At 70.2% G+C, this 57,671-nt stretch carries 49 protein-coding genes and 1 pseudogene (1 of these 50 running past the window's edge); 26 read left to right on the top strand and 24 right to left on the bottom strand.

The genetic code is table 11. The features are described 5' to 3' along the window. On the top strand, nucleotides 1-2,611 hold the 3' portion of the coding sequence (locus OC490_RS06475; RefSeq protein WP_262056843.1) for a glycoside hydrolase family 2 TIM barrel-domain containing protein. Its footprint begins 488 nt before the window's first position; only the last 2,611 of its 3,099 coding nucleotides appear in the window; its start codon lies beyond the left edge, outside the window; the stop codon is at nucleotides 2,609-2,611. A 171-nt stretch (nucleotides 2,612-2,782) separates the two neighbouring features. After that, the gene (locus OC490_RS06470; protein ID WP_262056842.1) at nucleotides 2,783-5,026 is read left to right on the top strand and encodes a glycoside hydrolase family 9 protein; all 2,244 of its coding nucleotides are present in this window, start codon (nucleotides 2,783-2,785) and stop codon (nucleotides 5,024-5,026) included. Nucleotides 5,027-5,211: 185 nt separating this feature from the next. Here the strand turns inward: OC490_RS06470 and OC490_RS06465 are convergent, their stop codons facing one another. After that, nucleotides 5,212-6,678 carry a cytochrome b gene (locus tag OC490_RS06465; protein WP_262056841.1) on the bottom strand — a complete coding sequence of 489 codons (1,467 nt, stop codon included), beginning with the start codon at nucleotides 6,676-6,678 and terminating at the stop codon, nucleotides 5,212-5,214. Continuing rightward, nucleotides 6,675-7,601 (bottom strand): RNA polymerase sigma factor SigJ, encoded by a 927-nt coding sequence (gene sigJ / locus OC490_RS06460; protein ID WP_262056840.1) that lies wholly within the window; start codon nucleotides 7,599-7,601, stop codon nucleotides 6,675-6,677. The genes OC490_RS06465 and sigJ overlap by 4 nt, the downstream gene beginning before the upstream one ends. 167 nt (nucleotides 7,602-7,768) lie before the next feature. Here sigJ and OC490_RS06455 point away from each other — a divergent pair, with 167 nt between their 5' ends. The 4 genes from OC490_RS06455 (at nucleotide 7,769) to OC490_RS06440 (ending at nucleotide 10,696) form a co-directional block, all read left to right on the top strand. Next, nucleotides 7,769-9,382, top strand: coding sequence for a DHA2 family efflux MFS transporter permease subunit (locus tag OC490_RS06455; protein ID WP_262056839.1), 1,614 nt, complete (start codon nucleotides 7,769-7,771; stop codon nucleotides 9,380-9,382). Further along, a complete protein-coding gene (locus OC490_RS06450) occupies nucleotides 9,379-9,990 on the top strand; it encodes a hemerythrin domain-containing protein (protein ID WP_262056838.1) in 612 nt (203 codons plus the stop codon). Before OC490_RS06455 ends, OC490_RS06450 begins: the two co-directional genes overlap by 4 nt. Nucleotides 9,991-10,072: 82 nt before the next feature. Beyond that, nucleotides 10,073-10,318 carry a hypothetical protein gene (locus OC490_RS06445; protein ID WP_019068554.1) on the top strand — a complete coding sequence of 82 codons (246 nt, stop codon included), beginning with the start codon at nucleotides 10,073-10,075 and terminating at the stop codon, nucleotides 10,316-10,318. Nucleotides 10,319-10,321: 3 nt separating this feature from the next. After that, on the top strand, nucleotides 10,322-10,696 hold the full coding sequence (locus OC490_RS06440) for a toxin Doc (protein WP_262056837.1): 375 nt from the start codon (nucleotides 10,322-10,324) through the stop codon (nucleotides 10,694-10,696). Nucleotides 10,697-10,699: 3 nt separating this feature from the next. Here OC490_RS06440 and OC490_RS06435 read toward each other — a convergent pair whose 3' ends face one another. Further along, a complete protein-coding gene (locus OC490_RS06435; RefSeq protein WP_262056836.1) occupies nucleotides 10,700-11,572 on the bottom strand; it encodes a helix-turn-helix transcriptional regulator in 873 nt (290 codons plus the stop codon). Between the two features lie 135 nt (nucleotides 11,573-11,707). Here OC490_RS06435 and OC490_RS06430 point away from each other — a divergent pair, with 135 nt between their 5' ends. Further along, nucleotides 11,708-12,595 (top strand): oxidoreductase, encoded by an 888-nt coding sequence (locus tag OC490_RS06430; RefSeq protein WP_262056835.1) that lies wholly within the window; start codon nucleotides 11,708-11,710, stop codon nucleotides 12,593-12,595. Nucleotides 12,596-12,983: 388 nt separating this feature from the next. Beyond that, entirely contained in the window at nucleotides 12,984-14,624 is a 1,641-nt protein-coding gene (locus OC490_RS06425; protein ID WP_262056834.1) for an RICIN domain-containing protein, read from the top strand. Between the two features lie 27 nt (nucleotides 14,625-14,651). Here OC490_RS06425 and OC490_RS49515 read toward each other — a convergent pair. The 4 genes and pseudogenes from OC490_RS49515 to OC490_RS06395 form a co-directional block, all read right to left on the bottom strand. Beyond that, nucleotides 14,652-15,064, bottom strand: a pseudogene (locus OC490_RS49515) (NAD(P)-dependent oxidoreductase); the annotation flags it as partial. Nucleotides 15,065-15,268: 204 nt separating this feature from the next. Then, nucleotides 15,269-15,940, bottom strand: a complete 672-nt coding sequence (locus OC490_RS06405) for a cyclase family protein (RefSeq protein WP_262056832.1) — start codon at nucleotides 15,938-15,940, stop codon at nucleotides 15,269-15,271. Then, the gene (locus tag OC490_RS06400) at nucleotides 15,940-17,526 is read right to left on the bottom strand and encodes a purine-cytosine permease family protein (protein WP_262056831.1); all 1,587 of its coding nucleotides are present in this window, start codon (nucleotides 17,524-17,526) and stop codon (nucleotides 15,940-15,942) included. Before OC490_RS06400 ends, OC490_RS06405 begins: the two co-directional genes overlap by 1 nt. Before the next feature lie 210 nt (nucleotides 17,527-17,736). Continuing rightward, a complete protein-coding gene (locus OC490_RS06395) occupies nucleotides 17,737-18,288 on the bottom strand; it encodes a hypothetical protein (RefSeq protein ID WP_262056830.1) in 552 nt (183 codons plus the stop codon). Nucleotides 18,289-18,647: 359 nt separating this feature from the next. Between OC490_RS06395 and OC490_RS06390 the strand changes: the two genes are divergently transcribed. After that, on the top strand, nucleotides 18,648-19,085 hold the full coding sequence (locus OC490_RS06390) for a protease inhibitor (RefSeq protein WP_262056829.1): 438 nt from the start codon (nucleotides 18,648-18,650) through the stop codon (nucleotides 19,083-19,085). A gap of 135 nt (nucleotides 19,086-19,220) precedes the next feature. Here OC490_RS06390 and OC490_RS06385 read toward each other — a convergent pair whose 3' ends face one another. Next, nucleotides 19,221-19,601, bottom strand: coding sequence for an STAS domain-containing protein (locus OC490_RS06385; RefSeq protein WP_262056828.1), 381 nt, complete (start codon nucleotides 19,599-19,601; stop codon nucleotides 19,221-19,223). Nucleotides 19,602-19,821: 220 nt separating this feature from the next. Then, nucleotides 19,822-21,324, bottom strand: coding sequence for an MFS transporter (locus OC490_RS06380; protein WP_262056827.1), 1,503 nt, complete (start codon nucleotides 21,322-21,324; stop codon nucleotides 19,822-19,824). A gap of 124 nt (nucleotides 21,325-21,448) precedes the next feature. Between OC490_RS06380 and OC490_RS06375 the strand changes: the two genes are divergently transcribed. Beyond that, nucleotides 21,449-22,291, top strand: a complete 843-nt coding sequence (locus OC490_RS06375; protein WP_262056826.1) for an alpha/beta fold hydrolase — start codon at nucleotides 21,449-21,451, stop codon at nucleotides 22,289-22,291. Here OC490_RS06375 and OC490_RS06370 read toward each other — a convergent pair. After that, nucleotides 22,285-22,938: a TetR/AcrR family transcriptional regulator gene (locus OC490_RS06370; protein ID WP_262056825.1), complete on the bottom strand. Its 654-nt coding sequence runs from the start codon at nucleotides 22,936-22,938 to the stop codon at nucleotides 22,285-22,287. The two genes, OC490_RS06375 and OC490_RS06370, sit on opposite strands and share 7 nt — an antisense overlap. Before the next feature lie 77 nt (nucleotides 22,939-23,015). Between OC490_RS06370 and OC490_RS06365 the strand changes: the two genes are divergently transcribed. The 3 genes from OC490_RS06365 to OC490_RS06355 are packed head-to-tail and all read left to right on the top strand — an operon-like array spanning nucleotide 23,016 to nucleotide 24,382. Further along, the gene (locus tag OC490_RS06365) at nucleotides 23,016-23,453 is read left to right on the top strand and encodes a VOC family protein (protein WP_262056824.1); all 438 of its coding nucleotides are present in this window, start codon (nucleotides 23,016-23,018) and stop codon (nucleotides 23,451-23,453) included. 50 nt (nucleotides 23,454-23,503) lie between these two features. Then, a complete protein-coding gene (locus OC490_RS06360) occupies nucleotides 23,504-23,848 on the top strand; it encodes an ArsR/SmtB family transcription factor (protein ID WP_262056823.1) in 345 nt (114 codons plus the stop codon). Nucleotides 23,849-23,854: 6 nt separating this feature from the next. Further along, a complete protein-coding gene (locus tag OC490_RS06355) occupies nucleotides 23,855-24,382 on the top strand; it encodes an SRPBCC family protein (RefSeq protein ID WP_262056822.1) in 528 nt (175 codons plus the stop codon). A 46-nt stretch (nucleotides 24,383-24,428) separates the two neighbouring features. On the opposite strand, the gene OC490_RS06350 is transcribed toward OC490_RS06355, so the two are convergent. The 4 genes from OC490_RS06350 to OC490_RS06335 form a co-directional block, all read right to left on the bottom strand. Next, nucleotides 24,429-27,245 carry an NHLP bacteriocin export ABC transporter permease/ATPase subunit gene (locus OC490_RS06350; protein ID WP_262056821.1) on the bottom strand — a complete coding sequence of 939 codons (2,817 nt, stop codon included), beginning with the start codon at nucleotides 27,243-27,245 and terminating at the stop codon, nucleotides 24,429-24,431. Nucleotide 27,246: 1 nt separating this feature from the next. After that, the gene (locus OC490_RS06345; RefSeq protein WP_262056820.1) at nucleotides 27,247-29,469 is read right to left on the bottom strand and encodes an NHLP family bacteriocin export ABC transporter peptidase/permease/ATPase subunit; all 2,223 of its coding nucleotides are present in this window, start codon (nucleotides 29,467-29,469) and stop codon (nucleotides 27,247-27,249) included. Then, entirely contained in the window at nucleotides 29,466-30,272 is an 807-nt protein-coding gene (locus OC490_RS06340; RefSeq protein ID WP_262056819.1) for an HlyD family efflux transporter periplasmic adaptor subunit, read from the bottom strand. The genes OC490_RS06345 and OC490_RS06340 overlap by 4 nt, the downstream gene beginning before the upstream one ends. Nucleotides 30,273-30,367: 95 nt before the next feature. Further along, nucleotides 30,368-30,583, bottom strand: coding sequence for a type A2 lantipeptide (locus OC490_RS06335; protein ID WP_262056818.1), 216 nt, complete (start codon nucleotides 30,581-30,583; stop codon nucleotides 30,368-30,370). Between the two features lie 759 nt (nucleotides 30,584-31,342). Here OC490_RS06335 and OC490_RS06330 point away from each other — a divergent pair. Next, nucleotides 31,343-32,743: a S1 family peptidase gene (locus tag OC490_RS06330; RefSeq protein WP_262056817.1), complete on the top strand. Its 1,401-nt coding sequence runs from the start codon at nucleotides 31,343-31,345 to the stop codon at nucleotides 32,741-32,743. Between the two features lie 19 nt (nucleotides 32,744-32,762). Here the strand turns inward: OC490_RS06330 and OC490_RS06325 are convergent, their stop codons facing one another. Further along, a complete protein-coding gene (locus OC490_RS06325; protein WP_262057182.1) occupies nucleotides 32,763-34,970 on the bottom strand; it encodes a SpoIIE family protein phosphatase in 2,208 nt (735 codons plus the stop codon). A 173-nt stretch (nucleotides 34,971-35,143) separates the two neighbouring features. Between OC490_RS06325 and OC490_RS06320 the strand changes: the two genes are divergently transcribed. The 6 genes from OC490_RS06320 to OC490_RS06295 all read left to right on the top strand — a co-directional run bounded on the left by OC490_RS06320 (nucleotide 35,144) and on the right by OC490_RS06295 (nucleotide 41,762). After that, complete coding sequence (locus OC490_RS06320; RefSeq protein ID WP_262056816.1) at nucleotides 35,144-37,588, top strand: SpoIIE family protein phosphatase; 2,445 nt, start codon at nucleotides 35,144-35,146, stop codon at nucleotides 37,586-37,588. An 81-nt stretch (nucleotides 37,589-37,669) separates the two neighbouring features. Further along, nucleotides 37,670-37,954 carry a hypothetical protein gene (locus OC490_RS06315; RefSeq protein ID WP_262056815.1) on the top strand — a complete coding sequence of 95 codons (285 nt, stop codon included), beginning with the start codon at nucleotides 37,670-37,672 and terminating at the stop codon, nucleotides 37,952-37,954. 91 nt (nucleotides 37,955-38,045) lie between these two features. Next, nucleotides 38,046-39,113, top strand: coding sequence for a glucose-1-phosphate thymidylyltransferase (locus tag OC490_RS06310; protein WP_262056814.1), 1,068 nt, complete (start codon nucleotides 38,046-38,048; stop codon nucleotides 39,111-39,113). Continuing rightward, a complete protein-coding gene (gene rfbB / locus OC490_RS06305; RefSeq protein WP_262056813.1) occupies nucleotides 39,110-40,081 on the top strand; it encodes a dTDP-glucose 4,6-dehydratase in 972 nt (323 codons plus the stop codon). The genes OC490_RS06310 and rfbB overlap by 4 nt, the downstream gene beginning before the upstream one ends. After that, nucleotides 40,081-40,962 carry a dTDP-4-dehydrorhamnose reductase gene (gene rfbD / locus OC490_RS06300; RefSeq protein WP_201050242.1) on the top strand — a complete coding sequence of 294 codons (882 nt, stop codon included), beginning with the start codon at nucleotides 40,081-40,083 and terminating at the stop codon, nucleotides 40,960-40,962. The genes rfbB and rfbD overlap by 1 nt, the downstream gene beginning before the upstream one ends. Further along, complete coding sequence (locus OC490_RS06295; RefSeq protein ID WP_262056812.1) at nucleotides 40,959-41,762, top strand: class I SAM-dependent methyltransferase; 804 nt, start codon at nucleotides 40,959-40,961, stop codon at nucleotides 41,760-41,762. Before rfbD ends, OC490_RS06295 begins: the two co-directional genes overlap by 4 nt. Here the strand turns inward: OC490_RS06295 and rfbC are convergent. The 3 genes from rfbC to OC490_RS06280 form a co-directional block, all read right to left on the bottom strand. After that, entirely contained in the window at nucleotides 41,752-42,360 is a 609-nt protein-coding gene (rfbC, locus tag OC490_RS06290) for a dTDP-4-dehydrorhamnose 3,5-epimerase (protein WP_262056811.1), read from the bottom strand. The two genes, OC490_RS06295 and rfbC, sit on opposite strands and share 11 nt — an antisense overlap. A gap of 52 nt (nucleotides 42,361-42,412) precedes the next feature. Continuing rightward, nucleotides 42,413-44,392 (bottom strand): glycosyltransferase family 2 protein, encoded by a 1,980-nt coding sequence (locus OC490_RS06285; protein WP_262056810.1) that lies wholly within the window; start codon nucleotides 44,390-44,392, stop codon nucleotides 42,413-42,415. A gap of 173 nt (nucleotides 44,393-44,565) precedes the next feature. Next, nucleotides 44,566-45,027, bottom strand: a complete 462-nt coding sequence (locus OC490_RS06280; RefSeq protein ID WP_262056809.1) for a MarR family winged helix-turn-helix transcriptional regulator — start codon at nucleotides 45,025-45,027, stop codon at nucleotides 44,566-44,568. A gap of 129 nt (nucleotides 45,028-45,156) precedes the next feature. On the opposite strand from OC490_RS06280, the gene OC490_RS06275 reads away from it, so the two are divergent. Further along, nucleotides 45,157-45,972 carry an SAM-dependent methyltransferase gene (locus OC490_RS06275; RefSeq protein WP_262056808.1) on the top strand — a complete coding sequence of 272 codons (816 nt, stop codon included), beginning with the start codon at nucleotides 45,157-45,159 and terminating at the stop codon, nucleotides 45,970-45,972. A 26-nt stretch (nucleotides 45,973-45,998) separates the two neighbouring features. Continuing rightward, nucleotides 45,999-46,499 carry a metallophosphoesterase family protein gene (locus OC490_RS06270; protein WP_262056807.1) on the top strand — a complete coding sequence of 167 codons (501 nt, stop codon included), beginning with the start codon at nucleotides 45,999-46,001 and terminating at the stop codon, nucleotides 46,497-46,499. Between the two features lie 8 nt (nucleotides 46,500-46,507). Here OC490_RS06270 and OC490_RS06265 read toward each other — a convergent pair whose 3' ends face one another. Beyond that, nucleotides 46,508-47,614 carry an XdhC family protein gene (locus OC490_RS06265; protein WP_262056806.1) on the bottom strand — a complete coding sequence of 369 codons (1,107 nt, stop codon included), beginning with the start codon at nucleotides 47,612-47,614 and terminating at the stop codon, nucleotides 46,508-46,510. Nucleotides 47,615-47,819: 205 nt separating this feature from the next. Between OC490_RS06265 and OC490_RS06260 the strand changes: the two genes are divergently transcribed. Continuing rightward, nucleotides 47,820-49,676, top strand: a complete 1,857-nt coding sequence (locus OC490_RS06260) for a cellulase family glycosylhydrolase (RefSeq protein ID WP_262056805.1) — start codon at nucleotides 47,820-47,822, stop codon at nucleotides 49,674-49,676. Nucleotides 49,677-49,726: 50 nt separating this feature from the next. Here the strand turns inward: OC490_RS06260 and OC490_RS06255 are convergent, their stop codons facing one another. Next, the gene (locus OC490_RS06255) at nucleotides 49,727-50,974 is read right to left on the bottom strand and encodes a YncE family protein (protein WP_262056804.1); all 1,248 of its coding nucleotides are present in this window, start codon (nucleotides 50,972-50,974) and stop codon (nucleotides 49,727-49,729) included. 164 nt (nucleotides 50,975-51,138) lie between these two features. On the opposite strand from OC490_RS06255, the gene OC490_RS06250 reads away from it, so the two are divergent. Next, on the top strand, nucleotides 51,139-51,804 hold the full coding sequence (locus tag OC490_RS06250; protein ID WP_262056803.1) for a TetR/AcrR family transcriptional regulator: 666 nt from the start codon (nucleotides 51,139-51,141) through the stop codon (nucleotides 51,802-51,804). Here the strand turns inward: OC490_RS06250 and OC490_RS06245 are convergent. Beyond that, nucleotides 51,801-52,775, bottom strand: a complete 975-nt coding sequence (locus OC490_RS06245; RefSeq protein WP_262056802.1) for a helix-turn-helix transcriptional regulator — start codon at nucleotides 52,773-52,775, stop codon at nucleotides 51,801-51,803. The two genes, OC490_RS06250 and OC490_RS06245, sit on opposite strands and share 4 nt — an antisense overlap. Before the next feature lie 107 nt (nucleotides 52,776-52,882). Here OC490_RS06245 and OC490_RS06240 point away from each other — a divergent pair, with 107 nt between their 5' ends. After that, nucleotides 52,883-53,281 (top strand): VOC family protein, encoded by a 399-nt coding sequence (locus tag OC490_RS06240; RefSeq protein WP_262056801.1) that lies wholly within the window; start codon nucleotides 52,883-52,885, stop codon nucleotides 53,279-53,281. On the opposite strand, the gene OC490_RS06235 is transcribed toward OC490_RS06240, so the two are convergent. Continuing rightward, entirely contained in the window at nucleotides 53,278-54,504 is a 1,227-nt protein-coding gene (locus tag OC490_RS06235; RefSeq protein WP_262057181.1) for a glycosyltransferase, read from the bottom strand. The genes OC490_RS06240 and OC490_RS06235 overlap by 4 nt on opposite strands. A 181-nt stretch (nucleotides 54,505-54,685) precedes the next feature. Between OC490_RS06235 and OC490_RS06230 the strand changes: the two genes are divergently transcribed. Next, complete coding sequence (locus OC490_RS06230) at nucleotides 54,686-56,644, top strand: ricin-type beta-trefoil lectin domain protein (protein WP_262056800.1); 1,959 nt, start codon at nucleotides 54,686-54,688, stop codon at nucleotides 56,642-56,644. A gap of 49 nt (nucleotides 56,645-56,693) precedes the next feature. Here OC490_RS06230 and OC490_RS06225 read toward each other — a convergent pair whose 3' ends face one another. Both OC490_RS06225 and OC490_RS06220 read right to left on the bottom strand, forming a co-directional pair. After that, nucleotides 56,694-57,035, bottom strand: coding sequence for a hypothetical protein (locus tag OC490_RS06225; protein ID WP_410098580.1), 342 nt, complete (start codon nucleotides 57,033-57,035; stop codon nucleotides 56,694-56,696). Nucleotides 57,036-57,040: 5 nt separating this feature from the next. Further along, a partial coding sequence (locus OC490_RS06220) for a cbb3-type cytochrome c oxidase subunit I (protein WP_262056798.1) occupies nucleotides 57,041-57,671 on the bottom strand: 631 nt, incomplete at its 5' end.

The following is a 57,671-nucleotide window of genomic DNA, read 5'->3' as shown; positions in this document are numbered from 1 at the left end:
CGGACTGCTGCACACCGACGGCAGCACGGAGAACGTCGTCGCCGTCAAGGTGCAGAACCAACTGCCCAGCAGCCGCTGGTACTCGGGCAGCGGCATCTACCGCGAGGCCCGGCTGGTGATCACCGAGCCGGTGCACGTCGAACGCTGGGGCACATACGTCACGACGCCGGACATCACCGCCGAGCGGGCCGTCGTACGCGTAGGGACAACCGTGCAGAACGAGTCGGGCACCGCCGGCGAGGTCGAGATCGGATCGCGGATCGTCGACCCCGGCGGCCGGACCGTGGCCCGCGCCACCTCCACCGTGAGTGTCTCCGACCGCAGCACCGAGACCCATGAACTCACCGTCCCCAAGCCCAAGTTGTGGGACATCGAGACACCGGACCACCGCTACACCCTGGAGACCGAACTGCGCGTGGGCGGCAAGCGGGTCGACACGCACCGCACGACCTTCGGCATCCGCAGCTACCGCTTCGACCCCGACGAGGGCTTCTCCCTCAACGGAACCCCCGCCAAGATCAAGGGAGTCGACCTCCACCACGACCAGGGCGCCCTCGGCTCCGCGATCAGCCTCGACGCCGTGCGCAGGCAGTTGAGCATCATGAAGTCGATGGGCGTCAACGCCTTCCGCACCTCCCACAACCCGCCCTCGCCGCAGATCATCGAGGCCTGCGAGGAGTTGGGCATCGTGATGATGGTCGAGGCCTTCGACTGCTGGCACACCGGCAAGACGACCTACGACTACCACCGGTTCTTCGACGACTGGTGCGAGTCGGACGCCACCGAGATGGTCCGCGCCGCCCGCAACTCGCCCGCTGTGGTGCTGTGGTCCATCGGCAACGAGATCCCCGACTCGACCGCCACCGCCGGGCTGGCCATGGCCGACCGCATCATCGGCGCCATCAAGGCGGCGGACGACACCCGGCCGGTGGTCATCGGCTCGAACAAGTACCACGGGGTGCCCGCCAAGGGCTCCGCCGCCGACCTCATGCTCGCCAAGCTCGACGGACTCGGCCTCAACTACAACACCGCCAAGTCGGTTGACGGCCTGCACGCGGCCTATCCGAACCTGTTCCTCTTCGAGTCGGAGTCCTCCTCGGAGACCTCGACACGCGGCGCCTACCAGGAGCCGGAGCACCTGAACACCGGCGAGAACTACACGCCCGGCAGGCGGGACACGTCCTCGTACGACAACAACCTCGCCTCCTGGACGATGAGCGGCGAGTACGGGCACAAGAAGGACCGCGACCGGAAGTGGTTCGCGGGCCAGTTCCTGTGGTCCGGCATCGACTACATCGGGGAACCCACGCCGTACAACGTGTTCCCGGTCAAGGCGTCCTTCTTCGGCGCGGTCGACACGGCGGGCTTCCCGAAGGACATGTACCACCTCTTCCGCAGCCAGTGGACGGCCGGGCCCATGGTCCATCTGGTGCCGATGACCTGGAACCACGAGCCGGGCGACACGGTCGAGGTCTGGGCCTACGCCAACGTCGACACCGTCGAGCTGTTCCTCAACGGAAGGTCCCTGGGGACCCGGACGTTCGACACCAAGAAGACCACCGACGGCCGCACCTATCTGGAGACCACCGAGGCCACCGGCGACGACAAGACCTTCACCACCGGCCCCTACCCCGGCAGTTACACGAGCCCGAACGGCAGCGCCGGCAAACTCCACCTCGGCTGGAAAGTGCCGTACGAGCCGGGCGAGTTGAAGGCGGTGGCGAGCAGCGGCGGCAGGACGGTGGCGACGGACGTGCTGCGCACGGCTGGTGCCGCGCATGCCGTGCGTCTCACGGCTGACCGCAAGTCCCTTGCCGCCGACGGCCGTTCACTGGTCTTCGTGACCGCCGAGGTCGTCGACGCCCATGGTGTCGTGCTGCCCGACGCCGAGGACCTCATCGCCTTCGAGGTGCGGGGCGGTTCCCTGGCCGGGCTGGACAACGGGCGGGAGGAGAGCGCCGAGCGCTACCAGGCGAGCACCCGAACCGCCTTCCACGGCAAGGCACTTGCGATCGTGCGGTCCGGGACGCGGGCGGGCGCGCTGAAGGTGACGGCGCGCGCGGAGGGCCTGCGGACCGGCACGGTGACCGTGCGTACGACACCCGCCCGGGACGTGGCCGCGACACCTGCGCAGCACTTCGAGGCCGACTACCCGGCACCCCCGAACTACCCTGCGGCGGATGCCAGTTACTCGGGCCGCCCCGACACCCTCCCGGCCGCCGTGCTCGACGGCGATGCGGCCACCGGCTGGTCCAACGCCTTCGCCAAGTCGGCCACGGCCCTGCTGCCCGCCTTCAGCGGCGCCCGTGAGAAGGACTGGGTGTCGGTGGACTGGGGGAGGGCGCGGCCCTTCGACCGGGTGGAGGTGTCGTTCACCGTGGACGCGACGCACAGTCTGCCCGCGGCGGTGGCCGTGGCGGTGTGGGACGACGGTCAGTGGGCGTCGGTCGCGGGGACGGCCGTCGACTGGGCCACTGCCTCGGACAGTCCGACCGTCGTCACCTTCGAGGCCGTGCGCGGCTCCCGGCTGCGGCTGACGTTGACCAGTAGCCGTCCAGGGGTGGCCCAAGGGGCGGTGCGGATCAGCAAGTTGGAGGCTCCCGCCGGATAGCGGGCGGACGCTCGGTCACGGTCCGGACGGGAATCTGGCCTGTCCGGACCGTTGACGGGATGTCATGTCTCGAACAGCATGACCAGCGTCCTGTGCATCTGGGAGCGCTCCCATCGTCTGTCGTCCGACGGGTTGCCGGAGTGCGCCCCCGCCTCACCGAGGAGCCCAGACGTGAAACGACGCAGAACGACCCTGCTCGCCGCCACGGCCCTGCTCGCGGCGGCCCTCACCACCCTGCCGGCGGGCCCGGCCGGAGCCGACGAGGTCGAACAGGTCAGGAACGGCACCTTCGACACCACCACCGCACCCTGGTGGACGACGAGCAACGTCACCGCGGGCCTGTCCGACGGACAGCTCTGCGCGGATGTGCCCGGCGGCACGACCAACCGCTGGGACGCCGCCGTCGGCCAGAACGACATCACGCTGGTCAAGGGCGAGTCGTACAAGTTCGCCTTCACGGCGTCGGGTTCGCCCGCTGGGCATGTGGTGCGGGCCGTTGTCGGGCTGTCCGTATCGCCGTACGACACCTACTACGAGATCAGTCCCGAGCTGAGCACGTCGGGCAACTCCTCTTCGTACACGTTCACTTCACCCGTCGACACCACGCAGGGGCAGGTCGCATTCCAAGTCGGCGGGAGCACGGACTCCTGGCGCTTCTGCATGGACGACGTGTCGTTGCTGGGCGGGGTGCCGCCCGAGGTGTACGAGCCGGACACCGGACCGCGTGTGCGAGTCAACCAGGTCGCGTATCTGCCGGGCGGGCCGAAGAACGCGACGCTGGTGACCGCGTCGACGGCCGTGCTGCCCTGGGAGTTGAAGAGCGCGGCGGGTGCGGTGGTCGCGCACGGCCGGACCGTGCCGCGTGGTACCGACGTGGCGTCCGGGCAGAACGTGCAGTCCATCGACTTCGGTGCGTACCGCGGGCACGGCGAGGGCTTCACGCTGGTGGCGGACGGCGAGACGAGCCGGCCCTTCGACATCGGGACCGCCGCCTACGAGCGGTTGCGGCTCGACTCGTTGAAGTACTACTACACGCAGCGCAGCGGCATCGCGATACGCGACGACCTGCGCCCCGGCTACGCCCGCCCGGCCGGTCACCTGAACGTCGCCCCCAACCAGGGCGACGCGAACGTGCCCTGCCAACCGGGCCTGTGCGACTACACACTTGACGTGACCGGCGGCTGGTACGACGCGGGGGACCACGGCAAGTACGTCATCAACGGCGGTATCTCCACCTGGGAGTTGCTGAGCACCTACGAACGCTCACTGCTGGCCCGCACCGGACAGCCCGCGAAGCTGCGCGACGGAACCCTCGCCATCCCGGAGAGCGCCAACAAGGTGCCAGACGTGCTCGACGAGGCCCGCTGGGAGCTGGAGTTCCTGCTGAAGATGCAGGTGCCGGACGGTCAGCCGCTGGCGGGCATGGCCCACGACAAGGTCCACGACGAACAGTGGACCGGACTGCCGCTGCTCCCGAGCCAGGACCCGCAGAAGCGCGAACTGCACGCGCCGACCACGCAGGCGACGCTCAACCTGGCGGCCACGGCGGCGCAAGCGGCCCGCCTGTACCGGCCCTACGACCGCGAGTTCGCCGCGAAGGCACTGAAGGCGGCGCGGAAGGCATGGGCGGCGGCGCTCGCGCACCCCACGGTGTACCCGGACCCGAACGACGGCACCGGTGGCGGCGCCTACCCCGACGACAATGCCACCGACGAGTTCTACTGGGCGGCGGCCGAGCTGTATCTCACCACGGGGGAACGGCAGTTCGCCGACCACGTCGTCAACTCGCCCCTCAACACCGCCGACATCTTCGGCGGCCTCGGCTTCGACTGGGCTCGGACGGCCGCCCTCGGCCGACTCGACCTCGCCACCGTCCCCAGCCGACTGCCCGGCCGCGACCAGCTCCGCCGCTCGGTGATCGAGGGCGCGGACACCTACCTCGCCACGCTGCGAACGCAGCCGTACGGCATGCCGTACGCACCGCCCGGCAACCTCTACGACTGGGGCTCCAACAGCCAGATCCTCAACAACGCGCATGTCATCGCCACCGCGTACGACCTCACCGGCGCCGCGAAATACCGTGACGGCGCACTCCAGAGCATGGACTACATCCTCGGCCGCAACGCCCTCAACATGTCGTACGTCACCGGCTACGGCGAGGCCAACTCCCACAACGAGCACAGCCGTTGGTACGCCCACGAACTCGACCCGAACCTGCCGAACCCGCCGAACGGGACCTTGGCGGGCGGCCCCAACTCCTCCATCCAGGACCCCTACGCACAGAGCAAACTCACCGGCTGCGTCGGCCAGTTCTGCTACATCGACGACATCCAGTCCTGGTCGACGAACGAGACGGCGGTGAACTGGAACGCGGCGCTGGCCTGGATGGCCTCGTTCGCGGCGGATCAGGGATGATCTCCGGATGAGCAGATTCGCCGAGGTCGTCGTCCGGCGCGGGATGGGCCACCGAGTTCGAGCGCATGCGCCCAGAGGCGTTCCCGCCCGATCCGGGCTGCCTTCTGCGGACGGACCAGGACCGCGAGCTGCCCGAGCGGATCCCGGAGCACCTCCGGGATCCGCGGCCGGCCTGGTAGCGGGCGTCAGGGCTCGCGTTCCACGAGTTCCCTGGGGCGTTTGTGCGCGGTCAGCGTGTGCAGTTCAGCCTGGTCGAGCGGCCGGTGTATCTCCACGTACTCACCGTGCGGCAGCCGCTTGATCACGCCCGTCTCGCGGCCGTGCAACACCAGTTCCGCGTCCCGGAGTTGGAGGCCCAGACAGATGCGGCGGGTGATGACGAACGCGAGGACCGGGACGGCGAACACCGCCACCCGCACCATCCACGTCACCGTGTTGATCGACAGATGGAGGCGGGTCGCCACGATGTCGTTGCCGCCGCCCGCCAGGAGGATCAGGTAGAGGCTGATCCAGGCGACCCCGAGGCCTGTGCGGTTGGGACGGTTGCGGGGGCGGTCCAGGAGATGGTGTTCGTGTTTGTCGCCCGTCCGCCAGGACTCCAGGAACGGATACGCGCCGATGAGGACGAGGAGGAGCGGGAACACCACGATCGGGATCAGTACGCCCAGGACCAACGTGTGGCCCCACAACGTGACTTCCCAGCCCGGCATCACACGGACCAGGCCCTCCGCGAAGCCCAGGTACCAGTCGGGCTGGGCGCCCGTGGAGACCTGGTCGGCGCGGTAAGGGCCGTAGGACCAGACGGGGTTGATGGACGCCACCGCCGCGAGGAGGGTGAGCGCGCCGAAGACGAGGAAGAAGAAGCCGCCCGCCTTCGCCAGGTACACCGGCATGAACGGGGAGCCCACCACGTTGCGTTCGGTGCGGCCGGGGCCCGCGAACTGGGTGTGCTTGTGGTAGACGACCAGGAGGAGATGGACGACCACGAGGGCCGCCATGACGCCGGGGATCAGCAGCACGTGCAGCGAGTAGAAGCGGGACACGATGTCGTGGCCGGGGTACTCGCCGCCGAACAGGAACATCGACAGATACGTGCCGACGACCGGGACGGACAGCAGCGCGCCGTCGACGAACCGCATGCCCGTGCCCGACAGCAGGTCGTCCGGGAGCGAGTAGCCGAAGAGGCCCTCGAACAGGCCGAGGAACAACAGGGTCCAACCGAACAGCCAGTTGAGCTCGCGCGGCTTGCGGAACGACCCCGTGAAGAAGTGCCGCATCATGTGCGTCAGCATCGCGGCGATGAACACCAGCGCCGCCCAGTGGTGCAGCTGCCGCACCAGCAGCCCGCCGCGCACGTCGAAGCTGAGGTGCAGCGTCGAGGCGTAGGCGTCGGACATTTGGATGCCGTTCAGGGGGACGTAACTCCCGTGGTACGTCACCTCGTTCATGGAGGGGTGGAAGAAGAGGGTCAGATACACGCCGGTGAGGATCAGCACCACGAAGCTGTAGAGGCAGATCTCGCCGAGCAGGAACGACCAGTGGTCCGGGAACACTTTGCGCAGATACTGCTTGCCCAGCGCGTAGATGCCGAGCCGGCCGTCGAACCAGTCGGCGACGCGCTCGCCCGGCGAGGAGTCGGAAGGGGTGGTCACTGGTCCTCCTCGTCGTCCTTGCGCACGTGCGTGAGCTTCTCGGGGTTGGTCACGATGTAGACCCCGGACACCTGGTCGCCCTCGGGTGTGAGGTCCATGACCATCACCGCGTACGGCGCGTCGCCCTCGAACAGCACGGCCGCGTCGTCGCCGTTGACACGCCGGTAGGTCAGCTCCAGGTCCTGCGGACCGCGGCGCCCGCCCGCGAAGGAGTTGATGAGGCGGACGGCCTTGTCCCGCCCGTGCACCGGGCGAAGTCCCGCCGGCTTCCGGTTGCCCCCGCTGTCCGTCCACACCGTGACGTCCGGCGCGAGGATCTCCATCAGCGAGGCGATGTCCCCGCCGATCGCGGCCCGCACGAACCGTTCCGTCGCCTCCCGCCGCACCCGGGGATGCGCCTCGTACAACGGCCGCCGCGCGTGCACATGGGCCCGCGCCCGGTGCGCGAGCTGCCGTACGGCGGCCGGGGTGCGGTCGATGATGTCCGCGATCTCGGTGTGGGCGTACCCGAACACCTCGTTGAGGACGAAGACCGCCCGTTCCAGCGGGCTCAGCGACTCCAGCACCACCAGCATGGCCAGCGAGACCGACTCGGCGCGCAACGCCGGGTCGACGGGCTCGTCCGCCGGGCCGAGCAGCGGTTCCGGCAGCCACGGGCCGACGTAGGTCTCGCGGCGGCGGCTGATCGTGGCGCGGCGCCGCAGCGCGTGGTTGACGGCGATCCGGACGAGATAGGCGCGCCGGTTGGTGATGGTGTCGAGCGGGGAACTGCGGGCGCGCGCCGACCAGGACAGCCAGGTCTCCTGCAGGACGTCGTCGGTGTCGGCGACGCTGCCCAGCATGTTGTAGACGAGGCTGAACAACAGCTCCCGATGGTCCATGAAGTCATCGGTCGCCTCTTCGGTGACAGCGATCTCGGACATACCTGCGCCTCCCCAGTGCGTGCTCACTACTGCGAGGGGTGCCGGGCGTCGGAATGTGACAGCCGAGGGGGTGAATGTGACGTACGTCTCCGCGTATGCGCGCCGTGTCACCCCCGCCGGTCGCCCCGGCCTCTTGACCGCGAGTCCTACGCAAGGAGACCGACATCGTGTTCAAGAAGTGGCACGGCAACCCCTGGGCGATCCTCGTCACGCTCTCGCTCGGGTTCTTCATGACCCTCCTCGACCTGACGATCGTGAACATCGCGATCCCCCAACTCGGAGCAGACCTCGACGCGTCCCTGGACGAGATCCTGTGGGTCGTCAACGCCTACACCTTGGCGCTGGCCGTCCTGCTGATCACCGGCGGACGTCTCGGCGACCTGCGCGGCAAACGCAATCTGTTCGCCGCCGGAGTCGCCCTGTTCACCCTGGCCAGCCTCGCCTGCGGACTCGCGCAGGACCCGGCGCAGCTCATCGGGTTCCGCGCGGTGCAGGGCCTGGGCGCGGCGCTGCTCATGCCGCAGACCCTGTCGATCATCACCGAGGTGTTCCCGGCCGACCGGCGCGGTGTCGCGATGGGTATCTGGGGCGCCGTGGCAGGGGTGTCCGGCGCGCTCGGCCCGATCCTCGGCGGGGTGCTGATCACCCATCTGTCCTGGCGGTGGATCTTCTTCGTCAACCTGCCGATCGGCGCGCTGGTGCTCGTGCTGACCATGGCGATCATCCCGGGAGCCCGGCGCACGGTACGGCGCCGCTTCGACACCCTCGGTGTCACTCTCGCCTCAACTGCCCTGTTCTGCCTGGCCTTTGGGCTGACCGAGGGGCAGCGGTACGACTGGAACGCCTGGATCTGGAGCCTGTTCGGCGCGGCGGCCGTCCTCTTCGTGGCGTTCCTGCTGCACGAGCGCGGACAGCAGTCCGGTGAACCCCTGGTCCCCTTCTCGCTCTTCCGGGACCGGAACTTCACGCTCATCAACTTCGTCGGCGTCACCGTGTCGTTCGGCGTGGTCGGCATGTTCCTGCCCCTGACGATCTATCTGCAGTCGGTGCTCGGCTTCAGCGCCCAGAAGGCGGGACTGGTCCTGTTGCCCGTCGCCCTCGGCTCGTTCGTCATGGCGGGACCCGCCGGAGCCCTCGCGGGTCGGCTCGGCGGCAAGTTCATCCTGATGGGCGGGCTGCTCGCCTGGGCGGGCGGACTGGTCTGGGTCGTCGGTGTCGCGGACGTCGGCGCGGGCTGGTCGACCATCGCCTTCCCGCTCTTCCTCACCGGCCTCGGCGTCGGCTGCACCTTCGCCCCCATGGCCACCGAGGTCATGCGAGGCGTCCCGCCCCGGCTCGCCGGCGCCGCCTCCGGAGTCACCAACGCGCTGCGCCAGGTCGGTTCGGTGCTCGCCGGTGCCGTCATCGGCGCGGTGCTCCAGGCCCAGCTGGCCTCCGCCCTGACCGAACAGGCCCGGGCCCGGGCCGGTCAACTCCCCACCGCCTACCGGGAGTCCTTCGTCTCCGCGTTCTCCAGGTCCGAGTCCGACATCGGCGCCGGGCAGCAGGGCGGTGCTCCGGCCGGCGTCCCGCACGGCATCGCCGAGCGCATGCGCGCCCTCGGCGGCCAGGTCTTCGGCCACGGCTTCGTCCACGCCATGGGACCCGCCGTGTACGTCGCCGTCGCCGTGCTGCTGACCGGCGCGCTCGCCTGTCTCGCCGTACGACGGCACCGGGGGCCGTCCGCGAACCCGCACGCCCTGCCCGTGTCCGGGCCCGAACTGGAGGAAGCCGCACGATGACCATCGACTTCACGCCCATGTACGCGTCCCACGACGCCTTCCGGCGCGACCTGGAGCGGCTCGCCGGGGCGGTCGCGGACGGCAGGGCGCACACCGATCCGGTCCTCGCCGGGTGGGAGAACTTCAAGCACCAGCTCCACATCCACCACACCGCCGAGGACAGCGACCTGTGGCCGCGGGTCCGGGCGCGGATCGGAGGCCGTTCGCGGGACCTCGGGATGCTGGACGAGATGGAGGCCGAACACGCCCGTATCGACCCGCTGTTGGCCGCCGTGGACGTCGCGCTGGCCGACCGGGCCTTCGAACTCCCCGATCTGGTACGCGCGTTGCGGGCAACCCTCGACGATCACCTCAAGCACGAGGAGGACAGCGCGCTGCCGTTGATGGGGGAGGTGCTGACCGACGCGGACTGGGCCGCCTTCACCGGGCGGCTGCGGGAGACACAGGGCCTGCGCGGGGCCGCGGTGTTCGTCCCGTGGCTAGTCGACGGGGTGTCGGCGGTGGACCGGGCACGGTTCCTGGGGGCGTTCCCGCCACCGGTGCGGGTGCTCAACCGGGTCTTCTGGGAGGGGAGTTATCGGCGCAGGGGGCTGTGGTCGACGCGCTAGGACGAGGCCGCCCGGTACCGGCGGGCGTGCCTCCTGACCAGGCAGTATTTACGGGTAAGTACCCGAGCGGTACCGTGAGGTCATGCCAGCTCTCAACGTGGAGTTCAGCGATCGCGAGCTAGAGGACCTGCGGCAGATCGCCAAGGAGCGCGGTACGTCGATGAAGGCCCTCGTCCGGGAGGCCGCCGCCGCCGACATCGCCCGGCACCGGGCGCTGCAGGAGGGGGCCGAGGCCTTCCGCCGGTTCTTCGCGACGCACGCCGACGAGTTCGCCGCGGCCTTCCCGGAGGACGAACCGGCGGCGAAGGGCGAGGGGCGGGTCGCCTGACGCATGCCCGTCATCCATATCGACGTGCCGTGGCTCCTCCAGCGCCATGAGGAAGTCCTGCCGGAACAGCCCACCATCAACGACTTCTCGGCGTTGGTGGCGGCCGTCGCCCGGCACCGCGTCGACCCGCCCCGCCTCGGTGTCGACTCCGACCCGGCCTGGCGGGCCACCGCCCTGCTGCACACCCTCGCCCTGCTCAAGCCCCTGCCGTCCGCCAACGCCCGCTTCGCCTGTGCCACGGCGGTCGCCTACATGTTCGTCAGCGGCGTCGGCATCGATCCGCCGTACGGCGCGCTCGTCGATCTCGCCCGCGACCTGATCTCCGGGAAGACGGACGTGTACGGCGCGGCGGAGCGGCTGCGTTCCTGGCAGATCTGAGCGTCACCGGTCCTCGTGCGCCGGTGACGTCTCCTCGGGTACGCCGTCTCCGGACACGGCGAGGCTGCCCAGCAGACCCAGCAGTTCCGCGCTGCGGCTGCCCGGTTCGGCGTGGAAGACGACCACGCTCAGCGCGTCCGTGCCCGGGATCTCGAACTTGTTCGACCGCAGCTCGAAGTCGCCGACCAGCGGATGGCTGAGGAGGCTGATCCGGCCGACCATCGGCCGTACCTCGTGCCGACTCCACAGCAGCCGGAACCGCTCGCTGCGCACGGACAGCTCGCCCACCAGCTCCACCAGCCGCGGATCGTCGACGTCCGGACCGATGTGGCCGCGCAGCGTCGCCACCCCCTCGGCGGTCAACTCCTCCCAGTCGCGCCGCAGTTCGCGTTCGGCGGGGTCGAGGAACACCGCCCGCAACAGGTTCACCCCCGGCACGTAGCTCGGGGACACCGCCCGGCACAGCGCGTTGGCCGCGAGACAGTCCGTGAACCGGTTCTGCACATACGCCGGATGCCCCGACCAGGTGTCCAGCAGTTCACGCACGCTCGCCGGCACCGCCTCGGGTCTTCTGGCCCGCCTGCGGGACGCGGCCGGCCGCTCCGGCTGCGCCAGGCTCAGCAGATGGGCACCCGCGGCGGCGTCGAGGCGCAGCACCCGGGCCAGCGCCTCCAGCACCTGCGTCGACGGGTTGCGGTCCCGGCCCTGCTCAAGGCGTAGGTAGTAGTCGGAGCTGATACCGGCCAGCAGGGCGACCTCCTCCCGGCGCAGCCCCGGCACCCGCCGCAGCCCGCCGCCGCTCAGGCCCACGTCCTCGGGCCGGACCCGCTCCCGGCGGGCCCGCAGAAACTCGCCGAGCGCGTTCTTGCTGTCCACACCCACCACCGTAGATCCGAATCCGCGCAGGTGGGTGTCCCCGTCACTACCAGGAACATCCGGGTACTGCCTGCCCGGCCGCCACGGGCGCAGAGTCGACGCCAGGACCGACCACCTACCGAAAGGCGCACCACCATGGCCGACACCGTTTCCGGCGGCACCCTCACCCCGGCGGAGGGCCTCACCCTCACCCGCATGGGATACGGCGCCATGCAACTGGCCGGCGCCCACGTCTTCGGCCCGCCGAAGGACCGCACCGAAGCGGTGGCCGTCCTCCGCGAGGCCGTCGAGCGGGGCATCACCCACATCGACACCAGCGACTTCTACGGCCCGGTCGTCGTCAACGAGATCATCAAGGAGGCCCTCCACCCCTACCCGGACGACCTGCACATCGTGACCAAGGTCGGCGCCCGGCGCGGCCCCGACGGCAGCTGGATCATGTCCCGCCACCCCGAGGACCTCAAGGCGCAGGTCTACGACAACCTCCGCAACCTCGGGCTCGACGCGCTGGACGTGGTCAACCTCCGGGTCGGCGCCCAGGACAGCGCCGACGAGGAGTCGATCGGCGAGAAGTTCGGCGCCCTGGCCGAGCTGCGGAAGGCGGGGCTGATCCGGCACCTCGGGCTCAGCACTGTCTCCGCCGCCCAGCTGGCCGAGGCGCAGGCCGTCGCCCCGGTCGTCACCGTGCAGAACCTCTACAACCTGGCCAACCGGCAGGACGACGCCCTCGTCGAGCGGTGTGCCGCGGAGAACATCGCGTTCGCTGCGTACTTCCCGCTCGGTGGCTTCACCCCGCTGCAGTCGAAGACCCTCGCCGAGGTCGCCGCCCGGCTGGACGCCTCGCCCCAACAGGTCGCCCTGGCCTGGCTGTTGCAGCGCTCGGCCACCACCGTCCTGATCCCGGGCACTTCGTCCCGCGCCCATCTGCGCGAGAACATCGCCGCCGCGGACCGGGTGCTGCCCACCGACGCGATCGCCGAACTCGACACCATCGGTGGCGAGGCCGAGGCCGAGGCTCGGTGAAGGGAGGGCGGGGGTGGGCCGCCCCCGCCCTCGGGGCCGCCGACCGAGGGCGGGAGGAGCAGGGTCGGCGGCCGTTTGGCGCGGGAGAGCCGCCGTCCAGCGCGTGGCCTCCGAGAAGGGCCGATTCCAGTGGACCGCTCTGTGCCGTGCGCCGGGAGCGTGCGCGACGCACCGGAGTGTGCACGTGGTTCACACGGGGCGCATGGATAGTCGAAAGCCGGTGCGAGGGAAGCAGAGTTGCCGGTGCTGTGACTTTCTTTCAAAGGTATGGAAGTTGCCCAAGTGCCTTGTTGGGTTCAGTGGGATGTGCAAGGGTGAAACGCCCGCGCGAGGGTAATGCCCGGGGCTCATTCACCTGTTGATGAACCGAATCCGAGGAAGCCACTCCGTGTCCCTCCCTCCCCCTCCTCGTCCTCCTTACCCGCCGCCGAACGGCGGGGCTCCCGAGGAATCCGACGAGACCCTGGCCGCCCGGCTGCGGGGCCGCCCGGAGGGTGAGGCCGCGCATTCCGTCGCGCTGCTGATGGCGCGGCACTGGCGGCCGGTCCAGGATTACGCGGAAGTCTGTCTCGCCGCCGCGGGCAGTGTCCCCGCCATGGCCGCCGCTGCCGCCTTCCACCAGGTGTTCGACCGGCTGACGTTCGGCGAACCGGGCGTGGCACTGCGCCCCCGGCTGCTGCTGACCGTGCGCGACACGATCCGGGAGTGGGCGGCGGAGGAGCGAATATCCGGTGTTCTGCCGGACCTGGAGAAAGCCTCCGGGGGCCGCGCGATGCGTTCTGCCAAGTCCATGACACCCGAAAATCGCAAGCTGGCCGAGCGCTCTTTCCAGACCCTTCAGCCGTTCGCCCAGTGTGTGCTGTGGCACACCGAGGTCGAGGCCGAGACGATAACCGTGCCGGCGGCACTGCTCGGGATGGATACCGACACCGCGTCGGCCGCTCTCCAGCAGGCGCACGAAAAATTCCGCGAGGGCTGTGTACGCGCCCACCGGGAACTCGCGCCGACCAAGGATTGCAGCTTCTACAACCGTCTCCTCGACGTCCCCATTCGACGCGGCGGCACACTGCTGCCCGATGTCCAGCAGCATCTCGCCCAGTGCCGCTACTGCCGATTCGCTGCCGAACAACTGAGTTATTTCGAAGGCGGACTGGGAGTCCTGCTCGCGGAGGCGGTGCTCGGCTGGGGAGCCCGCCCCTACCTCGCCTCGCGCCCCGGTCGCGCCCGCCCCGACAGCCGAACGCGGACCGCAGGACGGCACGGCGGACACAGCGGCGGCGGCACGGGACGGCACCGTCTGCTCTCCCGGCTCCCCGCGCCCGGCCGCCGCATCGTGGACGCGGCCAGGTCGGCCAGGTCGGGTCGATCGTCCCGCTCGTTCTTCGTCGGTGCCGGCCTGATCGGCGCCGGAGTCGTCGCCAGCGTCGTCGCCGTCAGCCTGTGGCCGGACCACGGCGGTACCGCCGACCCGGTCGCCTCCACCGGCGGGAACGGCGGCTCGGGACAGGTGTCGTCCTCGGCGCCCGGCACCGCCCGGCTCCCGGCCGTACCCCAGCGGACGAGGCTGCGCAACGCCGCGGCCGACCTGTGCCTGGACATCCGGGGCACCGTGAAGGCCGGTGCCGACACCAGTCTCGCGACCTGCTCCTCCGCCGAGACCCAGGAGTGGTCGTACGGGACCGACGGGCTGTTGCGCAGTGCGGCGAACTCCGGGCTGTGCCTGGACTCGCACGCGGACGCCGGTGTCGTCGTGCTCGGCACCTGCGCGGACGCGAAGGCCGAGCGCGGCAACGATGTCCGCTACGACCTCACCGTGCAGGGCGAGTTGCTGCCCCGCTGGGACTCCGGGCTCGCGCTCACCTCGACCACGAAGGACCCCGGTGCCGACATCGTCCTCAAGGTCCGCGACGGCTCGGCCTCGCAGCGCTGGCTGACCGACTCGGTGTCGGCCAGCCCCGGTTCACTGTCGATCGCCGGCACGGGAACCCCGTCCCCGCGCCCCGCGCACAACGCGGACCGGCTCAGCTGACGACATCACCCGGCCGCCCACCCGCCAGGAAACCGGCCGCGTTCGGGTGACGTAGTCGGACAGGCGCAGCAGCTCGTCGAGCGGGACATGACGGGCTCCGCCGAGCCGCGCCGTCGTCTCCTCGGGAACTGGGCGCCGGCCGGCGTGGACGACGGTCATGTCGAACGCGGCTGCCCGGCGGGCGACTTGCTGTCCGATGGCACCCACCCGCGATGCAGAGGGTCTTGCCGGACAGCTCGGTCGGCTAGCTCTGGAGCCGATGGTGCAGACGAGCACCCCTGGGCCTGCGCCGCGTCCACGTCGACGTGGTCGAAGCCGTGACTCGCGCACTGCACCGGCTCCAACTCCGGTGCTGTGGCGCGGTGTTCGGCGGTCACGGGGGAGAGCGCGGTGATCACGACGTGCGCCGCGCGCAGGGCCGCAGGGTCCTCGTCGACCGCCGACGTGGGGAGAGGGGCGCGGGTCAGGTGCGAGTGACACCCGGGTGCGGGGTCCCGTCGGTGACTGTGCGGGCGATCCGCTCGTCCGTGAGGTCCTGGCCGGTGAAGTCGGCCAGGTCCGGAGGCGGCCCACGCACCGAGCCACGCGCCTGCCACCGAGACGAATTGAGTCACGGGGCAAACGTAAACGGCGCGCGGGACGGATCAGAGGGGCCGCGCGACAGCCCGGACCGGCGCGCCGTCCGCCCCCGGCAGCCGTAGCGGAAACAGGAACAACTCCAGGTCCGGGAGGTCCACCAGCTGCTCAAGCCCCGTGAGGTTCTCGGCGATCACTCCGCCCGCGCCGCACAGCACCCGGTGGGCGGGCAGGCCGAAGTCGGCCGTCGTGTCGCCCGGTTCGGGTGTCGGATCGACACTGAGCGCGTCGACCGCGACCGTACGGACGCCCGCCTCGACGAGGGCTTCGGCGGCCTCCGGGGTGAGCCACGGGTGGGCGAGGTAGTCGTCGGTGCCCCAGTACGCCGACCAGCCCGTGGCGAGCAGGACCAGTGAACCCGGCCGTAGCCGCAGCCGGTTCAGCACGGGCGCCAGCAGTTCGGGCGTGATCGGCGTCCGCGCCGGCAGCCCCCGTACGTCGGCCACCACCGCCTGCCCGCCGAAGCGTTCCAGGGGCAGTTCGTCGAGGCGGGGCCACGCGTCGTCCACGTGGTACGGGGCGTCGACATGGGTGCCGGACTGCGAACCCATGTGCAGCTGAAGGACGTTGACGCCGTCGCGGGGGACGGTCAGGGCGGGGGAGATGTCGACGGCCGGGTCACCGGGATACACGGGCATCCCGGTGACGACGGGCACCGACAGGTCGATCCAGGCCGGCATCAGCTGCCCTCGGTGGCCAGTGCTGGGGCCACCGCTGCCGTTCCGGGGCCGGTGATCGGAGGTACCGGCACCTCGACGGTACGGGCCAGCCGCGCCCCCTCCGGCCCGTACACCGCACGGGGTTCGGGGAACAGCCGGAGCAGCGAGAGGAACAGGACGGCGGCCACGGCGAGCGACAGCGGCAGGCTGATGTCGACGCCGTTGGCCAGGTCGCCGAGCGGGCCGACGAACTGTCCCGGGATGTTGGTGAACAGCACGCCCACCACGGCGGCCACCCACCAGGCGGTCATGCCGCGCCAGTTCCAGCCGTGCGAGAACCAGTAACGCCCGCCGCGCTGACGGCGGTTGAAGACCTGGAGCGCGTCCGGGTCGTACCAGCCGCGCCGGGTGTAGAAGCCCAGCATCATCACGACCATCCACGGTGTCGTACAGGTGATGATCATCGTGGCGAAGGTGGAGATCGACTGCACGAGGTCGAGGCCGAAGCGCCCGATGAAGATGAACGCGATGGACAATACACCGACCAGCAGCGTCGCCCGGACCCGCGACAGCCGGGGGAACACCGACGAGAAGTCGAGCCCGGTGCCGTAGAGCGAGGTCGTGCCCGTCGACATGCCGCCGATCAGGGCCAGCAGGCACACCGGCAGGAAGAACCAGCTCGGCGAGATCGCGAGGAGGCCGCCCACGAAGTCGGGGGCGGACGGGTCGACGTACTCGGGTGCCTTCGTGGCGATGATGCTCGCGGTCGCCAGACCGAAGACGAACGGCAGCAGGGTCGCGATCTGGGAGAGGAACGCGGCGCCAACCACCTTGCGGCGCGGGGTGTTCGCCGGGATGTAGCGCGACCAGTCGCCGAGGAACGCGCCGAACGACACCGGGTTCGAGAGCACGATCAGCGCCGCGCCGATGAACGACGGCCAGAACAGCGACTGCGTGGCCGCGTCCGCCGAGGACGTGAAGACTCCGGCGTACGACGGGTCGAAGTCACCGGCGAACGCGATCGCGCCGAGCAGGAACAGGACCGTCGCGGACGTCACGGCGATCTTGTTGACGAACAGCATGAACCGGAAGCCGTAGACGCAGACCGCGAGGACCAGGATCGCGAACAGCGCGTACGCGACGACGTAGGAGAGCGTGCTCTGTTCCAGGCCGAAGAGGCGGTGCGCGCCGCCGACCAGGGCGTCGCCGGAGCTCCACACCGAGATGGAGAAGAACGCGACGGCGGTGAGGAGGGAGAGGAATGAGCCGACGACTCGGCCGTGCACGCCCAGGTGCGCGGAGGAGGCGACCGCGTTGTTCGTACCGTTGACCGGGCCGAACACCGCCATCGGGCACAGGATCAGCGCGCCGACGACTACTCCGAGGAGCGTGGCCGCGAGGCCCTGCCAGAAGGAGAGGCCGAACAGGATGGGGAAGGCGCCGAGCACACAGGTGGAGAAGGTGTTGGCGCCGCCGAACGCGACCCGGAACAGGTCGAGCGGGGTGGCGGTGCGGTCCGCGTCGGGGATGCGCTCGACGCCGTAGGCCTCGACCTCGGTCAGGGACTGGCTCGGCGCGGCGGGGGAGGGGGCGGGCTGCGAGGACAAGGGGGCTCCAGCGGGGGACGGCGGTGGAGCGCGGGGTGGCGCGACGGCGGTGTGGACGGCTGTTCACGCGCGCGGGGTGGGCGGGGTGAGCGGATGCCGTCCTCAGGGTGTCCGCCGACGCTACGGTCGGCCGCGATGCCCGCACCAGAGGACGGTTCATCCATCTTTCGCGCCGTGGGTGGAGGAATCGTCCACCCTGAGGCCCTGATGTCACTCGCTGTCGGTCGGGGTGTCCTCCGGTTCCGTGTCGGGGCCCTGGGCGCGGACCCGCTGGACGTGTTCGAGGGAGTCGCGCAGTTCGGCGAGCCAGTCGTCGGTGTGGCGCTGGACGAGACGGACGCACCAGGCGAGGGCGTCGCTGCGGCTGCGGGCCACGCCGGCCGCGATGAGGGTGTCGAGGACCTGGCGCTCGGGCTGGCGCAGCCGGGTCATCACGGGGGCGGAGATGTGGGTGAACAGGGAGCGATCCCCGGCGCACTCCACGCCCCACGAGACCTTCCTGCGGAACCGGTGCTCGGCCTCGCGGGCGACCGCGATCCGGGTCTCCCGGGTGCGCTCGCGGAACTCCTGGACGCGGCCCTGGATCGCCGCCTCCTTCTCGGCGTCCGAGACGTCCTCGGCGAGCTTGGGTGCGGGGATGCGGCCGATGACGGTGACCTCCTCGCGGTCGACCGTGACCTCGACCAGCTCCTCGAACAGATCGTCGGGCAGACGGCCGGTGAACCAGCCGCGAAGCTTCTCCTGCTGCTCTGTCGTAATCATGTAATGACGATTACTCGCAAGCAGTGCGAACGCAAGGGGCTGCGGTGGAGTGCGCCGAGAGCTGAAGCGGAATGTTTCGGGACTGTTTCAGGACGATTGGCGAGGGCGGGTAAACCGGCCAACCGGCCCGATTTCGCGATCAGGAAGCCCATGGTTCCGGGGTTCGCGCGTTCGAATTCTGTGACTTCACGCCACTGATTCAACACGCAAGGTTACTGAAACCTGTGGGTGGGATGTGTGTTCCGGCGGCGGACTCGGCAGAGTGGCGCCCGCCGGTTCGGCACCGACCGAGCGGGACCGGCATCTCTTCGAACCGATCCGTTCGTGATCGGTTCGTATCGAGCGGAAGGATGCACACAATGCGGAACACCGCGCGCTGGGCAGCGACTCTGGGCCTGACGGCCACCGCCGTCTGCGGGCCCCTCACCGGGACCGCCCTCGCGGCCCACGGCACCGGCCCGTCCGCGCTCTACGCCCCGTCGGCCCTGGTGCTGACCATGGGCCACGGGGACGACGCCGCCCTCGCCACACCGGAACGCGCCGTGACCCTCACCTGCGCGCCGACCTCCTCCGGCACCCACCCGTCCGCCGACCGGGCCTGCGCCGAACTGCGCGGCATCGGGGGCGACTTCGACGCCCTGGCGACCCGGAGCGATGTGCTCTGCAACAAGCTCTACCGCCCCGTCGTCGTCACCATCGACGGTGTCTGGCAGGGCAAGCGCGTCTCCTACGAGCGCGTCTTCTCCAACGAGTGCGTGAAGGACTCCTACGGGTACGGAGGTGTCTTCACGTTCTGAGAGACCGGGGTCGCACGGTCTCCGTGAGCATCAGGAAGGGTCCGTAGCTGGGGAGTGCGCACCCCTGTCGCGGAGCACTGCGATCCCGCACCAGGGGTCGGCCGGGCGGTGTGGGGTCGCCCGAGCCGGCCCCTGTCATCGTTGCGGCTTCTCCGGCCGGGAGGGCATCACGCGCAGCGGCGGAAAGCGGCCGGACAGACCCGAGGCGCGCAGCAGCCGGTCGATGCGCGGCCCGTCCGAGACGATCCGCAGCCGCCCGCCGCGTTCCCTCGCCCGCCGCTCGGCCCGGCACAGAACGCGCAGCCCCGAACAGTCGAGGAACTCGACGGGCCGCAGATCCACCAGTACGTCGGGCTCCTCGACCGCCGTCGCGGCGTCCAGGTGCTCGACGACCAGGCCGGCGGTCGCCATGTCGATCTCGCCCGAGACCTCGACCACCGTGAAGGTGCCGTACGGCCGTGTACGGGCACAGGAGTTGGCCGCGGGACTGTCGCGTTCGTCCGCTTCCGCTGTCATGGCCGCTCCACCTCGGCACGGGGCGCATTCGGTCTCGGTAGTTACCCCGGAGAAGCCCTGAACATCCATGACACGCCGCCCGCAAGATCTGGTTCACTCGACATGGTGAACTTCGGTCAGAAAGGTTGACTTTCTGTCAGTAGGACAGTGGAGAGGGGTCGCCGTCTCCCTGCGGACGGCGACCCCTCGGTCTGTGCGGCTCAGCTCTCGGCGGAGCGGATCACATGTGGACGACCGGTGCGGCGTCCGCGTCCTGCTGCGGAACCCCGCGACGGTAGAGCGCGAACGCGATCAGCGTGCCCGCGGCGAAGAAGCCCGCCGACCACCAGAACGCGGTGGTGTAGCTCTCGATCGTCGCCTGCGCCTGGACCAGCTTGCTGGACGCGTCCTTCCCGGCCAGGTAGTCGGTCGCGGCGCTCGCGGCCAGCGTGTTCAGCAGTGCCGTACCGATCGAACCGCCCACCTGCTGCATGGCGTTGACCGTCGCCGAGGCGACACCCGCGTCCTCGGCGGCCACCCCGCCCGTGGCGAGCTGCATCGCCGGCGGCATCACCATGCCGAGGCCCGCGCCGATCACGATCAGCTGCGGCAGCACATGGCTCGCGTAGGACGAGCCGACCCCGATGCCGGTCAGCCAGGCCATGCCGACCATGGCGATCGCGAAGCCCAGCGGAATGACGACCTTCGGGCCGAGACGCGGCACCAGGACCGTGGTGCCCACCTGTGCCATGACCATCAGCGCGCCGATCATCGGCAGGAACGCGACACCGGTCTTGGTCGGGCTGAAGCCCAGGTTCAGCTGGAGGTAGTAGGTGAGGAAGAGGAACACACCGAACATGCCCGCACCGGTGATCAGCACGGCCAGGAACGAGGCGCCCCGGTTGCGGTCGAGCAGGATGCGCAGCGGCAGCAGCGGGTGCGCGGCGCGGTTCTGCCACCAGACGAAGGCCGTCAGCAGTACGACACCCACGATCAGGAAGCCCCAGGTCTGCGGCGAACTCCAGTCGTGCGTCTCGGCGTTGGAGAAACCGTAGACGAGGGAGAACAGCCCACCGGCGACCAGTACCGTGCCCGGCACGTCCAGCTTGGAGCCCGCCGCGTCGCGGTGGTTGGAGAGCAGGACCCAGCCGCCGGCGAAGGCGACGAAGGCGATGGCGACGTTGACGTAGAGCGTCCAGCGCCAGTCGAAGGCGTCGGTCAGCACACCGCCGAGCAGCAGGCCCACCGCACCGCCGGCGCCCGCGATGGCGCCGTACACGCTGAAGGCCCGGGCACGCTCACGGGCGTCCGTGAACGTCGTGTTGAGCAGGGAGAGCGCGGCCGGTGCGAGCAGCGCGCCCGCGACACCCTGGAGGGCGCGAGCGGTGACCAGCATGCCGAAGCTGTTGGCGGCACCGCCGAGGGCGGAGGCGCCGGCGAATCCGACGACACCGACGAGGAAGGCGGTCTTGCGGCCGAACAGGTCGGCGATCCGACCGCCGAGCAGCAGCAGGGAGGCGAACGCCAGAGCGTACGCGGTGACGATCCACTGCCGGTTGCCGTCGGAGAAGCCGAGGTCCTTCTGGGCCGACGGCAGGGCGATGTTCACGATGGTGGCGTCGAGGACCACCATCAGCTGTGCGACGGCGACGATCGCGAGGATCCACCACCGCTTGGAGGAGCCCGTGGGCTGCGCCTCCAAGGCGCCCGACTGGGTGCCTTCGGTCAGAGTCTTCTGGGACATCGGGAACCACTCCAGGGAAGTCGTTCGGGGTTTACCAAAACGTAAACGAAACGGTTTCGTACACATCGACACTAGAGGACTTTCAGCGAAACGGCAACGTTTCGCTGGGGATGGGGATCCAGGCATGCGCAAGGGCGTGTTCGAGGCCGACGGGGCCGGGCTGTACTACGAGGTGCGCGGCAGCGGCCCGGCGCTGTTGATGATCAGCGGGGCCGGGGGAGACGCCGGCTACTACGACGGCGTCGCGGAGATCCTTTCCGACGCTTTCATGGTGATCTCCTACGACCGGCGCGGCAACTCGCGCAGCACCGGCCGGTCCGGGACACCGATGGACCTCGCCGTGCAGGCCGCCGACGCCCGCGCGCTCGTGGACGGCCTGGCCGGCGGGCGGGCGCTGGTGTTCGGCAACAGCGGGGGCGCGATCATCGGACTCACGCTGGCCGCACTGCACCCGGAGGTGATGACGGGCCTGATCGCCCATGAACCGCCCGCCGTGAACGTCCTGCCCGACGGCGACCCCGGTCGCGGCTTCTTCGCCGAGCTGGCCGCGCTGTACGCGCAGGGCGGGGCCCCGGCGGCGGGCCGCCGCTTCGCCGAGACCACCCGCGGTGAGGGCACGTACCGCTGGCCCGGCGACCTGTGGAAGCGGTTCCTCGGCAACCAGGACCACCTCTTCGGTACGGAGTGGTCGGGCTTCGCCGCCTTCCGGCCCGACGAGGCCGCGCTCAAGTCGGCCCCGTTCCCTGTGGTGTTGGGCGCGGGAGCGGAGGACCGGGGCACGTACTACGCCCGCCCGTCGATCGAGCTCGCCCGTCGGATCTGCGTGCCGTGGGCCGAATTCCCCGGTATCCACATGGAGTTCCTGCGTGACCCCGCCCGATTCGCCGCGGCGGTACGGGTGTTGGCGACACAGTTGCACAGCCGCGACGGCGACGTCCCCGAACGGTGGAAGGGGGCGGCTCAGTGAGAGTCGAGGAGCTCCGTGACCAACACCCGTCGCAGCCAAGCTTGGTAGGCCTGCCGAGTCCAACCCCGGTGCCTGCGCAGGAGTTGATGCATGTGCGGTGACGCGAGCGCGTAGAGCGTGTCGGCGGCGGTGCGCGCGTCGAGGCCCGCGCGAAGGGTCCCGCGCTCCTCGAGTGCCGTGGTCAGGGCCAGATGTACGCCGTACGTCGCCTGGGCTCCGGCGTCCGCCGAGGCCCGCATGTCCGGATCGGCGCCGGCCGCCTCGACGGTCACCATGATCAAGTCACCGGCGCGCTCCAGCAGTTCGGTGATCTGGTCGACGGTACGGCCGATCGCGCGCCCGGGGTCGGGCTCGTCGCGGATCTCCAGGGTCTCGGGGCGGTCCGGGACGGCGACGGGCTCCTCGTCGCCGGCGATCGCGACACCCAGGGTGTGCCCGAACAGGGCGGCCTTGGTGGGGAACGCGTCGTACAGCGTGCGCTCGCCGACACCGGCCAGCGTCGCCACGTCCTTCATGCGCGTGCCCGTGAACCCCTTCTCCGTGAACAGCCGGGAGGCCGCGTCCCGGATGCGGGCGCGGGTCGCCGCGGCCGTCTCGGCGCGCTTGGCCGAGCGGTAGGGCCGCTTCTGGTTGACGGGGTCGGGCATGGGGAGGAGTCTAGATGGAAATCGTCGCAGTCGTACTGCGGTGAAATGGAACCAGTGCGATGAGGAGTGTGGGTGTCATGCCGGAGCTCGCCGGAATCCACCACGTGAAGCTGCCCGTCACCGATCTCGACCGCTCGCGCGACTGGTACGGCCGTGTGCTCGGCTTCAAGGTCACACACGAGTTCCCGGATGCGGACGGTGTCGTGCGCGGGGTGGCGGGGGAGGTGCCGGGGCTCGGCGACTCGATGCTCTGTCTGCGGGTCAACTCCCAGGCCGCGCAAGGGTGTCAGGGCTTCGACCCGGTCAGTTTCGCTGTCCGGGACCGCGTCGATGTGGAGGCCTGGGCCGCTCACCTGGACGCGCTCGGCATCCCGCACTCGCCGGTGATCGAGGCGTCGATCGGCTGGCTGCTGGTGTTCAACGACCCCGATGGCCTCGATCTGCATCTGTACAGCTGGACGGCGCACGGGGTGGATCACGAGGGTGTGGCGGGGTACGGTCGCCCGGTTTCCTGACCGCTGTGCATGCCTTGACCGGCATATAACCACAGGGGCATATTGGAGCCATGTCCGACGCCTCGCTCTGGACCGCCCTCGCCGATCCCCACCGGCGGGCCATCGTCGCCCTGCTCCTGGAGCGGCCCCGGCCCGTCGGTGAGATAGGGGAGGCCTGCGGTCTGAGCCAGCCCAGTACGTCGAAGCACCTGCGGGTGCTGCGGGACGCGGGCCTGGTCCGGGTACGACAGGACGCACAGCGCCGGGTCTACGCCCTCGACCCCGCCCCGATCGCCGCACTCGACGCCTGGCTCGCCCCCTACCGCGAGCTGTGGAACCGCAGCCTCGACAGGCTGGGCCGGCGCCTCGACGAGACATCGGACGACGCCGACCGGAAACCCGCCCCGAAGGACTGATCCGCCATGTCCGTCGATCTCACCGGTACCTATCTCACCCTCGACGACGGCCGCCCCGCCGTTCGTTTCAGCCGCACCTACGACCAACCCCTGGACCGCGTCTGGCAGTTCGTGACCGACCCCGACGAACTCGCCCAGTGGTTCCCCTCACGCGCCGAGTTCGATCTGCGTCCCGGCGGCACGGTCACCTTCAGCGGCGACCCCAACATGCCGGAGTCGACCGGCCGGGTCATCGCCGTGGACGCGCCCCGGCACCTCTCCTTCGAATGGGGCGGCGACGAGCTGCACTTCGATCTGGAGGAGATCGAGGAGAAGCGCACCCGCTTCACCCTCACCAACGTCCTGGGCGCCGAGGACACCGCGTCCCGCAACGGCGCCGGCTGGGAGGTCTGCCTCGGCGCCCTGGACGCGAAGGCCCGTGGCGAGCGCGCCGAGGGACCCCGTACGGGTGCCGGTGTGCCCTGGAAGGAGTTCTACGACGGCTACCTCGCGGCCGGGATCCCCTCCGGCGCGCCCGTGCCCGGCCTGGACTGACGCGTGCCGGGCGGGGATCGACACATCCCGGAGCCGGGCCGACCCGTCACGCCATCTGCCGCCGCACCAGCTCGTGCAGCCGGCCACCCGTGTCCGCCAACAGCTGGGCGGGCGGGCCCTGTTGGGCGACCTTGCCGTCCTCCATGACGACGACACGGTCCGCGTCCAGCACCGTCGACAGGCGGTGCGCGATGACGATCCGGGTGGCGTTGAGGGCCTTCGTGCTCTCGATCACCGTGCGCTGGGTCTCGTTGTCGAGGGCGCTGGTCGCCTCGTCGAAGAAGAGGATGCGCGGCCGGCGGATCAACGCCTGGGCGATCATGAGGCGTTGACGCTGGCCGCCCGAGACCGCGCCGCTGCCCGCGACGATGGTGTGCAGGCCCATCGGCATCCGCTTGATGTCCTCGGCGAGCCCCGCCATCTCGGCCGCCGCCATCGCCTCCTCCGGCGTGAACGGCTCGGTGCCGCAGATGACGTCCAGGATGGAACCGGTGAACGGCTGCGCGTGCTGGAGCACCACCCCGCACTGCCGTCGTACGGCCGACTGGTCGAGGGCGCCCAGGTCCTGGCCGTCGTAGAGGACGCTGCCTGAGACCGGTTTGTCGAAGCCGATGAGGAGGCGCAGCAGGGTGGACTTGCCACAGCCGCTGGGGCCGACGATCGCCACGAACTCGCCCGCCCGCACCTCGAACGACACGTCGTCGAGGACGAGGGGGCCGTCGTCGGCGTAGCGGAAGGACAGGCGGCGGGCCTCGATCGCGCCGGACAGCCGGCCGGGGCGGGTGCTCGCGGTGCGGACCTCCGGGGCCGCGTCCAGGACCGGCCTGATCTCCTCGAACAGCGGCAGCGCGGAGACCGCCGAGACGAAGGCGCCGGTGAGTTGGGTGACGGAGGTCAGGACCATCGTCACCGAGGTGTTGAAGGTGAGAAAGGCGGCGGCCGACATCGAGCCGCGTGCCGGGCCCGCGAGCAGCATGAACATCAGCAGAGTGCAGACGGGCAGATACACCGCGCCCAGCACCGTGGTGAGGTTCTTGATCCGGCCGACCTTCTGCTGGAGTTCACGGCTGCGTGCGAACTCGGCGGCCCAGGCGGCGTAGGCGTAGTTCTCGGCCGCCGCGACCCGCAACTTCGGTAGTCCGCGCAGCGTTTGGAACGCCTGGTTGTTCAGCTTGTTGCTGAGCACGACCAGCCGGCGCTGCCAGCGCACCTGCCACAGGCCGAGCCCCAGGAACACGGCCGCGATCACCACGAGCATGCCGATCGCCGCGAGTGCCATCGAGGGGCTGTACCAGAACAGCAGGCCCAGGTTCATCGCGCCGACCGTCATGGATTGGGCGACGACAGGGCCGACTCCCGCCAGCAGACGGCGAATTGAGCTGATGCCCATCGCCGCGCTCGCCAGCTCTCCCGTCGAGCGTTCGGTGAAGAACTTCGTCGGCAGCCTCAACAGACGGTCCCAGACGGCCGGTTGGAGCGTGGCCTCGATCCGGCCCTCCAGGCGGAGGATCGTGAGGTTCTCCAGCAGCATGAAGGCCGCCGCCACCACGCTCGTCACCATCACGGCCAGACAGACCTGGACGATCAGGCCGGTCTGCGCCTTCGGCACGAACTCGCCGAGCACCTTGCCCGTCGCGATGGGCACCAGCGCCCCGATCGCGACCGTCACCAGCCCGCTGATCAGCAGGTTGGAGAGGTCGCTGCCGGTGCCCTGCATGCTGAAGCGCAACAGTCCGAGCGGGCTGAGCCGCCGTTCGGGCAGCGGGCGGTAGAACATCACCGCGCGGGGGTCGAACTCCTCCGCGTTCGCCTTCTCGATCGGTGTCTCGCGCCCGGTCGCCGGGTGGACGGCCACGTACCCGCCGCGCCGCCACAGCAGCGCGACCGGCGCTCCGGACAACGCCCGATGGCCGACCAGCGGACCGACATTGTCCCGCCACCAGCGCCCGTCGAGTCGTACGGCCCGCACCCGGACCCGGGAGGCGAGGGCGATGCGCTCGACCGGGTCCAGCCGGTCGCTCTCGCTTCCGCTCTGCGCGGGTTCCGCGAGGGTGATGCCTGCTGCCTCGGCGACCAACCTGCAGGCCGCGTACGACGCGTCGGCATCGGCGGCCGTCGTGCGCCGGGCCGAGGACTTGCCGATCGACGCCAGCAGCGTCCGGTCGGCCTGCGCGCGGACCGCCTCACCGGCCTTGATGCCGGCGGCGGTTCGCGTCTCGTGCGTCCGCTCCAGCTGCTCGATCCACTTGTCCAGCGTGGACAGCAACCGGTACTGCTGGTCGACCATCCCCTGCCAGACACCCGGGTCCATCAGCAGATCGGCCGCCGCCTCCGCGCCGTACATCGACCCGTACTGCACGCTGCCCGGCGGGACCTGCATCCAGAAGACGTCGTCGTCGGTGAGCGCGGCGGCCCGTTCGGTGGCCATCGGAGCCTGGAAGAGAATGGAGAGGCCGCGGCCGACACCGAGGGCGAGGGCGTATTCGAGCGGGCTCGAAGTCGGCGGCACGTACTGGGGGTTGCCGTACTCGTCGTACGACCAGGTTTGGGTGTTCGCGGGCTGGTACAGCTCGCGCAGGCCGATACGGTGCACCACGCAGTCCCGCAACGGGCGTGCCACCAGCGTGTGTTGGGGACCGGTGACCGGGCCGAGCAGCAGTGAGCCCGCCTCCAGCCGGCCGAGGTGGTGCCAGTGCCCCTGCTGTACGGCGTCCACCGCGAACAGGTCGATGGCACCCGACGCGACCAGCCAGAGCACCTGCGGCCCTTCTAGGTCGAGGCGGTTGAATCCGGTGCAGTCGATCGGCGTGCCCAGGGATCCCAGCGCGCCGAGGACCAGGTCGCCCTCCTGAACCGACGTCATCTCACCGCTCCTTGACCAGCGTGGCGTACACGCCGCCGGCCGCGACCAGGGCCTCGTGCCGCCCGCGTTCCACGATCGTGCCGTGTTCGAGGACCACGATCTCGTCGCTGTCGCGCACGGTGCTGAGCCGGTGTGCGATCACCACGCAGGCACAGCCGCGCTTGCGGAGGTTGTCCATCACGACCAGCTCGGTCTCCGCGTCCAGGGCGCTCGTCACCTCGTCGAGCACAAGGATGCTGGGCCTGCGGACCAACGCCCGTGCGATCTCCAGGCGTTGGCGCTGACCGCCGGAGAAGTTGCGCCCGTCCTGCTCGACCCTGCTGTGGATGCCGCCGGGCCGCCGCATCACCACGTCGTACAGGGCCGCGTCCCGCAGCGCGTCCGTCACGGCCTCGTCCGGGATCGACGGGTCCCACAGGGCCACGTTGTCGCGGACCGAGCCCTCGAAGAGGAACACGTCCTGGTCGACGAAGGAGACGGAGGCGGCGAGCGCGCCGCGCGGGATGTCCTCCAGGCGGTGGTCGTCGATGCGGATCACGCCTTCCCAGGGCGTGTAGAGACCCGAAATGAGCCTGGAGACCGTGGACTTGCCGCTGCCGGAGCCGCCGACCAGTGCCACCTGCCGGCCCGGTCCGACCGTGAGCGAGAAGCCGGTGAGGAGGGGCTTGTCGAGGGGGCTGTAGCCGAAGGTGATGTTCTCCAGCTCGACGTGCCCCTGCAGACGGCGGGTCGAATCGGCGCCGCCCGCACGGGAGTAGAGGGGATCGGCCTGGAAGTTCTCGACGTCCTTGAGGCGGGCCACGTCCGCCGCGAAGTCCTGGATGCGGCCCGCGACGCCGTTGAGCCGGGTGATCGGCGCGGTGAAGCGGGTGACCAGTGCCTGGAAGGCGACCAACAGGCCGACGGAGATGTGTCCTTCGACGGCCCGCATGCCGCCGATCCACAGGATCAGCGCGCTGTTGAGCGAGGCCAGCGTCGGCGCGACCACGCCCAGCCAGGCGCTCGGCACCCCGAGCCGCTGCTGCTCCTCCAGGGTGGTGGCGTGCTGCCCGGCCCACTTGCGGAAGTAGCCGTCCTCGCCGCCGGTCGCCTTCATCGTCTCGATCAACTGGAGCCCGGTGTAAGCGGTGTTGGTGAGCCGGGCGGAGTCGGCGCGCAGTTTCGCGGTACGGGTCGCGCGCAGCCGGATGACGACCCGCATCGCCACCACGTTCAGCAGCGCGACACCTATGCCCACGTACGTGAGTTGGGGATCGTAGGTATAGAGGAGCACCGCGTAGAGCACCACGACCACCGCGTCCACGCCCGCCGCCGAGAGATCGCGGGCCAGGGTCTCCGCGACGGAGTCGTTCGACTGGAGGCGCTGCACCAGGTCGGCCGGGCTGCGCTGGGAGAAGAACGTCACCGGCAGCCGCAGCAGATGGCGCAGGAAGCGGGCGCTGGAGAGCGTGGAGGAGATGATGCGGCCGTGCAGCAGGTTCGCCTGTTGCAGCCAGGTCAGCACCAGGGTGAGCAGCACGCAGGTCCCCATCGACGCGAACAGCACGCCCAGCAGGGAGGTTTGACCACCTATCAGGAACATGTCGATATAGGTCCGGCTGAGCGCGGGCATCGCCGCGCCGACCAGGACCAGCAGCAGGCTCGACAGGACGGCGGCGGGCATCGTGCCCGCGGTGCCGCGCAGCCGGGCGGGCATCGCACCCAGGACGCCCGGCTTGCGCCCGCCCTTCTCGAAACCGTCACCGGGCTCCATGACGAGGACGACTCCGGTGAAGCTGGAGTCGAAGTCCTCCATGGGCACGAACCGGCGGCCCTTGCCGGGATCGTTGATGTACACCCCGCGGCGGCCGAGGCGGCGGCCCATGCCGTCGTAGACGACGTAGTGGTTGAACTCCCAGAACAGGACGGCGGGGGACCGCACTTCGGCGAGGGCGGCGGTGTCCATCTGCATGCCCTTGGCCGTGAGGCCGTAACTCCGCGCTGCTTTGAGGAGGTTGCTGGCACGCGAGCCGTCGCGGGAGACACCGCAGGCGATGCGCAGTTCCTCCAGCGGGATGTGGCGGCCGTAGAAGCCGAGGACCATCGCGAGGGACGCGGCGCCGCACTCGACGGCCTCCATCTGGAGGACGGTGGGTGAACGGACCGTCTTCGCGCGGCCCTTGGGGACCGGGCGCTTCGGCGGGGCGGAACGGCGCCGGGAACGGGTGTCCTGTGCGAGGCTCACGGCAGCAGCCAATCGAGGGGACGCTGATCGGCCAGCCGGATCGAGGCCGAGGCCATGGTCATGGAGGTGAGGGCGAACGGCGGCCCGTCGACGGACGACCACTTGTAACCGCTCTTCGTGCGGGCCGACTTGTCGAGTTTCACGAGCACGGCCACCGGCCTGCCCTTCTTGGTGAACTGCTCGCCCAGTTGGCTGTCCCCGAGGAACGCGGCGATCTGCTGCGCCGACTCGGCGGACCGGTCCACCGCCTTCACCCGGCCGCGCAGCACGCCGTAGGTCTGCGTCGGAACCGACGAGACGGTCAGGTCGACGGCGGCGTTCGCGGGGATGGCAGCCGCGCTCTCGGCGGGGACGTACACCGTCGCGTAGAGGGGGTCGGCGGCACGTGCGACCTTCTCCACGGCGGCGACGTTCGCGCCGGTCTGGATGATCTGGCCGATGGTGGCGGCGAGCGCGGTGATCCGGCCCGCGGCGACCGTGCGCACGACGGCGTCGCCGTCGGCCGTACGGACCTTGAGGACAGGGGAGTTGGCCGGCAGCCGTGCGCCTTCCTGGGCGACGACGGCGGTGACCTGTCCTGCGACCGGGCTCTGCAGGATGTAACTGCCCTCCCCGTGCGTGAGGATGGCGGACGCCCCGACCGTGGAGGCCACGGAACCGGTGACCGCCCACACGGAGGCGGCGGCCACGACGACCACCGTCACACAGAGCACGAGCCAGCCCTGGGGACGCGCGAAGCGCACCGGAAGATCGAGCTCTTCGGGCGACTGCAGCTTGGCGAGGGCCTGTTGGCGGAACTGCACGGGACTTCCCTCACCTGTGGGAGAGATCTTCTACGGCAACCCGAGAGTCCCGGAGCCGGGAAACGGCTCCGGGACTCGGTGGGGCTAAGGCGCGATCAGAGACCGGCGACCAGGTTCGTGACCGGGTTCACGTTCAGGCCGGTGACACCCTCGACGGTGCCGACGACCGTGTCGACCAGGCCGGAGACCGGGGCGACGCCGTCCACCAGGCCGGTGACGGTGCCGAGGGCGTTGAGGGACAGACCGCCGGAGACGTTGTCGAGCTCGGCGTCGGAGATCTCGACGGTCTCAACCTGGGGGGTGGAGTTCATGGGGGAACTTCCCTTCATATGGATATTCACAAGGGGGGAGCGGCCCCCTCTGGGGACAGACGACGGCCGCGACCGCAGGCGCCGGGCGCCGTTTCCGGAGCCCTGGTGGCTCCTGCGGTGCGATGGATCAAAGCACGCTGCGAACGGGCGCAGCCAATCAAACTCCTGTCCCACCAGGGCACTTGGGCCTCAGGAGGCGCGAACCGTGCAGGCGTGGGCACGAGGTGTCGGCGAGTTCTTCACACGCTGCACGGCATCGCTCCGCGGGAGGGCTTGCGGAGCCGAAGCGGAATCGGGCACTCCCCACCAAAGGTGTTTCCGGGGGTGTGTGCATGTGCAGATCCGTCGAGTCCAGTGACTTCGTTGGGTACGCGCTGTGCAGATTCCCTGAAGCGAGGATTCCACTCACCGTTCTCGACGGACCGTCACCGGCCGGTCGCGTTCGGTTCCGGTCCGGGAGCGAGTGAACTGAGCGCGTGCGCGCGGCGGTTCGGGCGGCCACCGATTCGATCAAGACATCCACCCGCTCGCCGGACACCTGGCCCGAAGAGCCCACCACACCTGTGGCACAGGCCCGCAGCCACCTCGTACCCCTGTCGGGTCAGGACTGGGACATGGCCGATTCGCGTTTTTGCAAAGGAAGTTGAGAAACGGAATTGAACACCTCACGTGACACGTGCGTATCAACGGGCATCCAGGCGCCCCCATAAGCCGCCACCCCCGGCGGCACAGACCCCGGTCCCCAGGAGGTCGAGAAGTTTGAGTCACAAGCGAATTCCGAAGCGCAAGGCCGCGATAGCTGTCGGCGGTGTCGCTGCACTCGGAGCGGCGGCGATCCTGCTGCCGAACGCCAACGCGTCCCAGGACAACTCGGCAGGCGCCGCCACCCCCAAGACCCTCAAGGCGACCGGCGCCTCGGACCTCTCCTCGCAGATCGCCGGACTGCTCGGCGACGCCTTCGCCGGGTCCTACTACGACAGCGCCACCCAGCAGCTCGTCGTCAACGTGATCTCCGGCGACAACAACAACGTCGTCGTACAGGCGGAGAAGGCCGGCGCCAAGGTGCGCGAGGTGCAGAACAGCACCGCCGAACTCACCGCCGCCGCCAAGGTGTTGAAGACCAAGGCCACCATCCCCGGCACCGCATGGTCCGTCGACCCGAAGACCAACAAGATCCAGGTCCTCGCCGACAGCACCGTCACGGGCAGCAAGTGGGACACCGTGCTGTCGACCGTCAAGAGCCTCGGCACGGACATGGCCACGGTCAAGAAGACCGGCGGCTCCTTCAAGACGCTGGTGTCGGGCGGCGACGCAATCTTCGCCCAGACCGACCAGGGCGGCGTCCGCTGCTCCCTCGGCTTCAACGTCACCGCGAGCGACGGCACCCCCGCCTTCCTGACCGCCGGACACTGCGGTGTCGCGGCGAAGCAGTGGTCGGACACGCAGGACGGCCAGCCGATCGCCACGGTCGACCAGGCCGTCTTCCCCGCCAACGACTTCTCCTTGGTGAAGTACGACGACCCGGCCACCCAGACCACGAGCGACGTCAACGTGGGCAACGGCCAGACCGTCCAGATCACCCAGGCCGAGGACGCCACGGTCGGCACCCAGGTCTTCCGGATGGGCTCCACCACCGGTCTGCACGACGGCACGGTCACCGGTCTCGACGCGACCGTCAACTTCCAGAGCGAGACCGACCCCAACGGTGTCGACACCGTCAACGGCCTCATCCAGACGGACGTCTGCGCCGAGGCGGGTGACAGCGGCGGCTCTCTCTTCACCCAGGACGGCGGCGCGGTCGGCCTCACCTCCGGCGGCAGCGGCGACTGCACCAGCGGTGGCGAGACCTTCTTCCAGCCGGTCACCGCCGCGCTGACGGCGACGGGGGCCACCCTCGGCGACGCCGGTGCGGGCGCGGGCGCGGGTGCCGGTGCGGGCGACGACACCGCCACGGCGGACCCGTCGGCGACCGCCGCCGACCCGTCGGCCACCGACGGCACCGGCGACCAGTCCGGAGTCGTGGACCCGTCCGCCACTGACGGCACCGGCGACCAGTCCGGAGTCGTCGACCCGAACGCGACCGACGGTACCGGCGATGCCACCGGCGACGGGACGGGCACCGGAGCCGACGACGGCTCCTCGCTCACCTCAAGCCACTGATCCGACCCCTTCCAGCGTTTCAGGTCGGCGGTGGATCGGTCCGGCCCTCCGGCGGGAGGGCCGGACCGCCCTGCGTTCCGGGTCGGTCCGGGCCCGGCTCGCGCGCCCGCAGCAACAGCAACGCCACGTCGTCGATCCGCTCCCGCGCCGCCGCACTGTGCCGCACGAGTTCGTCGGCGATCTCCTCCAACGGCAGGTCCCCGGCCTCGGCGAGCCGTTGCCCCAGTTCGGCGAGGGCGTCCTCGATGTCGACACCGGGCGACTCGATGAGCCCGTCGGTGTACAGCGCGAGCACCGAACCGGGCGCGAGACTCACCTCCGTCGTCGGATAGGTCGCGTCGGCGTCGATGCCCAGCAACGGACCACCGGCCAGGTCGAGCACCCGCACCCGCCCGTCCGGCCGGCGCAACAACGGCGGCGGATGACCGGCACGCGCCATCACGGCCGTACCGCGCGCGGGATCCAGCCGTAGATACAGACAGCTCGCGAACAGCTCCACCCCCAGGTCGATCAGCAGCCGGTTGGTGCTGCGCATGACCTCCTCCGGGGCCTGACCGACGGTCGTGTACGCACGGACGGCCGTCCGGATCTGGCCCATCAGCCCGGCCGCGGTCACGTTGTGGCCCTGGACATCGCCGATCACCGCCGCCGGACCCTCCGTCGTCACCAGGTCGTAGAAGTCGCCGCCGATCTCCATGCCCTGGGTGGCCGGCAGATAGCGGGCGGCGGCCTCGATACCCGGCAGCGACGGCAGCGAGTGCGGCAGCAGCGCGGCCTGCAGCCCGTGCGCCAACTGGTGCTTCGCGTCGTACAGCAGCGCACGCTCCAGCGCCTGCGCGATCAGCCCGCCCAGACTCGTCAGCACCGCCCGCTCGTCGGCGGGGAAGACATGCGGCTCGGCATACGCCAGCACACAGGTGCCGACCGGCCGCCCGGACACCACCAGCGGCAGATACGCCCAGGCCGCGAACCCGTCAGGAGTGGCGTTCCGACTCGGATACAGCCGCTCCAGGTCCTGCCGCGAGTCGAAGAACGCGGGCACACCGCTGGTCAGCGCGGCCGTCCCCGGCGTCGGCTCGGTCAGCGCCATCCCGTCGAAACGCTCCACCACCTGCGGATCGGGATAACCACGGTGTCCCAGCACATGCAGCCGCCCGCCCCGCGAACCGAGCACCACCAGCGCCTGACTGCCCCCCGCCGGCGCGACCTCGTCCGCGATCAACTGCACCACGTCCTCCACCCCGACCGCCTCGGTCAGCGCCCCCGCCAGACTCAGCACCTGGGAGATGGACACAAGGCGCGACGGCCCTTCTCCTGCCCTCGGCGCCGTCCGGCCCAGCTCCGTCACCGCCCGCGCCCGGCTGATCCGCACACTCAGCCCGGTCGTGTTCGGATACATCCGGAACGACAGCCACTCGCCCGGCGGACGCAACGCCACGAACGACGTCACCTGCTGACTGAGCAGCGCGGCCCGGTAACGGTCCTCGTACACCGGGTCGTTGAGCCAGGGCACCGCCGCCCACAACTGGGTGCCCAGCAGACCGCTCACCGACATGCCCAGCAGCTCCCCGGCCGCCGTGTTCGCGAAGCCCACCCGCCCGTGCAGATCCAGCGAACACAGCCCGTACGGCAGCCGGGCCACCATCCGGGCCGCCTCGACCGTGCCCAGCGTCCCGGCCACACTCCTCGCGGGCCCCGTCGCCAGCAGATCGGGCTCCGCACGCGCCGGGCGACGCTCCTCCATGGCCCGCTCCAGCCGCACCGCGAGCCGGGCGCAGGCACTGGTCAGCTGCTCGCGGTCCCGGTCGGAGAGCACCGGCGGATGCGAACCGGGCCAGGTCACGAAGACCGAGCCGTAGACCGTGGACCCGGTGGCCACCGGCACCGCCGCCAGCGCGAAGGGATACGGCAGCACGACCGCGATCCGCGGATAGCGGCGGGCCATGTCCTCCTCGCCGCCGACCCAGATCAGCCGCCGCTCCCGCACCGCCTCGGCGACCGGGATCGGGGCGCTGAGCCCGACCCGCTCCCACGGCGCGGCGAACGCCCGGGGCAGGCCCGCCATCACCGCCATCTCCAGCACCGGTTCGTCGGGCGTCAGCAGATACACCGCGCCCGAGTGCGCGTGGACGGCGTCCATCATCGCGGCCAGCGCGAGCGACAGCATCGGCCGGCCGACCGGTGTCTGCGCCTGCCGGGACAACTGCCCGTCCGACACGCCGACCACCTCCTCGCCCGGCCGCGCGGTCCCGGTTCCCACGGATCAGGCTCCACCCTGGCGGCCCGACGCGCACGGCGAGCGGTGCCGCCCGCAGGACACTGAGGGCCATCCGGCCCCTCATCTCCACGGAACGGTCACAGGGGCTGCGCGGCAGCCGCATAAGCGCTGTAATTGCGGACGTGGTCAGTGAGGGTGCTGAGGGACGCAGAGCGAGAACGCTGCGGGCCGAACTTGCCCTCAAAACGCTCACCACCGATCTCGACTCCCGCGAACGGCTGCGCCGGGTCCTCGAACAGGCTCTCGTCTTCGCCGGTGCCACCTTCGCCGGGGTGTACACACCCGGTGCCGACGCCGACCTGCTCTGCCTGGTCGAGTCGGTCGGTGTGCCACGGACCCTGTACGGGCTGCGGGACGGCTATCCGGCGTCCGGGGGCGCACCCGTCGCCGAGGCGCGCCGGGCCGGACACCCGGTGTGGCTCGGCCCCGAGGAACTGGCCGCCGGCTGCGACTCGCGCCGGCTGCCGACCGGGGAGTTCCATCTGGCGGCCCTGCCCGTGCGCGGGGACGGGGGCGGCGGCTGTCTGCTCGCGGTGAGCGAGCACCCGGCCGGGTTCGACACCGAGGACCGCGCCTGCCTCACGCTGATCGCCGAGGCGGTCGCGATCCCGGTCCCGGACGAGGCCGTGGCGGGCGAGGAACTTCCCGCGGACTCCTTCGACCTGGCCATGGACACCGGACGCGTCGAGGTCGGCGGCGACATCCTGACGCTGTTCGGACTCGGCCCGGGCGACTTCGACGGCAAGGTCGAGACCCTCCTCGGACTGACCGTGCCGGAGGACCTGCCCTCGCTGATGTCTGTCGTCGAGGCCGACCACATGGCCATCGGCGACCGCGAGCTGGAGTTCCGGGTCCTGCAGCCCTCGGGCCCGCCGAAGTGGCTGCGGCTGCGCGGCCGGCTCCTGCCCGGCGGCGACGGCCGCCCGGCCCGTCTCGTCGGCACCGTCGGCGACGCCTCCCAGCTGCGCTCCGGCGTCAACGACGTGGCCCGCGTCCAGCGCCTCGCCGCCGCGCTCGCCATGGCCGGCACGGTCCGTGACGTCAGCCAGGCCGTGGTCGCCGCCCTGCGCAAACCGCTGCGCGCCGACCGCATCGCGCTCGCCGAGCTGGAGGGCGACCGGCTCGTCGTCACCGTCCTCGACCCGCCCGAACCGGAGTCCTGGCCCGAACTGTGGCGCCAGGAGTGGCGCAGCGAATGGCCCGACGCGCCCGTCCGTACGATGCCCACCCTCGCCGCCGCCCTGCGCGAGGGCCGCGCCGCGATCTGGCCCGCCGGCACCGACCTGGAACCCGCCCTCGCCGAGGTCGGACCGGGCGGCCTCGCCGTGCTGCCGCTGTCCGCCGGCGGCCGGGTGTCCGGGGCCTGTCTGATCGGCTGGGACGACCCGCACGTCTTCGGCCCCGACGAACGCGCCCTCCTCACCGCCTCCGCGGGACTCGCCGGCCAGGCCCTGATGCGCGCCCACGCCTTCGACGCCGAACACGAACTCGTCGGCATGCTCCAACGCCAGCTGCTGCCGCGCCGGCTGCCGAAACTGCCCGGCGGGGTCGCCGTCGCCCGCTATCTGCCGACCACGGCCGGTCTGGAGGTCGGCGGCGACTGGTACGACGTGATCCCGCTGCCCGACAACCACGTGGCCCTCGTCATCGGCGACGTCCAGGGCCACAACGCGGGCGCCGCCACCCTCATGAGCCAGATGCGCACCGCCCTGCGCGCCTACGCCGTCGAGGGACACCCCCCCGACGTCGTCGTCTCCCACGCCAACCGCCTCCTCATCGACCTGGAGACGGACCTCTTCGCCACCTGCTGCTACGTCGACGTCAACCTGGAGGAGGGCTCCGCCTGGTACGTCCGGGCCGGCCATCTGCCGCCCGTCCTGCGTCACCCGGACGGCAGCACCGAGATCCCCGAAGTGGACGGCGGCCCACCACTCGGCGTGGTCACCCAGGCCGACTTCCCGATGAGCCCGCTGCGGCTCCAGCCCGGCACCGTCATCGCCCTCACCACCGACGGCCTCGTGGAGTCCAAGGAGGCCGACATCGACGAGGGCCTCGACCGGCTCGCCCACGGCCTCGCCGTCTCCGACCCCGCCCACCTCGGCCTGGTCGCCGACGCCCTGCTCGGCAACGCCCGCCGCGACGACGACGTGGCCCTGCTCCTGATGCGCTACGACGGCCTCGCCACCCGGCCCCGGCGTGAGAACTGGACGGTGTGGCGCGTCCCCGAGGCGGCCCGGCACGCCCGCCGCTTCACCAAGCGCACCCTGCGCGTCTGGGGCGTCACCGAGGAGGTCGACACCATCCTCCTCGTCGTCTCGGAGCTGGTCACCAACGCGCTCGTGCACACCGACGGCCCGGTCCGCCTCGACCTCACCCTCGTCAACCAACGGTTCCGCGTCGCCGTCGCCGATTCCTCGCCGCGCACCCCGGTCAAACCGACGAGCATCGGCTGGGAGGCCACCGGAGGCCGCGGGATCCTCCTCGTCGAGGCCATGTCGGTGGCCTGGGGCACGGTGCCGGTGAGCGGTGGCAAACAGGTGTGGGCCGAGATCGCGCTCGACGGGTAGACGGCCGCACGGGTGCCCGTCGGGGCGCGCAACGGCAGGTCGGAGCGGCTGCGGGCGCTCCCCGTGATGGGGTGCCTGCTTGTGGCACACACCTTCGAAGAACTGGTCGAGAAGCAGCGCGCGGCCGACCAGGCGCGCGGCAGGGTCAAGGAGATGCGGGACGCCCTCGGAGCCCCCGCCCACGAACCCTGGACCGAGGCCCAGACCGAGACCTACGAGACCGCCTGGCGGGCCTGGCGCGATCTGAGCCGTGACGCGCAGACCGCGGTGGGCGAGTACGCGAAGGACGAGGGGCTCGACCGGGCCGGGGTCGTCGCGGACGTGGAGCGGGCGGCGGGCGATTTGCCCGATCCGCCGGTCGATTAGACACCTCCCGTCCCACCTATCGTTGGATGGTCGTAATAAACGAACATAGGGAGGAACGATGCACGTCCAAAGATGACGCTAAGGTGAAGCGATGAAGGCTCTCGTTCTCTCCGGCGGCACTGGATCCCGCCTGAGGCCGATCACACACACATCGGCAAAACAGCTCGTCCCGGTGGCCAACAAGGCCGTCCTTTTCTACGGGCTCGAATCACTCGCCGACGCGGGCATCACCGAGGTCGGCATCATCGTCGGTGACACCGCGGCGGAGATCGAGGAGGCGGTGGGTGACGGGTCGAAGTTCGGCCTGCAGATCACCTACATCCCGCAGGACCGTCCCCTCGGACTGGCCCACGCCGTACTGATCGCGCGCGAGTACCTCGGCGACGACGACTTCGTGATGTACCTCGGTGACAACTTCATCGTCGGCGGCATCACCGGCCTCGTCGAAGGCTTCCAGGCCAACAAGCCCGACGCGCAGATCCTCCTCACCCACGTGCCCGACCCGCGCTCCTTCGGCGTCGCCGAACTCAGCGAGTCCGGCCAGGTCATCGGCCTGGAGGAGAAGCCGGAGCACCCCAAGAGCGACCTCGCTCTGGTCGGTGTCTACCTCTTCACGCCCGCCATCCACGACGCTGTGCGCGCCATCAAGCCGTCCTGGCGCGGCGAGTTGGAGATCACCCACGCCATCCAGCAGCTGATCGACGACGGCGCCGACGTGCGCTCCTCGGTCATCCACGGCTACTGGAAGGACACGGGCAACGTCGTCGACATGCTCGAGGTCAACCGGACCGTCCTGGAGAGCATGGACCGCCGCATCGACGGCGAGGTGGACGACGCGTCCGAGACCATCGGCCGCGTGGTGATCGAAGAGGGCGCGCGCATCGAGCGCTCGCGCATCGTCGGACCCGTCATCATCGGTTCCGGAACCGTGGTGAGCGACTCCTACGTCGGCCCCTTCACCTCGGTCGCGGAGAACTGCAAGATCACCGACAGTGAGCTGGAGTTCTCCATAGTGCTGCAGGACTCGTCCATCGCCGGGGTGGGCCGGATCGAGTCCTCGCTCATCGGCAAGCACGTCGAAGTGACCCCCGCTCCGGGGGTACCCAGCGCCCACCGCCTCGTTCTCGGAGACCACAGCAAGGTGCAGATCCGTTCATGAATCTCCTCGTCACCGGCGCCGCCGGCTTCATCGGTTCCACGTACGTCCGCACGCTCCTCGCCTCGGACGCGGCCGACGCGCCCCGCATCACGGTGCTGGACAAGCTCACGTACGCCGGCACGCTCGACAACCTTGAAATAGGCCACCCGCGCCTGGAGTTCGTCCAGGGCGACATCTGCGACGCCGAACTGGTCGACAAGCTGATGGCCGAGGCGGACCAGGTGGTCCACTTCGCCGCCGAGTCGCACGTGGACCGCTCGATCAACGGCGCCGCCGACTTCGTCCGCACCAACGTGGTGGGCACCCAGGTCCTGCTGGACGCCGCCCTGCGCTACCGCACCCCGTTCGTGCACATCTCCACCGACGAGGTCTACGGCTCCATCGAGACCGGCTCGTGGCCCGAGACCCACCCGCTGGCGCCCAACTCGCCGTACTCCGCGTCGAAGGCCTCCTCCGACCTGCTCGCCCTGGCCTACCACCGCACCCACGGCCTGGACGTGCGCGTCACCCGCTGCTCGAACAACTACGGGCCGCACCAGTTCCCCGAGAAGGTCATCCCGCTGTTCGTCAGCAACCTCCTCGACGGCAAGAAGGTCCCCCTCTACGGCGAGGGCCTCAACGTCCGCGACTGGCTGCACGTCGAGGACCACTGCCAGGGCATCGAGCTCGTGCGCACCAAGGGCCGGGCCGGCGAGGTCTACAACATCGGCGGCGGCACCGAGCTCAGCAACAAGGAGCTCACCGGTCTCCTCCTTGAGGCCTGCGGCGCCGACTGGGACCGGGTCGAGCGCGTCGAGGACCGCAAGGGCCACGACCTGCGCTACTCCGTCGACTGGTCCAAGATCCACGACGAGCTCGGCTACCAGCCGCAGCACGACTTCGCGAGCGGCCTGGCCGACACCGTCGCCTGGTACCGCGACAACCGCGCCTGGTGGGAGCCCCTCAAGGCAAGGGTGGAGCGCGCCTGATGAAGTGGCTGGTCACCGGTGCCGGCGGGATGCTCGGCCATGACGTCCTGGACGAACTCGCCCGGCGCGGTGAGCAGTTCGTCGGTCTCGACCGCGCCGCCCTGGACATCACCGACCCCGCGTCGGTGGACCGGGCGTTCGCGGAACACCACCCCGACGTGGTGGTGAACTGCGCGGCGTACACCGCCGTCGACGACGCCGAGACCGACGAGGAGCGGGCCCTTCGCATCAACGGCGAGGGGCCCCGGCTCCTCGCCCGCGCCTGCGCCGCCTCGGGCGCGCGGCTGGTGCACGTCTCCACCGACTACGTCTTCGACGGCGAGGCCCGCAGCACGCCGTACCCGGAGAACCACCCCACCGCACCCCGCACCGCCTACGGCCGCACCAAACTCGCGGGCGAGCAGGCCGTGTTGGAGGAACTGCCAGGTGGGAGCGCGGTCGTCCGCACGGCTTGGCTGTACGGAGCCTGTGGGGGTAACTTCGTCCGCACGATGATCGAGCTGGAAGCACGTCGCGACACTCTCGACGTCGTCGACGACCAGCACGGACAGCCGACCTGGAGCGCCGACGTCGCCGTACGGATCGCTGATCTCGGCGCCCGTATCGGACAGGTCGAGGGCGCGCACGGGGTGTTCCACGCGACCAGCTCCGGCGAGACCAGCTGGCACGGTCTCGCGCAGGAGGTGTTCCGGCTCATCGACGCCGACCCGGAGCGCGTCCGCCCCACCACGAGCGCGGCCTTCGTCCGTCCCGCGCCCCGCCCCGCGTACAGCGCCCTCGGGCACGAGCGGTGGCGGGAAGTCGGTCTGGAACCGCCAAGGGACTGGCGGTCCGCCCTGCACGAAGCACTTCCTCACATCCGCAAGGAGATTTCTTCGTGAAACGCCATGAGTTCCTGCGGGGACTCCACAAGTCAACCGCGAACCGCAACTACCTGGAGATCGGCGTCAACGACGGCCGCAGCCTGACGCTCTCCCGGGTGCCCAGCGTCGCGATCGATCCCGCGTTCAAGGTGGTCACGGAGATCCGCTGTGACGTCCACCTGGCCAAGGCGACCAGTGACGACTTCTTCGCCCGGGACAACCCGCTGGTGCACCTGCGCGGCGGCCGTCACCCGCTGCGTCAACTGGCCCGTAACCGGAGCCCGTTGGGCTGGTGGAAGACCGTCACGCTGGACCTGTCGTTCATCGACGGCATGCACCTCTTCGAGTACGCGCTGCGCGACTTCATCAACGTGGAGAAGCACTCGGACTGGGCCAGCGTCATCGTCTTCGACGACATGCTGCCGCGCAGCATCGACGAGGCGGCCCGGGACCGGCACACCGACGCCTGGACCGGCGACGTGTACAAGCTGGTCGAGATCCTCGCCCGTTACCGTCCCGACCTGGTGACGGTCCTGGTCGACACCCAGCCCACGGGTCAGCTCGTGGTCTTCGGCGCCGACCCGAACAGCACCGTCCTCACGGACAAGTACGACGAGATCATCGCGGAGTTCGAGGTCCCGGACCCGCAGAAGGTGCCCGAGGCGATCCTGGAGCGCACCACCGCGGTGCAGCCCGAGGCGCTGCTGGGCGCCGGCTTCTGGGGCCCCCTCGCCAAAGCCCGTGACCGCGGGACCAAGCGGTCCCGCGGCTGGGAGCCCCTGCGCCGCTCGGTGGAGCAGCTCAGCGTCAGTCGCTGACCTGTCCACCGCGCAGTCGCTCGTAGTAGGCGGAGCAGTCCGCGTAGGACGGAAGAAGTCCTGACTGCTCCGCCTCTGCCAATGTGGGCGCCTCGGCGTCCTTCTCCGACAGCACCGGCTCGAAGCCCTCGGGCCAGGCGATGCCGAGCGCCGGGTCGAGCGGATTGATCCCGTGCTCACGCCCGGGCGCGTAGCCCGTCGAGCACAGGTACACCACCGTCGCGTCGTCGGTCAGGGCCATGAACGCGTGCCCCAGCCCCTCCGCCAGGAACACGGCGTGCTTGCTGTCGTCGTCCAGCCGGACGGCCTCCCACTGACCGAACGTGGGAGAGCCGACGCGGATGTCCACGATCACGTCGAGGACGGCGCCGCGCACGCACTTGACGTACTTGGCCTGGCTCGGCGGCACGTCGGAGAAGTGCACTCCGCGCACCACACCGCGCCGCGAGACCGAGCAGTTGGCCTGGGACAGAGCCAGGTCGTATCCGGTGGCCTCGCGGAACTCCTCACCGCGGTACCACTCGTGGAAACTGCCCCGGTCGTCAGGGAAGACCTTGGGTTCCAGGACCCAGGCGCCTTCGATTCCCAGTGCTCGCACGTTCTTCCGTCCTCCATGACTTGCTCGGGTACTGCGATGTGCTCGGGTACCGCTACTTGTTCAGGGCGCGCTTCAGCTTGCGTGCCACCCGGCGGGCCAGCCCGGGCTTGGGTTTGGCGGCCACCGGCTTCGGCGCGGGCTTGGGCTCGGCGGGCTTGGGCTCGGCGGGCTTGGGCTTCGGCGTGGCCTCCACCCGGATACCGCCGGCGTCACCGGCCAGCCGCACCGGCAGGGCCAGGAAGCGCTGCCCGGTGGCGGCCGGGGTCAGGCACACCGACGCGTTCCACGCCAGGTCCTTCAGCTCGGCGGCGGGCACCTCGGCCGCCAGCCGTGCACCGGAGGACTCGGGGGAGACCACACCGGGCACGTCCAGGGTCGTGCCGGACGACTTGTGGGTCAGACGCAGCAGTACGTCGGTGGCTGCGGGGACGTAGAAGGGGAGCAGTACGCCGACGCGGGCCCCGGTGACCGTGAAGTCCTCGGGCTTGAGGTCGGCGAGGCCGAGGCGCTTGCTCGCCTTGTCGACGTCCAGCGAGAAGTTGCCGTGCGGCTCGGTGTAGTACGGGAGCAGCACCTGACCGGCGACGACACCGGCGTGCCCGGCGTTCTCGCCGTGCTGCGGGACCGGGCCGAGGCGGCACTCCTTGTTCCAGGAGCCGATGACGACCCGGACGTAGGTGTCCCAGAGGCCGCCGGCCAGCGGGGCGCCGCCGGCCGCGGTGGCGGGGTCGACGGTGGCCGTGGCGTGCAGCACCAGGCGGACGCCGTCGCCGTCGGCGACCGTCTCGTGCGAGATCTGCACGGGCTGGAAGTGCGAGGCGGCGCTGGTGCGTTCGCGCACGACGAGGTCGGCCGTCGCCTTCTTGAAGACATGGGTGGCGTCGGCCGTGAGCATGGCGGTCGCCTCGGCGAGGTTCTTCGGCTCCGGGTGCTTGGGGGCCGGGGCGCCCTTGGCCTCGAAGATCGCCGGCTTGCCGTCGACAACGAACTCGGCCCGGTAGTGGACCAGCAGCTTGCCGTCCCGCCACTCGATCTCGCCCGGGACCGCCGTCGGCTTGAGGGCGGCCTCCCACTCGGCGAGCTCGACGAGGTCGTCGTAGCGGTCGGCGGCGGCGAGGGCGGCGACGACCCGCAGCCGCGGGCCGAGACCGGCCGCGACACCGGGGCCGAAGCGCTCGATCATGACACCGCGGATCTCCTTGAGGAGTTCACGGCGGTACTCGTCGGGGGCCTTCAGGAGCCGGCCGCCGCCGAGACGCTCCATCATCTCGACGCGCAGCCAGCGGCGGAAGATCTTGTCGCGGGCCGGACCGGGCTCGGTGTACTTCTCGACGACGTCGAGGGCCTCGCGCAGGTTCTTGAAGTAGCCGACGGGGTCGAAGCGCTGGAAGCCGGCGTTCGAGGCGTCCTCGCGCTTGATGTGGTAGTAGCAGACGTAGTCGCTGAGCACGGCGACGTTGTCCGCGGCGAGGTAGGCCTCCGTCACGAAGACGTGGTCCTCCAGGCGGCGACGCCCCTCGGGGAACCGCAGGTTGATGCGGTCGAGGAACGCGCGGCGGAGCATCTTGTGCGGGGTGAGGCTGTCCATCAGCGGCGCGGTCTCGACCGACGCGTGCGGATAGTTCTTGCGGAACAGCTCCACCGGCACCGCGCGGCCCTTGCCGGCCATCTTGCCGACGATGACATCGGCGCCGTTGGCCACGCCGTACTCGTACATCCGCTCCAGGGCCTCGTCACCGAGGTAGTCGTCGTTGTCGACGAACATGACGAATTCGCCCTTGGAAGCGGCGATCCCGACGTTGCGGGGCTTGCCGGACCAGCCCGACGCCTCCTGGTGGATCACGTGCATGTGGGGGTGCTCGGCGGCGATCTCGTCGAGCCGCGCGGGTGTGCCGTCCGTCGAGCCGTCGTCGACGAAGATCGCCTCGTACTCGTCGTTAGGCAGCGACTGCCTGAGGAGAGAGGAGATGCAATCCTCGATATAGGGCCCTGGGTTGTACACAGGGACGACGACACTGACCTTGACCGACATCCGGCTTCTAGCCCCCTTGTTTGCGCTGACCGTCCACCGTTGCGGAACGGCGCGAGTGGGGTGATGCTAACCCGGTCTGTCTCGATGCCGCCCATTGGGCTGTTGTTGGGCAACGGTTAACCCGCCGTGTGCCCTCGCCGGTGTGCTCCGCGGTATCCGGGTGAGCTTCGCCGTCACTGGTCCGACAGCCGTCCCAGCAAAGTCAGCGCGTCGATGATCGTCCGCCGTTCCCGCTCGGTGTAGCGGTCCTCGAAGGCGCGCGCGAGCCACTCCTCACGGACCTGCCGGTTGTCCTCGACGCGCGCGCGGCCCCCTTCGGTGAGGGTGACCAGTTGTCTGCGGCCGTCCTCGGGGTCGGGGCCGCGCCGGATCAGCCCGTGCCGGTCGAGGGCGGCGAGGGTGGCGGCCATCGACTGCGGCCTGACCCCCTCGGCGGACGCCAGCGCGCTGGCCGTGGCCGCGCCGTGCTTGCCGACCAGGGTGAGTGCCGACTCCTGCGAGGGGGTCAGGTCCTCGTCCGTCGCGACCTCACGGATCCGGCGCCGCAGCCGGCTGAACACCACCCGCAGATCCCGCGCGGAGCGGGCGGCGGAGTCCGAGATGCCGGCCGGTGTCCGGGAGCGCTGCTGGTCCATGTGCGGCACCGTAGAACCGGCAGTGGAAACTGTCCAGTCGGAACTGAACAGTCCGGCCTGGAGATCTCCTCGTGTGCACTACTCTGTGCGCCGGCAGAGGTACCGAGGGCGCGCGGGGAGCGGATCGCGATGAACGAGCACTCAGCAGGCGGAACGGCCCCGATCGACTCGTCCGTGGCACATCCCGCCCGCGTCTACAACGCCTGGCTCGGCGGCAAGGACAACTACCCCGTCGACCAGGAGGCCGCCGAACTGGCCGCCGCGGCCAACCCGGAGATCGTCCCCGCGGTCCGCGCCAACCGGGCCTTCCTCGGCCGGGCCGTCCGCGAGCTGAGCGGCAAGGCGGGCATCCGCCAGTTCCTCGACATCGGCACCGGCATACCGGCCGCGGACAACACCCACGAGGTGGCCCAGCGCGTCGACCCCGAGGCCCGCGTCGTCTACGTCGACAACGACCCGATCGTCCTGGCACACGCGCGTGCCCTGCTCGTCAGCAGCCGGGAAGGCGCGACGGACTACCTGGAGTCGGACCTGCGCGACGTGGACCGCATCCTCGCCGCCGCGGCCGAGACCCTCGACCTCTCCCGGCCGGTGGGGCTGATGCTGGTGGCGGTCCTCCAGTACGTCCCCGACCGCGACGACCCCCACGCCGTCACCCGGCGCCTCCTGGACGCGCTCGCCCCCGGCAGCCACCTCGTCCTCTCCCACCCGGCGGCCGACATCGGCGCCGAGGAGGTCGCCGAATCGATGCGCGTCTACAACGAACGCGCCGCCCAACACGCGGGAGCCACCCCGCGCACCCACGCGGACGTCACCCGCTTCTTCGACGGCACGGAGATCCTCGACCCCGGTGTCGTCCAACTCCCCGTCTGGCGCCCCGACCCCGAGGACACCCCGGCGACCGGCCCGCTGCCGATGTGGTGCGGAGTGGGCGTCAAGCCGTGACAGCACCATGGGCCTCGGCTCGGCCCGTGCGTCTGCTCCTGATGTCCGACACCCATCTCCCCAAGCGCGCCAAGGAACTCCCCGCGCAACTTCTCGCCGAACTCCCGCGCGCCGACGTCGTGTTCCACGCCGGCGACTGGGTCGACACCGCCACCCTCGACCTCCTGGAGAGCCGCAGTCGCAGGCTCGTCGGCGTGTACGGCAACAACGACGGCCCCGAACTGCGCGCCCGGCTCCCCGAGGTGGCGTACGCCGAACTCGGTGGCCTGCGCTTCGGCGCCGTGCACGAGACGGGCCCCGCCCAGGGCCGTGAGGCGCGCTGCGCGGCCCGCTTCCCGGACCTGGACGTGCTGGTCTTCGGACACAGCCACATCCCCTGGGACACCACGGCCCCGACCGGTCTACGGCTGCTCAACCCGGGCTCCCCGACCGACCGGCGCCGCCGGCCGCACTGCACTTACCTCACGGCGACGGTCACCGACGGCACTCTGACGGATCTCGTACTGCACCGGCTGCCGCCGAGGTGACCCACCGTTCACCGGGACTGCGCCCGGTGGATCGCCCCCGCCACCCCCGTCAACGGCATCCCCGTGCCGCTCCACCGCAGCGCGACGATCTCGGCGGCCACGGAGACGGCCACCTCCTCCGGAGTGCGGGCGCCGAGGTCCAGGCCGATCGGTGAGCGCAGCCGGGCCAACTCGCCCTCGCCGAGGTCGGATTCGAGCAGCCGCCGCATACGGTCGTCATGGGTACGGCGGCTGCCCATCGCCCCGATGTACGCGGCCGGCCGGCGCAGCGCCTCCTCCAGCAGCGGGACGTCGAACTTCGGGTCGTGGGTCAGGACGCAGATCACCGTCCGCTCGTCGGTGTCCGTGCCGGCCAGATACCGGTGCGGCCAGTCCACGACCACCTCGACGCCGGCCGGGAAGCGCTTCGGTGTCGCGAACACCGGGCGGGCGTCGCACACCGTGACCCGGTAGCCGAGGAAGTCACCGATCCGGGCGACCGCAGCCGCGTAGTCGATGGCGCCGAAGACCAGCATCCGGGGCGGCGGCGCGAAGGAGTGCAGGAACACGGTGACGGAGTCCTCGCGTCGCTCGCCGCGCGGTCCGTAGTGCCGCAACCCGGTTGCCCCGAGGGCGAGTTCGCCGCGCGCGTCGGCGGTGACGGCCACATCGAGACCGGTCGTGCCGAGGGTGCCGCCCACCGTGTCCGGCCAGACGGCGAGGGTGGCGCCGCGCGGTGCCGGGCCGTCGATCACGGTCGCCACGGTCACCGGTTCGCGGGCGGCGACCGACCGGGCGACCGCCCCGAACGTGGGATCGGCCTCCGGCGTGACGGGCCGTACCAGCACGGTGATCTCGCCGCCGCAGGTGAGCCCGACCGCGAACGCGTCCTCGTCGCTGTACCCGAAGGTCTCCAGGCGCGACTCGCCGCTCGCCACCACTTCCCGCGCCAGCTCGAAGACCGCCCCCTCCACACAGCCCCCGGACACACTGCCCACGACCTCGTCGTCCGGGCCCACGGCCATGGCCGCCCCGGGGTCACGCGGTGTGCTGCGACTGACCCCGACGACGGTGGCCAGGCCGAACGGTTCCCGCGCCGCGTACCAGCGACCGAGCTCCGGGAGGATCTCCCGCACGACATGCTCCTCTCACCGCCGTAGTCCCGCTACGGACGTTAGTCCGTCGGCGTCGCCCCCGCCGCTCCGCTGAACCGGAAGGAGTACCTGCTGAACGTGGTGCGCCGGGTCGGCTGGGAATGTTTCAAAAGGGCTTGCAGCGTGGGAACTTACTCGTGAGTCAGAAGTGTTGACAGTGTCCGGAAACAACCGGACTGTAGTGGACATGACGAATGTCCGGGCGCGTTTGATCGTTGTCCTGGTTGTCCTCTGCGGATTCCTGTCGGTGCTGGGTGCCGGGCCAGCCACCGCTGCCACCCCAACCGACTCCCTCTGGTTCGACGGCTCAGCGCTGACCGTTCAGAACGGCAGCTTCGTCGACAGCTACGGCCGCCAGGTCGTGCTGCGCGGCTACAACGTCTCCGGCGAGACCAAGCTGGCGGAGAACGACGGTCTCCCCTTCGCCTCGGTCGCCGACGCGAAGAAGTCCGCGACCGCGCTGCGCGCCCTCGGCGGCGGCAACTCGGTCCGCTTCCTGCTCTCCTGGGCCTACGCCGAACCCGTCCGAGGCCAGGTCGACACCACGTACCTGGCCGCCGCCACCGCACAGATGCAGGCGTTCCTGGACGCCGGCATCCGCGTCTACCCCGACTTCCACCAGGACCTCTACTCCAAGTACCTGTTCAACAGCGGTAGTTGGTACACCGGCGACGGTGCGCCCAAGTGGGCCGTCGCGCTGGGGAGTTACCCTCAGGAGTCCTGCGGGATCTGTCTCTTCTGGGGCCAGAACATCACCCAGAACTCGGCCGTCACCAAGGCCCAGTACGACTTCTGGCACAACAACTACGGCCTCCAGGACTCCTTCCTCGCCACCGCCCAGTCGACCATGACGTACATCCAACAGCACCTGACCACCGACGAGTTCGCGGGTGTCGTCGGCTTCGACCCGTACAACGAGCCCTTCGCGGGGACCTACGACTCGGGCCAGGCCAGCCGCACTTGGGAGCAGAACCTGCTCTGGCCGTTCTACGTGAAGTTCCGGGCCCGGATGGACGCGGCAGGCTGGAGCGCCAAGCCCGCCCTCGTCGAACCGAACCTCTTCTGGAACTCCAACATCTCCAGCCAGGTCCAGGAGGGCGGACTCCTCGACGCGGGCACGCTCGGCTCGCGCTATGTCTTCAACACCCACTTCTACGACCAGAAGGCGATCTCCGGCATCCTGATGTGGGGGAACGCGGCCGACGGCCAGTACTCGACCGACTTCGGCACCGTTCGTGACCGGGCCACCGCCGCCGGCACCGCCGCCATCGTCAGCGAGTTCGGGCATCCGCTGTCCGGCACGGTCGCGGGCAAGGCGCCGACCGTCCTCAAGGCGATGTACCAGGCCCTCGACTCCCGTCTGCCGGGCTCCACCTGGTGGTCGAACCCGGCCGGCTCCGGCCCCGTCCTGTCCGGCACGCAGTGGCAGTGGGACATCTACAACGGCCGCCACAACGAGCTGATGAACGACAACCCCGACAAGGTGCTCACCTCCGGCGACGCCTGGAACGACGAGGACCTCTCCGCCGTCAACATGACCGACTCCGGCACGGTGACACTCCGTCAGGACGCCCGGCTGCTCGACCGGATCTACCCGAGCGCGACCGCCGGCACCACGGTCGCCTTCACCTACGAGGACCGCTCCCGCGACGGCTCCACGACCCTGACCTGGAACCCGGTCCCCAGCACCCTCCCGAACGTGTCCTCGCTGGTCGGCTCCGGCCAGTACGGCCTGCTGATGTGGCGCTCCAACAGCTCCACGGCCCCGACCGAACTCCACCTCCCGGCGTCCTTCCCGGCCGCGTCCACCACCGTGGTCTCCGACCTGGGAGCCGTCTCGGGTGTCCCGGCGTACACGTCGTCGACCCCGATCGGCTACGCCAACGAACCGGGCGGCACCGGCAGCCACCGCCTGCTGCTCTCGGCCTCCGGCTCGGGAACCCTGCACTACGCTCTGATCACCAACGGCGCGTCGAGCCCCTCCTCGACGCTGCTGAGCGCGGCCAAGTCCGAACTGGCCGCATGGGCGGCATCGCACAGCTGACAAGCGCAACGGCGCCGGTCCCCGAGGGGACCGGCGCCGTTGCCGTTCCCTCAACTCCCGGACGGGCTCGTCCAGTCGGCCTGCACATGGCCCAGCCGTACGCGCTGCGGATGGTCGCCCACCGGAACGGAGAGCACCTTCTGGCCGGTGGCGAAGTCGATCGCCGTCACCTGGTCGGCGCCGGCCTCGGAGATGACGCAGTCCTTGCCGTCACCGCTCACGGTCGCCCAGTACGGCGTGGACGCCGTGACGAGCGGCCCCTCCTGCAGGGTGGCCCGGTCGACGACCGTCGCGTAGTTGTCCATCGTCCCGGCGACGCACAGCTTGGTGCCCTCGGGGTTCATCGAGATGCCGTGATGACGCGAGTCGAGCAGCCAGGTGGTGCGGTCCGTGCTGGTGGCGGGGTTCGCCGGGAGCGTCTTCACGCGGGTGATCTTGTCGGTCGCGACGTCGTACTCCAGGAAGCCGTTGAAGAACGACACCTGGAAGTACAGCTTCGACCAGTCCGGCGTGAAGGCGGCCGGGCGGACCGCGTCGGAGAAGTTCGTGAGGCCGATCGCGTCCAGCCGGTCCCGCATGTCGATGATCTTGACCTGCTTGAACGTGGTGGCGTCGACGACGGTGATGTGCCGGTCGCCCTTGGTCCAGTCCCAGGCCGGATCGTCGAGGGAGGTGGTGACCTCGCCGATCGCCATGTTCCAGATGTACTTGCCGCCGTTGGTGAAGAAGTTCTCGTGCGGCTTGTCGCCGGTGGCGAACTCACCCAGTTCGGCGCCGGTGTTGATGTCCAGCACCTGCACCTTGTTCGCGGTCGAGGCCGAGACCGCGACGCGCGTGCCGTCGGGGGAGACCGCCATGTGGTCGGCGCGGTAACCGGCCACCGGGAAGCGCCAGTTGATGGTGTCGGTGGCCAGATTGATCGACACGACGTCGGCGAAGCTGGGGCGGGAGACGACGAGGGACTTGCCGTCCGGCGTGGAGTACATGTCGTCCACGTACTGGTCGTGTCCCTGTCCGACCTCGTTGTGGATGGACGTGTAGTAGATCCACTTGATCGGATCGGCGTTGATCTCCGCCAGCCGCGCCGCCTTGTCGGGGACGATGTTGATCTCCCCGATCTTCGCGAAGTCGCCTGTGGACTTGATGACGTCCGCGGTGCCGTCCCAGTTGTTGCCGACGAACAGCACCTCGCGCAGAGCGGCGGAGGAGTCGGCTGTGGCGGCCGTCGCCGGAGCGGCTACGGTCAGGACGAGGGCGGCGGCCATGGAGCAAAGGTGCCTGGGTCTGAAGGCAGGCATGACTGCTCTCTTCTGTGAGGTGAGAGGGTGCCGGAGGATGTGAAGAGATCTGAACACGCGCGAATTCAGAATGAACTTACTGAAAAGTAAGGAAGAGCCCTCTTCTCCGCAAGACTGCGGACACGACAAGATTGGCCGATGGCCGACAAGATAGAGGTGTGACAGTGGCGGGCAGGCTCAAGGCGCCGACCGGTCGTTACGGCGGCAAGTCCGCCGAGCAGCGGCAGGCCGAGCGACGCGGACGCTTCCTGGACGCCGCGCTCCAGCTCTTCGGCGACACCCCCGGCTACCGCGGCACGACCGTCGCGGCGCTCAGCGAGGCCGCGGGGCTGTCCACCCGGCAGTTCTACGAGGAGTTCCGCAGCCTGGAGGACGTGCTGGCCGCGCTCCATCTCCAGGTCAACGACTGGGCCGAGAAAGCCGTACTGGCCGCGCTCGATGCCGCCGACGGCCTGCCACTAGCCGAGCGGGCGGCAGCGATCTTCCACGCCTACGCCGCGAACGTCACCGGCGACCCGCGCCGCATCCGCATCACCTTCGTCGAGATCATCGGCGTCAGCCCACGCCTTGAGGAACAGCGGCTGGCCCGCCGCGCCCGCTGGATCAACCTCATCCGCGGCGAGGCGAGGGCCGCGGCCCAGCGCGGGGAGGCGGCGCGGCGCGACTACCGCATCGCCGCGACGGCGTTCATCGGCAGCGTCAACGGCCTGCTCCACGACTGGAGCGCGGGCTGGGTGGACGCCACGCTGGACGAGATCGTCGACGAACTGGTCCGACAACTGCTCGGGATCATGCAGCCGCCGGGCTGGAGCCGTCAGGACCTGTCCTAGGGCGACTCGTCGGTCGCGTACTCGTCCAGGCGACGGGCCAGCGCGCGGACGAGGTCGCGCAGGGCGGCGGGGCGTTCGACGACGAACGGGCGGTCCAGGGCGGCGAGGACGGGCGGAATCCAGTCCAGCCGCTCGGCCCGGATCCGGACACGGACCCAGTCGGTGCCCTCGTCGGGCGTGGTCAGAGTGGCGATCCCGGCCGGGAGATGCCCGCGAACATGTTGCTCACTGCCCCGGATCCGCAGTGACACGTCGTGCCTCCACGGCGTGCGCGCAAGGCTGTCCAGCACCGTGGCCGCCGGGTCGAACTCCGTCGGCACGTCGAACGAGCCGGAGCGCACGCGCAGCGCGGTGACGCGGTCCAGGCGGAAGGTGCGGACCTCGCCGTCGGCCGGATCGGCGCCGGTCAGATACCAGCGTCCGGCATGCGCCACCAGCCCGTACGGCAGGACCGTACGGTCGCTCGCGCGGCCCTTCCGATCGGTGTAGCCGAGCGCCACCGGCCGCCGGTGGAGGGCGGCCTCGGCGAGTTCGAGCAGTACCTCCGTCTCCGGCGCGGTGGCGGCACGCGGTCGCGCGGTGAAGTCGGCGGTGTCGAGCAGGGCGTCGAGCCGTCGGCGCAGGGCGGTGGGCAGGACCCGCAGCAGTTTCGCCGTGGCGCTCTCGCCCGCTGCGGCCGATGCGGTGACGAGCCCCGCCCTCCGCCCGGCCAGCAGTCCGAGCACCACGGCGAGGGCCTCTTCGTCCGTGAGCATCAGCGGCGGCATCCGATAGCCGGGAGCGAGCCGATATCCGCCGTAGCGACCGCGTACCGAGTCGACCGGCACGCCCAGCTCCAGCAGATGGCCGACGTAGCGGCGGACCGTGCGTTCGTCGACACCGAGCCGCGCGGCCAGGTCGGGGACGGTACGGAGGCCGCCGCCCTGGAGGATCTCCAGCAGGGCCAGCACGCGCGTGGTCGAGGTGGTCACCCCTAAAGTCTGCCTCGGATACCGGGCGGAAGCTGTCCGGTATCGGTCCTAGCGTGGGAGACGCCTCTTCATCCGGCACCGCACATGACCTCCGACAGGAAGCCGCCATGAACTTCGTCTCGATCCGTGTCATCACCGACGACGTCGCCCGTCTCGTCGCGTTCTACGAACAGGTCACCGGCGTCACGGCCACCTGGTCGACCCCCGACTTCGCCGAACTCGTCACCCCCGCCTGCACGTTGGCGGTCGCAAGCACCCGCACCGTGGCCCTCTTCGGCACCGGCTCCGCGCAACCCGCCGCCAACCGATCGGTGATCACCGAGTTCCGTGTGGCGGACGTCGACGCCGAGTGCGAGCGCCTGGCACCCCTCGACTGCGAGATCGTGCAGAAACCGACGACGATGCCCTGGGGCAACCGCTCCCTCCTCTTCCGCGACCCCGACGGCAACCTGATCAACTTCTTCACGCCGGTCACCCCCGAGGCCGTGGCACGGCAGCAGCGCTAGGCCAGTGTGTCGAGGGCGGCGAGCACGGGAGCCGCCCCGTCCTCGGCGCGCACCCGGGCGCCGAGGGTCCGCGCCCGCTCGGCGTGGGCCGGGTCACGAGTGGCTTGTACGAGTGCGGCGGACAGGGTGTCGGCGGTGAGCCCGCGCAGCGGTACGGCGCGGGGCGCCACGCCCAGGGCGACCAGGCGGGCGGCCCAGAAACCCTCGTCGAACTGGATCGGTACCGGCACGGCCGGTACTCCGGCGCGCAGCCCGGCCGCGGTCGTGCCCGCACCGCAGTGATGGACCACGGCCGCCATCCGCGGGAACAGCGCCGCATGCGGCACCTCGCCCACGGTCAGGACGTCGTCTCCGGTCGCTTCGAGGCCGCCCCAGCCCCGTTGGATCACCCCGCGCAGCCCGGCCCGGCGCAGCGCGCGCACGATCTCGGCACTCAGCCGCTCCGGATCGGGCACGGTGGCACTGCCGAGCCCCACGAACACCGGAGCGGGCCCGGAGTCGAGGAAGTCCCTTACCTCGGGCGGCAGTTGGGCGCCTCCGTCGTACGGCCACCAGTAGCCGGCCACCGTGAGCCCGGGCCGCCAGTCGGCCGGGCGGGGCACGATCAGCGGGCTGAAGCCGTGCTGGACAGGCCAGTTGCGCTTTTCCCGGGACCGGAGCGCGGTGCCGGGACGGGTGCGGGCCAGGCCCAGGCGGGCTCGCACCTCCGGTACGGCGGTGGCGAAGACGTGCTCCACCGCCCGGTTCACCCCGTGCCCGGCGACCCGGTTGCCGACCGTGCCCCAGGAGCCGCCGCCGAGCACGGGCGGTGCGAACTCCCTTGTGGGCGCGAGGGGTTGGAGGTACACACCCATGCTCGGCAACGACAGCCCCTCGGCGATGGCATGCCCGAGGGGCCCCAGCGAGCTGGACAGCAACAGCACGTCACTCGCCCGCGCGGCCGTCAGCAGATCGTCGGTCATCCGTCCGACCAGCGCCCGCGCCATCGCGACCACCCGCAGCAACTTGCCCCCGCCCGAGGCGCTGCGATGCAGTGAGCGCCCCCGCGAGGACTCCAACTCGGCCCGGGGATCGACGGGAAGCGGATGGAAGCCGACGCCCGACCCCGCCACCAGGGGCGCGAAGCCTCCGTGGGTGACGAGGGTGACCTCGTGACCCGCCCGGGCCAGGGCATGGCCGAGTCCGGTGTACGGGGCCACATCGCCCCGGGATCCCGCTGTCATGATCGCTACGCGCACGCCGGTCAGTATCGCGTCCGGCGGCCGACGAGTGGGGGATTCCCGCGGGGTTTCCAACTGCCCCTCGTGTCACAGCCGTTGACTTCGGCCCCGGGTGGCTCTACTTTCAGCGCGCCGTTTCGTTCGGCTACCCGATCCTGGTTCGAAATATCGGCAAAGGAGCCGCATGTTCCGCACCCCCATCCTGCGCGCCGTCGCGATGGCCGCAGCGGCAGTCACCCTGCTCCTCTTCACCAGACCCGCGCCCGCGGACTTAGGTCGGGCGACCCCCGTCGCCTCGACGACCCGTCAGATCGCCGTGCCCACCGCGCCGATGGGCTGGGCCTCCTGGAACAGCTTCGCCGCGAAGATCGACTACAGCGTCATCAAGCAGCAGGTCGACGCGTTCGTGGCCGCGGGCCTCCCGGCGGCCGGCTACAAGTACATCAACATCGACGAGGGCTGGTGGCAGGGCACCCGCGACAGCGCGGGCAACATCACCGTCGACACCAGCGAGTGGCCCGGCGGGATGAGCGCCATCGCCGACTACATCCACAGCAAGGGCCTCAAGGCCGGCATCTACACGGACGCAGGCGCCAACGGCTGCGGCTACTACTACCCGACGGGCCGCCCCGCCGCCGCCAACACCGGCAGCGAGGGCCACTACGACCAGGACATGCTGCAGTTCTCCCAGTGGGGCTTCGACTTCGTGAAGGTCGACTGGTGCGGCGGCGACGCCGAGGGACTCGACGCGGCGACGGCGTACAAGGCGATCAGCACCTCGGTCGCCAAGGCCACCGCCACCACCGGCCGCGCGCTGACCCTCTCGATCTGCAACTGGGGCTACCAGAACACCTGGAACTGGGCCACGGGCCTCGCCCCCATGTGGCGGACCAGCACGGACATCTACTACTACGGCGGCACGGCGTCCCAGGCGAGCGTGCTCTCCAACTTCGACCAAACCCTGCACCCGGCCGCCCAGCACACCGGCTACCACAACGACCCCGACATGCTCACCGTCGGCATGTCCGGCCTCACGGCGGCTCAGAACCGTACCCACATGGCCCTGTGGGCGATCTCCGGCGCCCCGTTGCTCGCGGGCAACGACCTCACCACGATGACCAGTGAGACCGCCGCGATCCTCAAGAACTCGGACGTAGTCGCCGTCGACCAGGACCCGCGCGGCCTCCAGGGCGTCAAGGTCGCCGAGGACACCACCGGCCTCCAGGTCTACGGCAGGGTCCTCTCCGGCACCGGCAACCGCGCGGTCGTGCTGCTCAACCGCACCTCCTCCGCCCAGAACATCACCGTCCGCTGGTCCGACCTCGGCCTGACCGGCGCCTCCGCCACGGTCCGTGACCTCTGGGCGCAGACGAACCTCGGCTCGTACGCCACGAGTTACACCGCCGGCGTCCCGGCGGGCGGCTCGGTGATGTTGAAGGTGAGCGGCGGCACCGAGGCGGCGAGCACGAACTACACGGCCGCCTCCACCGGCAAGTACACCGGAGTCAGCGCGGCGAGCACCGGTCTGGACGTCGTCGACATCGCTTACACCAACACGGGCTCCACCGCCGTCACCGGCACCCTCCAGGTCAACAGCCAGACCGCGACGACGGTCTCCTTCCCACCGACCGGCTCCAGCCAGGGCACGGTTTCGGTCCAGGTCGACCTGTCGAAGGGCTCCACCAACTCCCTGACTTTCACGGGCAGTTCACTGCCGACCCTGGGAGCGGTCAACGTCCAGCCCATCCCCGGCACGAACGGCAACCTGATCGTCGGCACCGGGTCCGGCCGCTGCGCAGACGTCTACAACAACACCATCACCAACGGCACCCAGGCCGAGATCTGGGACTGCAACGGCGGCCAGAACCAGGCCTGGACGTACACCTCCCGCAAGGAACTCGTGGTGTACGGCAACAAGTGCCTGGACGCCTACAACAACGGCACCACCAACGGCACGAAGGTCGTCATCTGGGACTGCAACGGCCAGAACAACCAGAAGTGGGCCGCCAACTCCGACGGCACCCTCACCAACGTCAACGCGGGCCTGTGCCTGGACGCGTCCGGCGCCGCCACGGCCAACGGGACCCTGCTGATCCTGTACACCTGCGGCACGGCGAGCAATCAGAAGTGGACGCTGACGTAGTCGTGGCGCGTTGTCCCGCCGGTCGTCAGGGCCGGCGGGACGCGTGTGTCTAGATGAGCGCGACGGCGACCAGACCCGTCGCGGCGAACAGAGCACACGCCAACAGGCAACAGGCGAGGGCACGTTGCCGCAGTCGGCGGTACCTGCCCTCGTACTCGTCCCGCAGTTGACGGCTCCGCTCGGCGGTGCGCTGCCACGACAGCCGGGTGAGCGCCAGGTACTCCGCCTCGAACTGCCGTGTCACCTCCTCCCGTTGGCCGTCGGTGAGCCGGTCGAGCCGGGCGGTGAAACGCGCGGCGGCGGCGCGGCCCTCCGTGCAGGTGGCCGCGACCAGCAGGTGGCCCTCGATCTCGTTGAGGAACGTCCCCCGGTCCAGGGAGTGTTCGTCCATGGCGGTCATTGGGACGTCAACTCCCGTTCCAGTGCCGGGACATCGGGGTGGTGGAGGTCGAACGCCGGGGATTCGCTGCGGATGCGGGGGAGCGTGAGGAAGTTGTGCCGCGGTGGCGGGCAGGACGTCGCCCACTCCAGGGAGCGGCCGTAGCCCCACGGGTCGTCCACCTCGATCCTCTCTCCGTACTTCGCGGTCTTCCAGACGTTGTAGAGGAACGGCAGGATCGACATACCGAGCAGGAACGAGAAGATCGTCGACACCGTGTTGAGTGTCGTCAGGCCCTCCACCGCGAGGTAGTCGGGAATCCGGCGCTGCATCCCGTTCACGCCCAGCCAGTGCTGGACCAGGAAGGTGCCGTGGAAGCCGATGAACAGCGTCCAGAAGGTGATCTTGCCGAGGCGCTCGTCGAGCATCTTGCCGGTCATCTTCGGCCACCAGAAGTGGAAGCCGGAGAACATCGCGAAGACCACGGTGCCGAAGACCACGTAGTGGAAGTGGGCGACGACGAAGTAGGAGTCGGAGGTGGAGAAGTCGAGGGGTGGTGACGCGAGCATCACGCCCGTCAGGCCGCCGAACACGAAGGTGATCAGGAAGCCGGTGGCCCAGAGCATCGGGGTCTCGAAGGACAGGGAC

Source organism: Streptomyces sp. STR69 (assembly GCF_024519455.1).
In the GTDB taxonomy this organism is placed as follows: Bacteria; Actinomycetota; Actinomycetes; order Streptomycetales; family Streptomycetaceae; genus Streptomyces.
Note: the sequence above shows the minus strand (reverse complement) of the source record. Positions and strands in the feature narration are given on the sequence as shown.

Excerpts from the sequence above, each read along its gene's own strand:
- OC490_RS06430 (WP_262056835.1), top strand. The coding sequence starts at position 11,708 with ATGGCCGACACCGTTTCCGGCGGCACCCTCACCCCGGCGGAGGGCCTC.
- OC490_RS06380 (WP_262056827.1), bottom strand. The coding sequence starts at position 21,324 with ATGTCCCAGAAGACTCTGACCGAAGGCACCCAGTCGGGCGCCTTGGAG.
- OC490_RS06440 (WP_262056837.1), top strand. The coding sequence starts at position 10,322 with ATGCCCGTCATCCATATCGACGTGCCGTGGCTCCTCCAGCGCCATGAG.
- OC490_RS06360 (WP_262056823.1), top strand. The coding sequence starts at position 23,504 with ATGTCCGACGCCTCGCTCTGGACCGCCCTCGCCGATCCCCACCGGCGG.
- OC490_RS06365 (WP_262056824.1), top strand. The coding sequence starts at position 23,016 with ATGCCGGAGCTCGCCGGAATCCACCACGTGAAGCTGCCCGTCACCGAT.
- OC490_RS06230 (WP_262056800.1), top strand. The coding sequence starts at position 54,686 with ATGTTCCGCACCCCCATCCTGCGCGCCGTCGCGATGGCCGCAGCGGCA.
- OC490_RS06390 (WP_262056829.1), top strand. The coding sequence starts at position 18,648 with ATGCGGAACACCGCGCGCTGGGCAGCGACTCTGGGCCTGACGGCCACC.
- OC490_RS06255 (WP_262056804.1), bottom strand. The coding sequence starts at position 50,974 with ATGCCTGCCTTCAGACCCAGGCACCTTTGCTCCATGGCCGCCGCCCTC.
- OC490_RS06445 (WP_019068554.1), top strand. The coding sequence starts at position 10,073 with ATGCCAGCTCTCAACGTGGAGTTCAGCGATCGCGAGCTAGAGGACCTG.
- OC490_RS06375 (WP_262056826.1), top strand. The coding sequence starts at position 21,449 with ATGCGCAAGGGCGTGTTCGAGGCCGACGGGGCCGGGCTGTACTACGAG.
- OC490_RS06450 (WP_262056838.1), top strand. The coding sequence starts at position 9,379 with ATGACCATCGACTTCACGCCCATGTACGCGTCCCACGACGCCTTCCGG.
- OC490_RS06405 (WP_262056832.1), bottom strand. The coding sequence starts at position 15,940 with ATGCCGGCCTGGATCGACCTGTCGGTGCCCGTCGTCACCGGGATGCCC.
- OC490_RS06310 (WP_262056814.1), top strand. The coding sequence starts at position 38,046 with ATGAAGGCTCTCGTTCTCTCCGGCGGCACTGGATCCCGCCTGAGGCCG.
- OC490_RS06225 (WP_410098580.1), bottom strand. The coding sequence starts at position 57,035 with ATGGACGAACACTCCCTGGACCGGGGGACGTTCCTCAACGAGATCGAG.
- OC490_RS06385 (WP_262056828.1), bottom strand. The coding sequence starts at position 19,601 with ATGACAGCGGAAGCGGACGAACGCGACAGTCCCGCGGCCAACTCCTGT.
- OC490_RS06335 (WP_262056818.1), bottom strand. The coding sequence starts at position 30,583 with ATGAACTCCACCCCCCAGGTTGAGACCGTCGAGATCTCCGACGCCGAG.
- OC490_RS06370 (WP_262056825.1), bottom strand. The coding sequence starts at position 22,938 with ATGCCCGACCCCGTCAACCAGAAGCGGCCCTACCGCTCGGCCAAGCGC.
- OC490_RS06235 (WP_262057181.1), bottom strand. The coding sequence starts at position 54,504 with ATGACAGCGGGATCCCGGGGCGATGTGGCCCCGTACACCGGACTCGGC.
- OC490_RS06285 (WP_262056810.1), bottom strand. The coding sequence starts at position 44,392 with ATGTCGGTCAAGGTCAGTGTCGTCGTCCCTGTGTACAACCCAGGGCCC.
- OC490_RS06275 (WP_262056808.1), top strand. The coding sequence starts at position 45,157 with ATGAACGAGCACTCAGCAGGCGGAACGGCCCCGATCGACTCGTCCGTG.
- OC490_RS06240 (WP_262056801.1), top strand. The coding sequence starts at position 52,883 with ATGAACTTCGTCTCGATCCGTGTCATCACCGACGACGTCGCCCGTCTC.
- OC490_RS06355 (WP_262056822.1), top strand. The coding sequence starts at position 23,855 with ATGTCCGTCGATCTCACCGGTACCTATCTCACCCTCGACGACGGCCGC.
- sigJ (WP_262056840.1), bottom strand. The coding sequence starts at position 7,601 with ATGTCCGAGATCGCTGTCACCGAAGAGGCGACCGATGACTTCATGGAC.
- OC490_RS06395 (WP_262056830.1), bottom strand. The coding sequence starts at position 18,288 with ATGATTACGACAGAGCAGCAGGAGAAGCTTCGCGGCTGGTTCACCGGC.
- rfbB (WP_262056813.1), top strand. The coding sequence starts at position 39,110 with ATGAATCTCCTCGTCACCGGCGCCGCCGGCTTCATCGGTTCCACGTAC.
- rfbD (WP_201050242.1), top strand. The coding sequence starts at position 40,081 with ATGAAGTGGCTGGTCACCGGTGCCGGCGGGATGCTCGGCCATGACGTC.
- OC490_RS06260 (WP_262056805.1), top strand. The coding sequence starts at position 47,820 with ATGACGAATGTCCGGGCGCGTTTGATCGTTGTCCTGGTTGTCCTCTGC.
- OC490_RS06280 (WP_262056809.1), bottom strand. The coding sequence starts at position 45,027 with ATGGACCAGCAGCGCTCCCGGACACCGGCCGGCATCTCGGACTCCGCC.
- OC490_RS06350 (WP_262056821.1), bottom strand. The coding sequence starts at position 27,245 with ATGACGTCGGTTCAGGAGGGCGACCTGGTCCTCGGCGCGCTGGGATCC.